Annotated in this window: 49 protein-coding genes (2 of these 49 running past the window's edge); 14 read left to right on the top strand and 35 right to left on the bottom strand. The window is 65.2% G+C overall.

The annotated features are described in order from the left end of the window. The 3 genes in view from ACZ5YA_RS21120 to ACZ5YA_RS21130 are tightly spaced (at most 24 nt apart) and all read left to right on the top strand, a layout consistent with a single transcriptional unit that may run on beyond the window. Positions 1–2,465 carry the 3' portion of a PAS domain-containing protein gene (locus ACZ5YA_RS21120; RefSeq protein WP_464091187.1) on the top strand. The gene continues 364 nt to the left of window position 1, outside the view, so only the last 2,465 of its 2,829 coding nucleotides appear in the window; its start codon lies beyond the left edge, outside the window; it ends in the stop codon at positions 2,463–2,465. Next, entirely contained in the window at positions 2,423–4,111 is a 1,689-nt protein-coding gene (locus ACZ5YA_RS21125) for a CHAT domain-containing protein (protein WP_124260359.1), read from the top strand. Before ACZ5YA_RS21120 ends, ACZ5YA_RS21125 begins: the two co-directional genes overlap by 43 nt. A 24-nt stretch (positions 4,112–4,135) precedes the next feature. Further along, entirely contained in the window at positions 4,136–5,473 is a 1,338-nt protein-coding gene (locus ACZ5YA_RS21130) for a hypothetical protein (RefSeq protein ID WP_464091188.1), read from the top strand. Between the two features lie 42 nt (positions 5,474–5,515). Here the strand turns inward: ACZ5YA_RS21130 and ACZ5YA_RS21135 are convergent, their stop codons facing one another. The 5 genes from ACZ5YA_RS21135 to ACZ5YA_RS21155 form a co-directional block, all read right to left on the bottom strand. Next, on the bottom strand, positions 5,516–6,256 hold the full coding sequence (locus tag ACZ5YA_RS21135) for an IclR family transcriptional regulator (RefSeq protein WP_118932298.1): 741 nt from the start codon (positions 6,254–6,256) through the stop codon (positions 5,516–5,518). A gap of 96 nt (positions 6,257–6,352) precedes the next feature. Beyond that, positions 6,353–7,129 (bottom strand): citryl-CoA lyase, encoded by a 777-nt coding sequence (locus ACZ5YA_RS21140; RefSeq protein WP_118932297.1) that lies wholly within the window; start codon positions 7,127–7,129, stop codon positions 6,353–6,355. Between the two features lies 1 nt (position 7,130). Further along, entirely contained in the window at positions 7,131–7,610 is a 480-nt protein-coding gene (locus ACZ5YA_RS21145) for a MaoC family dehydratase (protein WP_118932296.1), read from the bottom strand. A gap of 50 nt (positions 7,611–7,660) precedes the next feature. After that, positions 7,661–8,827, bottom strand: a complete 1,167-nt coding sequence (locus tag ACZ5YA_RS21150; RefSeq protein WP_464091189.1) for an acyl-CoA dehydrogenase family protein — start codon at positions 8,825–8,827, stop codon at positions 7,661–7,663. A gap of 42 nt (positions 8,828–8,869) precedes the next feature. Further along, positions 8,870–9,622, bottom strand: coding sequence for an SDR family NAD(P)-dependent oxidoreductase (locus tag ACZ5YA_RS21155; RefSeq protein ID WP_464091190.1), 753 nt, complete (start codon positions 9,620–9,622; stop codon positions 8,870–8,872). Positions 9,623–9,883: 261 nt separating this feature from the next. Between ACZ5YA_RS21155 and ACZ5YA_RS21160 the strand changes: the two genes are divergently transcribed. From ACZ5YA_RS21160 to ACZ5YA_RS21175, 4 genes are all read left to right on the top strand, one after another. Then, positions 9,884–11,986, top strand: a complete 2,103-nt coding sequence (locus tag ACZ5YA_RS21160; protein WP_464091191.1) for an acetate--CoA ligase family protein — start codon at positions 9,884–9,886, stop codon at positions 11,984–11,986. Positions 11,987–12,041: 55 nt separating this feature from the next. Beyond that, positions 12,042–13,022: a Bug family tripartite tricarboxylate transporter substrate binding protein gene (locus ACZ5YA_RS21165; protein ID WP_464091192.1), complete on the top strand. Its 981-nt coding sequence runs from the start codon at positions 12,042–12,044 to the stop codon at positions 13,020–13,022. Positions 13,023–13,089: 67 nt separating this feature from the next. Then, on the top strand, positions 13,090–14,151 hold the full coding sequence (locus ACZ5YA_RS21170; RefSeq protein ID WP_251878567.1) for a CaiB/BaiF CoA transferase family protein: 1,062 nt from the start codon (positions 13,090–13,092) through the stop codon (positions 14,149–14,151). 55 nt (positions 14,152–14,206) lie between these two features. Continuing rightward, on the top strand, positions 14,207–15,988 hold the full coding sequence (locus ACZ5YA_RS21175; RefSeq protein WP_464091193.1) for an acyl-CoA dehydrogenase: 1,782 nt from the start codon (positions 14,207–14,209) through the stop codon (positions 15,986–15,988). A gap of 4 nt (positions 15,989–15,992) precedes the next feature. On the opposite strand, the gene ACZ5YA_RS21180 is transcribed toward ACZ5YA_RS21175, so the two are convergent. After that, the gene (locus tag ACZ5YA_RS21180; RefSeq protein WP_419341639.1) at positions 15,993–16,772 is read right to left on the bottom strand and encodes a fused MFS/spermidine synthase; all 780 of its coding nucleotides are present in this window, start codon (positions 16,770–16,772) and stop codon (positions 15,993–15,995) included. A gap of 72 nt (positions 16,773–16,844) precedes the next feature. Here ACZ5YA_RS21180 and ACZ5YA_RS21185 point away from each other — a divergent pair, with 72 nt between their 5' ends. Next, complete coding sequence (locus ACZ5YA_RS21185) at positions 16,845–17,987, top strand: J domain-containing protein (RefSeq protein WP_464091194.1); 1,143 nt, start codon at positions 16,845–16,847, stop codon at positions 17,985–17,987. A gap of 18 nt (positions 17,988–18,005) precedes the next feature. Here ACZ5YA_RS21185 and ACZ5YA_RS21190 read toward each other — a convergent pair whose 3' ends face one another. The 5 genes from ACZ5YA_RS21190 to ACZ5YA_RS21210 form a co-directional block, all read right to left on the bottom strand. Beyond that, complete coding sequence (locus tag ACZ5YA_RS21190; protein WP_464091195.1) at positions 18,006–18,425, bottom strand: universal stress protein; 420 nt, start codon at positions 18,423–18,425, stop codon at positions 18,006–18,008. Positions 18,426–18,448: 23 nt separating this feature from the next. Further along, positions 18,449–19,432 carry a TerC family protein gene (locus ACZ5YA_RS21195; protein ID WP_118932287.1) on the bottom strand — a complete coding sequence of 328 codons (984 nt, stop codon included), beginning with the start codon at positions 19,430–19,432 and terminating at the stop codon, positions 18,449–18,451. Positions 19,433–19,601: 169 nt separating this feature from the next. Continuing rightward, entirely contained in the window at positions 19,602–20,378 is a 777-nt protein-coding gene (locus ACZ5YA_RS21200; protein WP_059376956.1) for an SDR family oxidoreductase, read from the bottom strand. Positions 20,379–20,390: 12 nt separating this feature from the next. Beyond that, positions 20,391–21,305 carry a beta-keto acid cleavage family enzyme gene (locus tag ACZ5YA_RS21205; protein ID WP_464091196.1) on the bottom strand — a complete coding sequence of 305 codons (915 nt, stop codon included), beginning with the start codon at positions 21,303–21,305 and terminating at the stop codon, positions 20,391–20,393. Positions 21,306–21,310: 5 nt separating this feature from the next. Further along, entirely contained in the window at positions 21,311–22,534 is a 1,224-nt protein-coding gene (locus ACZ5YA_RS21210; RefSeq protein ID WP_373429040.1) for an ABC transporter substrate-binding protein, read from the bottom strand. A gap of 140 nt (positions 22,535–22,674) precedes the next feature. Between ACZ5YA_RS21210 and ACZ5YA_RS21215 the strand changes: the two genes are divergently transcribed. Together ACZ5YA_RS21215 and ACZ5YA_RS21220 are read left to right on the top strand one after the other, a co-directional pair. Continuing rightward, positions 22,675–23,424 carry a Crp/Fnr family transcriptional regulator gene (locus ACZ5YA_RS21215; RefSeq protein WP_223283354.1) on the top strand — a complete coding sequence of 250 codons (750 nt, stop codon included), beginning with the start codon at positions 22,675–22,677 and terminating at the stop codon, positions 23,422–23,424. Between the two features lie 132 nt (positions 23,425–23,556). Further along, positions 23,557–24,051 (top strand): Ohr family peroxiredoxin, encoded by a 495-nt coding sequence (locus tag ACZ5YA_RS21220; protein WP_059376950.1) that lies wholly within the window; start codon positions 23,557–23,559, stop codon positions 24,049–24,051. A 58-nt stretch (positions 24,052–24,109) separates the two neighbouring features. Here the strand turns inward: ACZ5YA_RS21220 and ACZ5YA_RS21225 are convergent, their stop codons facing one another. From ACZ5YA_RS21225 to ACZ5YA_RS21245, 5 genes are read right to left on the bottom strand one after another with little or no spacing between them, the layout of a single operon-like run. Beyond that, complete coding sequence (locus ACZ5YA_RS21225) at positions 24,110–24,772, bottom strand: tetratricopeptide repeat protein (RefSeq protein ID WP_059376948.1); 663 nt, start codon at positions 24,770–24,772, stop codon at positions 24,110–24,112. Then, positions 24,769–25,584, bottom strand: coding sequence for an SDR family oxidoreductase (locus tag ACZ5YA_RS21230; RefSeq protein ID WP_464091197.1), 816 nt, complete (start codon positions 25,582–25,584; stop codon positions 24,769–24,771). The genes ACZ5YA_RS21225 and ACZ5YA_RS21230 overlap by 4 nt, the downstream gene beginning before the upstream one ends. Then, a complete protein-coding gene (locus ACZ5YA_RS21235; protein ID WP_251878555.1) occupies positions 25,581–26,252 on the bottom strand; it encodes a TenA family transcriptional regulator in 672 nt (223 codons plus the stop codon). The genes ACZ5YA_RS21230 and ACZ5YA_RS21235 overlap by 4 nt, the downstream gene beginning before the upstream one ends. A gap of 6 nt (positions 26,253–26,258) precedes the next feature. After that, a complete protein-coding gene (locus ACZ5YA_RS21240; protein ID WP_464091198.1) occupies positions 26,259–27,737 on the bottom strand; it encodes an AMP-binding protein in 1,479 nt (492 codons plus the stop codon). Continuing rightward, positions 27,734–28,381 (bottom strand): thermostable hemolysin, encoded by a 648-nt coding sequence (locus ACZ5YA_RS21245; protein WP_464091199.1) that lies wholly within the window; start codon positions 28,379–28,381, stop codon positions 27,734–27,736. The genes ACZ5YA_RS21240 and ACZ5YA_RS21245 overlap by 4 nt, the downstream gene beginning before the upstream one ends. A gap of 108 nt (positions 28,382–28,489) precedes the next feature. Here ACZ5YA_RS21245 and ACZ5YA_RS21250 point away from each other — a divergent pair, with 108 nt between their 5' ends. Then, positions 28,490–29,161 carry a response regulator gene (locus ACZ5YA_RS21250; RefSeq protein ID WP_464091200.1) on the top strand — a complete coding sequence of 224 codons (672 nt, stop codon included), beginning with the start codon at positions 28,490–28,492 and terminating at the stop codon, positions 29,159–29,161. After that, positions 29,158–30,528: an ATP-binding protein gene (locus ACZ5YA_RS21255; protein WP_464091201.1), complete on the top strand. Its 1,371-nt coding sequence runs from the start codon at positions 29,158–29,160 to the stop codon at positions 30,526–30,528. The genes ACZ5YA_RS21250 and ACZ5YA_RS21255 overlap by 4 nt, the downstream gene beginning before the upstream one ends. A 17-nt stretch (positions 30,529–30,545) precedes the next feature. Here the strand turns inward: ACZ5YA_RS21255 and ACZ5YA_RS21260 are convergent, their stop codons facing one another. Beyond that, complete coding sequence (locus ACZ5YA_RS21260; RefSeq protein ID WP_464091202.1) at positions 30,546–31,676, bottom strand: MFS transporter; 1,131 nt, start codon at positions 31,674–31,676, stop codon at positions 30,546–30,548. A 92-nt stretch (positions 31,677–31,768) separates the two neighbouring features. Here ACZ5YA_RS21260 and ACZ5YA_RS21265 point away from each other — a divergent pair, with 92 nt between their 5' ends. Then, the gene (locus tag ACZ5YA_RS21265; RefSeq protein WP_059376929.1) at positions 31,769–32,536 is read left to right on the top strand and encodes an AraC family transcriptional regulator; all 768 of its coding nucleotides are present in this window, start codon (positions 31,769–31,771) and stop codon (positions 32,534–32,536) included. A gap of 30 nt (positions 32,537–32,566) precedes the next feature. On the opposite strand, the gene ACZ5YA_RS21270 is transcribed toward ACZ5YA_RS21265, so the two are convergent. The 12 genes from ACZ5YA_RS21270 to glmS all read right to left on the bottom strand — a co-directional run bounded on the left by ACZ5YA_RS21270 (position 32,567) and on the right by glmS (position 50,171). Further along, positions 32,567–33,919, bottom strand: a complete 1,353-nt coding sequence (locus tag ACZ5YA_RS21270) for a type II toxin-antitoxin system HipA family toxin (RefSeq protein WP_464091203.1) — start codon at positions 33,917–33,919, stop codon at positions 32,567–32,569. A 4-nt stretch (positions 33,920–33,923) separates the two neighbouring features. Next, positions 33,924–34,184, bottom strand: coding sequence for a helix-turn-helix domain-containing protein (locus ACZ5YA_RS21275; RefSeq protein ID WP_054455917.1), 261 nt, complete (start codon positions 34,182–34,184; stop codon positions 33,924–33,926). 184 nt (positions 34,185–34,368) lie between these two features. Beyond that, a complete protein-coding gene (locus ACZ5YA_RS21280) occupies positions 34,369–35,589 on the bottom strand; it encodes a pectate lyase family protein (protein ID WP_464091204.1) in 1,221 nt (406 codons plus the stop codon). A gap of 12 nt (positions 35,590–35,601) precedes the next feature. Further along, positions 35,602–37,506 (bottom strand): Vi polysaccharide transport protein VexE, encoded by a 1,905-nt coding sequence (locus ACZ5YA_RS21285; RefSeq protein ID WP_059376922.1) that lies wholly within the window; start codon positions 37,504–37,506, stop codon positions 35,602–35,604. Further along, entirely contained in the window at positions 37,499–38,674 is a 1,176-nt protein-coding gene (locus ACZ5YA_RS21290) for a KpsE/RkpR family capsule polysaccharide export protein (protein ID WP_464091205.1), read from the bottom strand. Before ACZ5YA_RS21290 ends, ACZ5YA_RS21285 begins: the two co-directional genes overlap by 8 nt. Then, positions 38,652–39,368 carry a P-loop NTPase family protein gene (locus tag ACZ5YA_RS21295; protein WP_251878543.1) on the bottom strand — a complete coding sequence of 239 codons (717 nt, stop codon included), beginning with the start codon at positions 39,366–39,368 and terminating at the stop codon, positions 38,652–38,654. The genes ACZ5YA_RS21290 and ACZ5YA_RS21295 overlap by 23 nt, the downstream gene beginning before the upstream one ends. A 9-nt stretch (positions 39,369–39,377) precedes the next feature. After that, entirely contained in the window at positions 39,378–40,718 is a 1,341-nt protein-coding gene (locus tag ACZ5YA_RS21300; protein WP_059376917.1) for a sugar ABC transporter permease, read from the bottom strand. A 7-nt stretch (positions 40,719–40,725) separates the two neighbouring features. After that, the gene (locus tag ACZ5YA_RS21305; RefSeq protein WP_059376915.1) at positions 40,726–41,880 is read right to left on the bottom strand and encodes a polysaccharide biosynthesis/export family protein; all 1,155 of its coding nucleotides are present in this window, start codon (positions 41,878–41,880) and stop codon (positions 40,726–40,728) included. Between the two features lie 41 nt (positions 41,881–41,921). After that, positions 41,922–43,976, bottom strand: coding sequence for a glycosyltransferase (locus tag ACZ5YA_RS21310; protein WP_059376913.1), 2,055 nt, complete (start codon positions 43,974–43,976; stop codon positions 41,922–41,924). Beyond that, positions 43,973–46,453, bottom strand: a complete 2,481-nt coding sequence (locus tag ACZ5YA_RS21315; protein ID WP_059376911.1) for a hypothetical protein — start codon at positions 46,451–46,453, stop codon at positions 43,973–43,975. The genes ACZ5YA_RS21310 and ACZ5YA_RS21315 overlap by 4 nt, the downstream gene beginning before the upstream one ends. 39 nt (positions 46,454–46,492) lie before the next feature. Then, positions 46,493–47,752 (bottom strand): nucleotide sugar dehydrogenase, encoded by a 1,260-nt coding sequence (locus tag ACZ5YA_RS21320; protein WP_464091206.1) that lies wholly within the window; start codon positions 47,750–47,752, stop codon positions 46,493–46,495. A gap of 586 nt (positions 47,753–48,338) precedes the next feature. Further along, positions 48,339–50,171 carry a glutamine--fructose-6-phosphate transaminase (isomerizing) gene (glmS, locus tag ACZ5YA_RS21325; RefSeq protein WP_118932271.1) on the bottom strand — a complete coding sequence of 611 codons (1,833 nt, stop codon included), beginning with the start codon at positions 50,169–50,171 and terminating at the stop codon, positions 48,339–48,341. A 152-nt stretch (positions 50,172–50,323) separates the two neighbouring features. Here glmS and ACZ5YA_RS21330 point away from each other — a divergent pair, with 152 nt between their 5' ends. Further along, positions 50,324–50,812, top strand: a complete 489-nt coding sequence (locus ACZ5YA_RS21330) for an Lrp/AsnC family transcriptional regulator (protein ID WP_118932270.1) — start codon at positions 50,324–50,326, stop codon at positions 50,810–50,812. Positions 50,813–50,823: 11 nt separating this feature from the next. On the opposite strand, the gene ACZ5YA_RS21335 is transcribed toward ACZ5YA_RS21330, so the two are convergent. The 6 genes from ACZ5YA_RS21335 to ACZ5YA_RS21360 all read right to left on the bottom strand — a co-directional run. Next, the gene (locus ACZ5YA_RS21335) at positions 50,824–51,882 is read right to left on the bottom strand and encodes a glycosyltransferase family 4 protein (RefSeq protein WP_118932269.1); all 1,059 of its coding nucleotides are present in this window, start codon (positions 51,880–51,882) and stop codon (positions 50,824–50,826) included. Beyond that, positions 51,879–53,201 (bottom strand): UDP-glucose dehydrogenase family protein, encoded by a 1,323-nt coding sequence (locus ACZ5YA_RS21340; protein WP_054455429.1) that lies wholly within the window; start codon positions 53,199–53,201, stop codon positions 51,879–51,881. Before ACZ5YA_RS21340 ends, ACZ5YA_RS21335 begins: the two co-directional genes overlap by 4 nt. A gap of 125 nt (positions 53,202–53,326) precedes the next feature. After that, positions 53,327–54,739 carry an MFS transporter gene (locus ACZ5YA_RS21345; protein WP_059376892.1) on the bottom strand — a complete coding sequence of 471 codons (1,413 nt, stop codon included), beginning with the start codon at positions 54,737–54,739 and terminating at the stop codon, positions 53,327–53,329. Continuing rightward, complete coding sequence (gene glmU / locus ACZ5YA_RS21350) at positions 54,712–56,085, bottom strand: bifunctional UDP-N-acetylglucosamine diphosphorylase/glucosamine-1-phosphate N-acetyltransferase GlmU (protein WP_118932267.1); 1,374 nt, start codon at positions 56,083–56,085, stop codon at positions 54,712–54,714. The genes ACZ5YA_RS21345 and glmU overlap by 28 nt, the downstream gene beginning before the upstream one ends. 75 nt (positions 56,086–56,160) lie before the next feature. Continuing rightward, positions 56,161–56,937, bottom strand: a complete 777-nt coding sequence (locus tag ACZ5YA_RS21355; RefSeq protein ID WP_118932266.1) for a PhaM family polyhydroxyalkanoate granule multifunctional regulatory protein — start codon at positions 56,935–56,937, stop codon at positions 56,161–56,163. Between the two features lie 40 nt (positions 56,938–56,977). Further along, positions 56,978–57,083, bottom strand: the 3' portion of a protein-coding gene (locus ACZ5YA_RS21360) for a glycine zipper 2TM domain-containing protein (RefSeq protein ID WP_464091207.1). Its footprint extends 575 nt past the window's final position; the window shows 106 of its 681 coding nt (coding positions 576–681); its start codon lies off the right edge, out of view; its stop codon occupies positions 56,978–56,980.

The raw sequence follows: 57,083 nt of genomic DNA on the forward strand, positions 1-57,083 counted from the left end.
GCACGCCCTTCAGGAAAGCCGAGTCGCGCCGCTTCGAACGCACGCCCTATGCCGTGTTCCGCCTGGACCTGGAGGGCGTGGTGCGCTTTGCCAACCGCGAGGCGGCCCGCGCGCTGGGCCAGAAGCTCGACGAGGTCTGCGGCGAGCCTCTGGCCCGCCATTTCCGCAAGAGCGACGCGCCCCGCATCGCCGACGCCATCCGCTGCTGCGCCCGCAATCAGGAAGGCGATTCCATGGTGGCCGTGATCGTCGCCATGCCCGGACGCGACGGCGAAGAGCGGTTATTCCAACTGGTCATGACGCCCGACCCCGCGCCCAACGGCGAGCTGCTGGGCGTGATCGCCATCATCCAGTCGCGGGCGCTGGAGTCCGCCCGCGACGAGATTCGGCGCATCGCGCTGGACCCGGCCATCAGCGGTTGGCGCCTCAAGCTCGATGCCATCCTGGAACAGATCCGTCCACTGGTGCCATTCGAGCACGCCGTGTTCGGCATCTACGACGCGCAGGTGTCGCTGTTCCGCGCGATTGCGGTGCGGCCAGAAGGGGTGGGGCTTTGGCCGGCGCGCTGGATGGAGCTGCCGCCCGCGATCCGGCCCTTCCTGGATTCCGGCCAGACCTGGATCGAGGAGATGGAGCCCTTCGTCAGCGGCCACGACTTCGAGCCGGGCGACGAAATCGTGCGCCGCTATCGCGACATGGGCATGCAAGCCAGCGTCACGCTACCCGTCACGCGCCAGGGTGGCTATAGCTCAGCGCTGAGCCTGTGTTCACGCCAGCCGGCGCAGTATGGCCAACGCCACTTGGATATCCTGCGCGCCCTGGACCTGGAGCCGGTGCTGATGCGCTTCGAGAAAGAACGCGACGACGAACGCACCCTCTTCACCGAGTCCTTGCGCCAGACCATCATGACGGCAGATTCCTTGCGCACGGCGGCGCGGGACATCGTGCCCAGGCTGGCCCAGTTCTTCTCCTGGGACTACGTGGCGCTGTTCCGCGTGAACCGCAAGGAAAGCCGCTACGAGATCGTGACCCAGCACAGCCTGGCGCCCGAATACGCGCTGCCCGACGGCTACCTGCAGCCCATCGAGCGCGGCATGCTGGGCCAGACGCTGCGGCAGCGCCAACTGCTATCCCTGGATGACGTGGGCGACGCCGACGATCCCAGGAACGACTACACGGGTCCGCCGCGTCCCCTGCGCTCGGCCATGACGGTGCCGATCCGCCTGAACGGCCGCATCCGCTGGCTGCTGGACGTGGAGTCCTCGGTATCGCATGCGTTCAAGGGACCCGACGCCGACGACCTGCTGGAGATCATTGCGTCGCTGGAAGAGGGGCTGGACCAGCACCTGCTCAGACAGACCAAACAAAGCCTGATGGCCGAAACCGAACAGGCCGTCGTGTTCGTCGGCCGCGAAGGCTCCATCATCGAGATGAACCGGGTCGCGGCCGACATGCTGGGCGCCGAACCCGGCCGCTGCCTCGAAGGCGAGACGCCGGTGTCGATCACGGCCTTCGCGCTGCCGGACGACCCCGCGGCGCAAGGACTACTAAGTTCGGAGGCCGGCGTCAGGCGCGAACGCATCGAGCTGCGCGGCGCGGGCGGGCAGCCGCGCTCGGTGCTGGCGACCCGGACGGACCTGGATCCCAGCCTGGACATGTCGATCTGGTTCTTCACCGACATCGCCGACATGAAGTGGGCGCGCGACATGCGCTTTCTGCGCGAAACGGTGGCCGAAATCGCCGAACAGACCCGCAGCCCACTGGCGCTGGCCTGCAGCCTCGCCACGCAGACCGCCTTGCTGCACGAGGACGCGGCGCGCGGCGAGCAGTCCGAAGCCATCCTCGCCAAGGCTCAGAACCTCGGCCAACGCATCGTGGCGGAAATCGGCAAGGTGGACATCACCTTCGAACGGCTGGCCAGCGCCAACGAAGCGCGCCGGCAGGCTCCGCCCGAGCATGCCCGCGTGGCGCTGCACGAACTGCTGACGCGGGTCATCACCGCCTTTCCGCAGCGGGACCAAGGCCGCATCGCGCCTTTGGCCCAGGCGGGCGCGGCGGGCGGACCCATGGTGCATGCCGACGCCGAAGCGTTATCCGCAGCCTTCCGGTCCATTCTGGCCTATCTGCTGCGCTGCCGCTCCGACGACGCCCGCGTGGAAGTCGACATCAGCGACGACCCGGATGGATGCTCGGTACGCCTGGGACTTAGCGCGGAACAAGCCTGGGACACCGACCAGCGCACGCACGCCGTGCCCGACGATGCGCTCCTGAACGCGGAACGCGCGGCCCACGATGGCGCCGGCCTGGGCATCGCCCAGATCGTGCGTACCATGCAGGCCCACGGCGGCATGCTGACGACGGACCCGCCCATGGCCGAATCCGCGGCCCCGCCCTCGCAAGCGTATGAATCCGTTCTGCCGCCGTGGCGTTCGTTCACCCTGCGTTTCCCTTCCCGGTCGGGCTAAAGGAGACTGCGATGGAACAACCTGCACAGAACAGCAGCTGGATCCTGCTTGCCGGCGGCGACGATGGCGACGAGGAATGCTGGGCCGACCGCATCCAGCAACTGCCCAGGCACGAGCAAAAATACCCTCGAATCAAACCCTTCATCGGTGCGCCGTTCCAGCACGTCTTCGACCTGGGCAACACACGGCAGGAGATCGAGCGTCATGGGTCGCTGCCGGGCCTGCTGATCATTGACGCCAAGCCCGCGCCCCAAGGCGGAAAAAAGAAGAAGAGCGGCGCGACGGTGGTCGAGGTGCTGGAGTGGCTGGCCGAGCAGGCGCCCGTACCCGTGTTGATCGTAACGGAGGATCCGTCCGAGGCCCTGCAGCGCTGCGCGCTTGAACGACCCGAAAGGCTTATGTGGAGCAACGAGCCCGGCAAGACGCGCGACGGCAGCACAGCGCTCGCCAGGGCGCTGGACAGCCTGGCGGCCACCACTCAACCCCGCCGGCTGATCATAGAAGTCGCCGAAAAAGCGGTCCGATACCGGCTCCAGTCCGGCCCGCACGAATTCAGGTCGCCGGAACTTCCCTATAAGCGGCAATCCGATATCGATTCGCTGCTGATGCGCGTCGATCAGTTCTCGCCCTATCTTGGCAGCCAAAGAGTGGCCAATTGGCTGGAGTCGCTCAGCGACATGGGAAGGCAGGCGTTTGACGTGATGGTGGCCGACACGGTGGGTCCGCCGATCGCCACGCTGATCCAGCTCGCCCGCGACCAGGAAGGCGTCGTGCCCGCCGACAAACTGGCCTGGGCCGACCTGCGATTCGATTTCAACGTGTCGGACCGCCAGAGCGCGGCCTTCTTCAGCTTGCCCTTCGAACTGAGCTGCAACGCCAGTATCAAGGCCAGTGAGCGGCGCTACCTGTGCCAGCGCATACCCATGGCCCGACGCCTGCACATGGAAGGCATGGACTCCGCCAGCGATCAGGAGGAGACCGTATCCCGGCCGGCCGGCCCCCTGCGCCTGCTTTTCATCGGCGCGAACTTCAGCGGCGTCATCTCGTTCCAACCGGAAGACGGCAGCAACGATATCCCGAGCGTCACGCTGAAACCGCTGACGGCCGTCGCCGAGGAGCTCGCCAACCTGCAAGCCCTGGCCAAGCGTCTGGACGGCCGCCTCGTGGTCGAGGACGTGCCGCCGCTCACCGGCTATGAGCTGCAGGATTACCTGGAAGAAAAGGTGACCGGCGGCGGCTACGACATCCTGCACTACTCGGGCCATTCCCATTCCGTCGGCGACAGCACCATGCTGGTATTGCCGGGCAGCCAGGCCGGCAGGGGCCTGCAATTGTCCATACGCCTGGTCGGCAGCTGGATGAAGGCCGGCAATTGCAAACTGCTGGTGCTGTCTTCATGCAGCGGCGCGTCGGTGCGTACCGCGCTGGAGGTCATGCGGGCCGGCGCCATGGGTGTCCTGGCGTTCCGCTGGCAGGTGGAGGATCAAACCTGCGCCCGCTTCATCAGGCGCTTCTACCTCGCTTATTTCGACCTTGCCAATACCCAAGGATTCGCGGAAGCCTACCGGCGCGCCTGCGCAGGCTCGCACGACGAGGCCAGGGGCTCACCCACCTGGGCCTCCGCGCTGGCGATCGTGCGCGATTGAGACCAGCCACCAGGAGTACACGCCATGACTTCCCTATTCGGCATGCTGCGCAAGATCGGCGACCTGGGTTCGTCCACGGACGGCATGGGCGGCTTGGTGCCAACCGTGCCCGCGGGCCGCAATTACTATGCGGAGATCGATCCGCCGCCCGGCGCCGCGTCCTTGGGCGAGCGTGGATTGAATGGGGAAGCCTTCGTCCCCGGGCAATGCTATTTCAGCGTACGCATGGTCGAGATGCGCCTGACCGACGCCGGCAACTACATCGCCGCTTTCCTGCCTCTGTGCGCCTTCTTCCTGCGCTACACCGAAGCGGGCGCGCAGCGCGAGATTCCCTACGTCGTCGGCTATGAGGCGATCCAGCAGGCGATGGGTGAGACGGCGCCGAAATCGGGCGGGGGCAGGGTGGCTTTCCGAAACGTCTACATCGCACGCAACGTGCCGTACAACAGCGACGGCCTGGAGATGTTCGCCGCGCTGTGCCGCTTCAGCGACACCGGCCTCACCCGCGGCATACTCGACTTCGTCTCCACCACGGTCAGCATGTTCGGCGGCGTAGTGGGCGGCGCCGTCGTCAAGGCTGGAGAAGGCCTGCTCAAACCGCTGAGCAAGCTCTTCGGCACCGACGGCGCCAGCATCCGCTTCGGCATTTTCGACGGCATGGCGCTGCGCCGCAGCGGCTATCGCGTGTTGGCGGGCGCGGACTCGCAAGACAAGCTGCAGGACCTGCAACTGGTCGACGGCGTGCTGCACCGGCAAAATGGAAACGGCGGCCTGGAGCCCGTGAACGACGTGGACTACCTGGTGCTGACTTTCGAGCAACGCGCCACGCTGGGGGAGGACATGTTCAGCGCCGCCACGGCCTTGCCGTTCCATCGCAAATGGACCGAAATGACCACCGCGCTGGTGAACAAGAACGCTGCGGCCGCCCGCGCCGCATTTCAATCGCTGGCGGTCGACATCGCCGCCTCGCCGCTGCTGATCGAACGGGACCGCTTCGCGCTGCTGGCGGCCTACGCGAGCGAAAGAGAAAAATGGAAGTCCAGCAGTATCCTGAGATCCGCCAGTGACGACAGCAACATCGCTTCCGTCGTTGCGGACAAGCAAAAGGCCGCAGCCGACAGAAGCAGCGCCACCGCGCAACCGCTGGAGGCAGCCATGGTCCTGCTGGCGACCTCCGCGGTCCGCGACTCCGACTCGACGCAAGCCGCAGCCGAACAAGCCGATGCATCGCTGGCGCAGGCGCTCTCCACACTGCTCGCTACGCTGGAGCCCGACGTGGACGGAAAAGCCGGCACCGCACCCGACGCCCTGTCCGGCGCATCCCGGGAAATGTTGTCGGCGATCCTGGAAGAAAAGCCCTAGCGGCTGGATCTGGCAGCCCTGAGCGCGGCTGCGGAACAGACCCTACTGCTCGCGCGTAAAGACTTTCTCCGCGACCTCGCGCAGCACCTCGACGTACTCTTCGCGCTTGCTCTGGAAACGATCCGACGGCCCCGAAATGGCCATGGCCACGCATTCTTCGCCCAGCCAGCCCGACACAGCCAACGCGTCCGCGCCGTCTCCGCCTTCGCCGTGCGTGTGATACCAGCCGCGTTCGCGGCTTTTGTCGATTTCAGCCAGGAGCGCGTCGGGTTCGGTGACGGTGGCGGGCGTGAGTTTACGCAGCGGCTTGGCGGCCAGCAGCTTGCGCGCGGCCTCGGGTGGCAGGCCGCCCAGCAATGCCTTGCCCATGGCGGAAGCATGCAGCGCGATGCGCTCGCCCAGGCTCAGGATATAGCGCAGCGGATACTTGCCGTCGCGCACCGCCACCACCTTGACCGCGGCGCCATCGATACGCCCGATGTACGCGGTTTCCCCGGTGCGTTCGGACAACTGTTCAAGCGCTTCGCGCGTGGCATGGATGATGGGATCGACCGTGCTTATCTGCTGCACGGCAAGCAGCAGCTTGCCCGTCGGGTAGTAACGCCGCGATTGCGTGCGCAACAGGTACCCCAATTGATGCAAGGTATGCAGCAGGTCCAGGCAGCTGCTATCAGCCAGATCCAGCAAACGCGCCAGATCGGAGTTGGAGAGTTCTCGCTTCTCTCGCGCGAAGACTTCAAATACCGCCATGGCACGGGCGGCGGCGCTAACAAAGGTCGGCATATGACGCTCAATTACCTGGAGTTTGCCATCGGCCTGCGACACAAGCGCAGCAAGTTGAAAAGGCGTTGTTAAACGGCGTCGGAAGTGTAGTCCATGTCAACGAACAGGGGCAACATTGCGCTCGTCCTGAGCCAGCACCAGATCCCATATCTGCTGGCCTATCGGGTGCTCACGCTCTTCATACAAATGCGCCACCAGACCGCCCGCGCGTCCGACCAGCATCAGGCCGCGCGCGATCATTGGATCCAGGCCCATGTCGCAAATGATGGCGCCGATCGCACCGACCACGTTCATGGGCAGGTTCTTGTTCCGGTCCTGCAGCAGCACTCGATGAACCGCGTCCATCAGACGCCAGTGCTTGCCGTGAAAGCCCAGCTCCTGCGCCAACTGGCACAGCGTCGGTACGCGCGGATCGCCGTGCACGTGTATCGGATGGCCGATGCCGTAGACAGGCTGCTTCTTGGCCCGGCTTACGCTGAGCATCGCACGCGCAGCGGCATCGCACGCCGCCTGGTCCGGATCATCGGACAGGTCGGCGGCCCCGGCTGCCAACATCTCGGCGCAGTTCTGGGTGGTACCCAGAAAGACGCTGCCCGCGCCCAGCAGCCCCGCGGCCACCGCCGCCTGCATCGCTTCCGGCGCACCCAGGAAGGTCAGCCGGGCGCTCATGGCGCTGGGCGTCAGGCCGTGGTCGCATGCGGTGACCAGGATGTGGTTGATCATGGCCTTCTCGGCTGGGCTGGGCGTGCGGTTGAAGATCGTCAACAGCATCATGTCGACGAAGTCGACTTTCCCCAGCAATTCCGTGGCCAGGTTCTTGCCGCGCACCGTAATGGTTTCCGGGGTGGTGTACCCGATTTCGGTCTTGATCAATTCACGCCTCCGCGATGTGTTCATTGGATTGTTGGGCGCGGCACGCGACCAGCATCTTGACGCTGCAGACGCATACCGTTTCCCCGTTCTGATTGATGCCCTGCCGTTCGAACTCGACCACGCCGCGGCTTGCGTCGCTGGCCAGGCGCCGGCCAGTCACCAGGATCCTGACCTTGATCGTGTCGCCGACGAAGGTAGGTTTGGCAAAGCGATAGGACATTTCCAGCAGGCCCAGGATCGACGGTTCCAGACACTGGTTGAGCACGGTGCGCGTGTTCAGGCCGGACATGATGGAGCCGACCAGCATGCCGTGCGCGATGCGCTGGCCGAACTTGCTCTGCCCCGCATAGACCGCATCCGTATGCAGCCGGTTGTAGTCGCCACTCAGGCCGGCGAAGGCAACCACGTCAGCTTCGGTGATGGTGCGCGCGGCCGTTACGACTTCCAGGCCGAGCGGCAAGTCATCCCAGTAGTAGCGCATGTCTGCCAAGGCGCCGGGCGCCGGCGTATCGACTGCGACAGAAGCCGCCGTCACTTTGCCGTCTCCGCCGCGTTGATCGCGGACAAGCCCAGCACCTCGCGGCCCACGATCAGCGTCTGCACTTCCGCGGTGCCCTCGGGTATCGTGCCGCCGCTGGTATCGCGGAAGATGCGCTCCAGCGGATACTCGGTCGAATAGCCCAAGCCGCCATGGACGCTCAAGGCGATCTTGGCGACCTCATGCGCGGCTTCGGCGCCATAGAGTTTGGCGATGGAACATTCGACGCGCGCGGGCAGGCCTTTCTGCACGGCCACAGCGGCCTTGTAGCCCAGCGCACGCGCCGCTTCGGTGCGCACCATCATGTCGACGATGTGTTTTTGTACCAGCTGGAATTCACCGATGGGGCGGCCGAACTGGCGCCGGGTCTTTGCATACTCGATGGACAGGTCCAGCGCGGCCTGCGCCGCGCCCACCGCGCCCATCGCGATGTTCAGGCGGCCATAGTTCAGGCCCGTCAGCATGGTCTTGAGCGCGGTGCCCTCGACGCCCAGCAGGTTCTCCTTGGGTACGCGCACGCCGTCAAAACGCAATTCGGCGGTGCCGGAAGCCTTAAGAACCATCTTGTCGACCAGGCGCGCCTCGTAGGGCGACTGCTCGCGCTCCACCAGAAACAGCGATAGCTTGCCATCGCAGCTGGCGCTGAAGGTACGCGCCAGGACGATGGCATAGTCCGCGTTCTCGCCATTGGTGATCCATAGCTTGCTGCCGTTGAGCTCGTAGTGGTCGCCCTGGTCTTGCGCCCTGAGTTCGATGCCCGCCACGTTGGAACCGTGGTTGGGCTCGCTGATCGCCACACACACGTTCTTGGCGGACGACAGCACGGGCCGCAGGAATTTTTCCTTCTGAGCGGGCGTGCCATAGGCATTGACCAGGCGCAGGAAGATATTCGTGATGTTGAGTATGGTGCGCAGGGATCCCCAGCAGTAGCCGGCCTCTTCGACCATCATCGCCCACGTGACGAAGTCCAGTCCGAAGCCGCCATCGTCCTCGGGCAGCAGCCCGCCGATGTAGCCGAATTGCGCAAGTCCCTCCAGCACTTCCGCAGGGATGCGCCTGTCGGCTTCGCAGGCGGCGATGCGCGGGCCGATCTCGGCCTTCATATAGCGCCTGATGCTGTCGCGCAGGGCCAGTTGATCCGTATCGAAATCAAAATCCATGTTGTCCTCTAAGCGGCCATTGCAAGATTTGGGGTGTGCGTTTCAAGACGAAAAGCGTCCGCCCGTCACGTACAGCGTGACGCCAGTGATGTAGCGGGCGCGCTCCGAAGCAATGAAGGCGACGGACGATGCGATGTCGTCCGGCTGCCCCAGGAAGCCGACCGGGTTCTTGGCGAGCGCCGCGTCCCGCAGTACCGGATAGGAGGGCAGGGACTGTATGAGTTCGGTTTCGACAAAGCCGGGCGCGATGGCGTTGACGGTGATGCCAAACTTGGCCTGTTCCAGCGACAGGGCGCGGGTGAAGCCCACCAGGCCCAGCTTGGCGGTGGTGTAGTTGGTCTGGCCGGGATTGCCGAACACGGAACGCGAGGCGATGTTGATAACGCGCCCCCACTTGCGTTCCATCATGCCCGGCAGCACCGCGCGGGTGCAATGGAAGGCGCCCTTCAAGATGGTGTCGACCACCGAGTCCCAATCGGACTCGGCCATCTTGCCCAGATACTTGTCGCGCGTGAAGCCCGCGTTGTTGACCAGGATGTCGACGCCGCCGTAAGCGGCCGTTGCCGCGTCCACCATGGCGGCCACCGCGTCACGCTCACAGACGTCGCATTGCACGCCGATGGCCTCGTGGCCCTCATCGCGCAACCGCTGCGCCGTGGCCGAGGCAGTCTGGCCGTCGATGTCCGTGATGACGACGCGCGCGCCTTCTTCGGCCAGCACGCGCGCCGTCTGGGCGCCGATGCCGCGACCCGATCCGGTCACCAGCGCCACCTTTCCCGCAATTTCTAAATCCATGGAGATGTCTTTCCTGTATGGAACGGCCAGCGGCCGTGCATGCCATCACGCGATTCCCCCCGGCGCGCCACCCGCATTTGGGGCGGTGACCGCCCCCTTGAGGACGCCGCTTAAATTCATAATATCGTACCGAATAACGAAATGTCGAATTTATTTTCGATTGACCAATGCAATATGTCGAATTAGTATCCGGCATGTCGTATTAATTGCACCATTCACAACTGCCAGGCGAGCATGCGCGACATGCCCGGAGGACCTCGAATGTTTTCAGACCTTGCCCCCTTGTTCGACCCCAGTTCACTCGTCCTGATCGGCGCCTCGGACCGGCCCGCCAGCATCGGCCAGCGCGCCTTGACCAACATCGTCGAACACTCCAGCTATGGCGGCGAACTGTTCCTGGTCAACGCCACCAAGGACACGGTCATGGGCAGGCGCGCCTACCGCTCGGTGATGGATCTGCCCTATGCGCCGCAGACCGCGATCGTGGTCGTGCCGGCGCCCGCCGCGGTCAGCGTGCTGGCGGACTGCGGCCGCAAGGGCGTCAAGTTCGCCATCGTGCTGACCTCCGGCTTTGGCGAAACCGGCGAGGCAGGGCGCCAGCTCGAAGAACAGATGCGCGCCATCGTCCGCGAGACCGGCATCCGCATCTACGGGCCGAATTGCCCCGGCATGAACAACAACAACCGTGGACTGGGCTTCACGTTCTCGCCGGCCTTCCAGTACGACCGCATGCCCGGCCCGATCGGCCTCGTCACGCAGGGCGGCGGGCTGGGCCGCACCTTCCTGCAGGCCAGCGGCCGCGGCATCGGCATCGGCCTGTGGTGCTCCAGCGGCAACGAGGTCGACCTGACCGCCAGCGACTACATCAACCACATGGCCGCGATGCCCGAAATCAAGGTCATCGTCACGCTGCTGGAGGGCATCAACGACGCCCCCCGCTTCGCCGCCGCGGCCCTCAATGCCGCGCGCCAGGGCAAGCCCATCGTGGCCCTGAAGGTCGGCAAGTCCGCCTATGGGGTCCAGGCCACGCAATCCCATACCGCCGCGCTCTCGGGCAGCGCGGACATCAACAGCACGGCCTTCCGGCAGCTGGGTATCGTGGAAGTCGACGACATCGACGAACTGATCGATACCGCCGCGCTGCTGGCGCGCGGCGTACCCGCGCGCGCCATCCGCACCGCCGTGTATTCGTTCTCCGGCGGCACGGTCGCGCTGGCCGCCGACATGCTGGGCTGCGCGGACCTGACACTGGCGCAGTTCGCTCCCCGGACCCGCCAGGCCTTGGCCGATCTGCTTCCGGCCTTTGCCGCCATCGACAATCCCGTCGACACCACCGCCGAGATCCTGGTCCAAAGCGACATCAGCTACGGTTCGCTGCTATGCGTCGCCCAGGATCCGAACGTGGACGTGGTGCTCTATCCCATTCCCATGGAATACGGCGACACGACCCTGGCCGCCTGCCGCAACCTGGTCAAGGTGCAGGCCGAAGTCGATGTACCCATCGTGCCGGTCTGGATGAGTGACAAGCTGGGAAGTGGCTACCAATGCCTGGTCGATGCGGGCATCGCACCCATCCGGACGTTGGGCAAGGCCGTCAAGGCATTGTCGAAGTGGAATCGCTATGGCGTATCCGCCCGCGCCTTCGATCCGCGATGGGAACCGTCGATCATGCTGGCCGCGTCCCCGCGCGGCACGCCTGCGCCGCAAGCCTACGCCGAGCGCGCCGTCAAGCAGCTGCTGAGCGAAGCCGGCGTCGCCGTGCCCTTCGGCCGCGTATGCCAATCGGCCGATGAAGCCGTGGCCGCGGCCGCGCAATGTGGCGGCGCGATAGTGGCCAAGATCGTCAGCCCGCAGATTCTGCACAAGTCGGACATAGGCGGCGTCATCGTCGGCTTGCGTACGCCCGAGGAAGTCCGCAACGCCTGGGATCTGATCATGACGCGCTCGCGCGAGGCGTATCCGCAGGCGGACATCGAAGGCATCCTGATCGAACAAATGATGGCGCAACGCGGCGTGGAAACCCTGGTCGGCGTGCACCGCGACGACCTGTTCGGCCACGTCCTGACCTTCGGTCTGGGCGGCGTCTACGTCGAGGTCTTCAAGGACGTGAGCCGCCGTCTCTTGCCGCTGACGCCTGCGGATGCCCGCGCCATGATCGAGGAGACCCGCTGCCATCAATTGCTTGCCGGGTGCCGCGGCCAGGCGCCTGCCGACATCGGCGCGCTTGAGAAACTGCTGCTGGCCGTGTCCGACTTCGTGATGCACGGCCCATATGAGGTGAAGGAGCTGGACCTGAATCCCGTGCTCGTCAGCCCGGACGGCGCGGTCGCGCTGGACGCCGTGCTCATCGCATCCGCGCGATAGCGCGTTTCCCCATCCGCCGCTCCAGACGGCGGACCTACACAACAGGAGACTTCCCATGTTCAACAAGCTCTTCGGTACCGCGGCGGCCGCACTCGCCGTCGCGATGGCGCTCGCGCCGCTCAATGCCTCGGCGGACGCTGCCTTTCCGGATCGGCCGATACGCTTCATCGTGCCGTTCACGGCTGGCGGCATCACGGACAACGTGGCGCGCACGGTCGGCGCCCGCGCCGCCGAGCTGCTGGGACAACCCATCATCATCGAAAACCGCGCCGGCGCAGGCGGCAACATCGGCGCTGAGTACGCGGCCAATAGCAAACCGGACGGCTACACGATCTTTCTCGGCACCCAAGGCACCCAAGTCACCAATCCCCTGATCTACAAGACCGCCAGCAAACCTGAAAAGGCGCTGGTCGCCGTGCAGGGACTCACCGCCATCCCCAACATCCTCGTCGTCAACGAATCCCGGCCCTACAACACGCTGGACAAGCTGGTGGCCTACGCCCGGGCCAATCCCAGCAAGCTGAACACGTCCAGCGCGGGCGCCGGCACCGGCACCCACCTTGCGGCCGAGCTCTTCCAATCCGTCGCGGGCGTCAAGTTCAGCCACATTCCGTTCAAGGGCAGCGCGCCTTCGATCACCGCCCTGATCGGCGGCCAGGTCGACATTTCCTTTGACTATCCCGTGTCGACCGAACCCTTCATCAAGGACGGAAAAATCCGCGCGCTCGCCGTCACGGGCGAAGCCCGGCTGCCGTCCTTCCCAGACGTGCCGACGCTCGCCGAACTTGGCTATCCAGGCGCAAGCTCCGTTTCCTGGATGGGCGTCTTCGTGCCCGCCGACACGCCTGCTCCTGTGAATGCCAAGCTTGAAAAGGCATTCGCGCAGGCCATCGCAGACCCGCAGATCTCCTCGCGCCTGATCGCCTTCGGCGGCGTTCCATTGAAGAAATCCGGCGCCGATTTCGCTGCCTTCGTGAAGGAAGAGTCCGTCAAGTGGGGCAACGTGGTCAAGGAAGCCAACGTCCAGCTGGACTAGGCGACGTCATGTTCGAACGAGGCGCGCCGCCCTCGCGCCTTGCCCCTTCCCCGCACGGACCCTAGCCATGCCTCAGCCGCACTCCCTTCCCCTGTCCGGCATCGCCGTTGCCGATTTTTCCGAACTGCTGCCGGGCCCATTCCTGACCCAGAACCTCCTGGAACTCGGCGCGACCGTCACCAAGATCGAACGTCCTCCTCACGGCGACAATGCCCGGCTGCTCTATCCCGGCGTGTTCGATTCGGTCAACCGCGGCAAGCAATGCGTCATGCTGGATCTCAAGCAGCCTGCCGGCGCGCAGGCGGCGCGCGACATCATCGCCGCCTGTGACGTCCTGGTCGAAGGCTTCCGCCCCGGGGTCATGGCGCGGCTGGGGCTAGGCTATGACGCGGCGGCCGCCATCAACCCCAGGCTGGTCTACGTATCCCTGAGCGGCTATGGCCAGAACGGTCCCCATGCGCAGCGCCCGGGACATGACATCAACTATCTCGCCACGGCGGGCGCGCTAGCGCTGTCGGGCAGCGATCCCCGCATGCCCGCGCCGGGGGCAGGGCTGCCCGTCGCGGACCTCTGCGGCGCCATGTATGCCCTGTCCAGCACGCTGGCGGCGCTGATGCAGCGCCAGCATACGGGGCGCGGACAGCACCTGGACGTATCGCTGACGGATTGCGTCGCCCACTGGATGAATCCGCGCCTGGGACAGTTCTCCTCGGCCGGACTCGGCAGCCTGGCGGCGCAGCGCCTGGACGTTTTGAACAAGCCCGCCTATGGCGTGTTCCGCACGCGCGATGACGCCTGCGTCGCGATTGCCGCGCTCGAGGACCACTTCTGGCTGCGTTTGCTGCAGGTCTTGGCCTTGGACCTGGACCACGCGCAAACCGCTACCTACCATCAGCGGGTCATGCTGGCCGCCGCCATCAATCAGGCAATCGCCGGGCGCATGGCGGATCTGGACGCGCGAGATGCGATCGCCCGCCTGGAAGCGTCCGATGTGCCGGTCTCGCTGGTGGAAGAACCGCTGGCGCTGCGCGGCACGCCCCATGCGCAAGCCCGCTGGCTGTTCGAAAGCCATGCCGAGGCGCAGTATGTCCGCTATCCGGTACGGCTGACCCACATGAACGAGGCTTGAATCGCCCAGCGTACCGGCCCGGCGCAATCACTCTCATCTTCTGAATAGGCATCCCATGAGCCAGTATCACGCGCCCATGCATGACATCGACTTTCTCACGACAGCGGTGTTTCCCCTGGACCCGCATCTGCAAGGTTGCGGCTCCGCCCTGGACGCCGGACTCGCGCGCTCCGTCGTGCTCGAAGCCGAGAAGTTCGCGCAAGGCTTGCTGGATCCGCTCAATCGCATCGGCGACCAGCAAGGCTGCCGCCTGCATGACGGCACCGTTTCCACGCCCGCCGGCTGGCAGCAGGCCTACCTCGCCTTCTGCGAAGGCGGATGGAACGGCTTGCGCCAACCCGAGCAATACGGCGGCCAGGCGCTGTCCTGCGTGCTGGCCACCCTGACCGAGGAAATCTGGCACGCCAGCAACCCTAGCTTCGCGCTCTGCTCCATGCTGACCAGCGGCGCCATAGAAACCCTGCTGCACTCGGCGACTCCCGCATTGAAGGACCTGCTGCTGCCGCGGCTGATCAGCGGCGAATGGACCGGCACCATGAACCTGACCGAACCGGCGGCGGGCTCGGACCTGGCCGCCGTGCGCACCCGCGCGGTGCCGTCGGACGATGGTTCCTATGCAATATCCGGCCAGAAGATCTTCATCACCTACGGCGACCACGAACTCGCGTCCAACATCATCCATCTGGTGCTGGCCCGCACGCCCGATGCGCCCGCCGGCGCGAGAGGCCTGTCGTTGTTCGCCGTGCCCAAGTTTCTGATTCAGGACGACGGTTCTCCTGGCGAGCGCAACGACGTGCATTGCTCGGCCCTGGAACACAAACTGGGCATCCACGCCAGCCCCACCGCGGTGATGCAGTTCGGCGCCGGGCCGGGCGCAACCGGGTATCTGGTCGGCGAGCTGAACGAAGGGCTGAAGAACATGTTCGTCATGATGAACGAGGCCCGCCACGCCGTCGGCAACCAGGGCCTGGCCATTGCCGAACGCGCGTTCCAGCATGCGGTCTGGTACGCACGCGAACGCGTCCAGGGCAAGATCGTCGGCGAAGAAGGCGCGCAGCTTCCCATCCTGCGCCACCCCGACGTACGCCGCCTGCTGCTGGGTATGAAGAGCCGGATCGAATCGATGCGTGCGCTGGGCGTGTACCTATCGATGCAGAAAGACCTGGCCCGCGCGGCCGCCAGCCCCGAGGCCCGCGGCCGCGCCCAGGCCCGCGTCGACCTGCTGATACCCGTGATGAAAGGCTGGTTCACCGAGGCCGCCCAGCGCATCACATACGACGCGGTCCAGGTCTTCGGCGGCATGGGCTACATCGAGGAATCGGGCGCGGCCCAGTACTACCGGGACGCGCGCATCCTGACCATCTACGAAGGCACCACCGCGATACAGGCGAATGACCTGCTGGGCCGCAAAACGGTCCGCGACGGCGGCGCGCAAGCCCAACTGCTGCTGGACGAGATCTCTCAGCAGGCCGAGGCGATGCTGGCGGGTGCGGCCGGCGCCCGCGAGTTTGGACGCAGCCTGCAACAAGGCTGCGCGCATTTGCGCGCAACCATCGTCTGGCTGCTGGCATGCCATGAGGCCGATCCGCGCGCCACCCATGCGGGCGCCGTATCCTATCTTGAGCTCTGGGGGCTGGTGACGGGCGCCTGGATGCAGGGGCTGCGCCTGCGCGCCGCGCTGAACGGCGCGGCCGAGGGCGCAGCATTGCAAGCCATCCAGGCCAGCGCCCGATTCTATGCGGAGAATCTTCTGGTTCAGGCCAGCGCATTGCGGCAGTCCATTTGCGCGGGCGGCTGCGCCATCGACGCGTTTCCCGACGACTATTGGGCCCGCTAAGGCGCTATCTCAGCACCAGCGTCGCGCCGATCACCTTCATCGTCGGCATCAACTGGCGCCAGGCGTCCTTGGGCATGGACGCCGGCCGGCGCAGCTCGGCTGCGGCGGGATCGTCCAGCAGATCGCCCTTGCAGGCGAACACGATGCTGTTGGTCATGTCGTCATCCACCACCTCGAACATGGACGAACCGAACGAGGCGCGCACCCGGTCCATGTATTCGTGATGATCCGGGTGATTGACGTGGAAGTTGATCACCAGGATGCCGTTCTCGCGCAGGGCGCGGAAACAATCGGCGTAGAACTCCGCCGAGCACAGCGGACCCGGAATCCCGCCGATGCCGAACCCGTCCAGCAGGATCACGTCCGCATGGTCCGACAGGCCCCGCATATGGTCGGCCGCGTCGGCCTGAAGCACGCGGAAGCGGTCGTCGTCGCGCGGCACCATGAAGGCTTCGCGCAGGGCAATGACTGCCGGATCGATTTCCACCACGTCGATAGCGCTGTCCGCCAGATAGCGATGGCAGAACTTGGGCAGCGAGCCGCCGCCCAGACCCACCATCAGAATGCGGGCGGGTGCCGGATTGAAAAGCACGAAGCCCATCATCATCCGCGTGTACTCCAGCTCGAGCGCATCGGGGTTGAGGGTAGACATGCTGCTCTGGATTTCCTGCTGCGTGAAATGCAGGGTGCGACGGGTGCCCGAGTTCTGGACAAAGGGCCGCGGAAGTGCCGCTTGCGGCTCAGCGGGCGAGAAATCTGAGGAGGTTTGGGCGTCGTCGGGCATGAAACGGGGTGGCGTGCAGGAAAATGGGAAAGATACCATTGCGCCGTGTACCCACCCGGCGATGTAGTCTCTTTGGCTGATACCGACGCCCATGATTGCAGCGTAAGCTCGCCGTGCAGGAAGCTGAGCGCCCGGCTTTCGGAACGCGGACCCAAGGCAATGGCTGGCTTACATACCCATTACGACACGCTCCAAGTTTCGGAAAACGCCAGCGATGAAGTCATCCGCGGCGCATACCGTTATCTCTCGCAAAAGTGGCATCCGGACAAGAATCCTGACAAGCCCGAGGAAGCAAAGCGCGTCATGGCGCGCCTGAACGAGGCCTACGCAGTGCTTTCCGATCCGAAACGGCGTCAAGAGCATGACGCGTGGATCGCCGAGCAACGCGCCGCCGGCGCGTCCGGCGGCAACGGCAGCGGGACGAACGGGAAAGCCCCGCCGGATTCCGGATCCACCGATACGCTGCGCGACTATTACGCCACCGAAATCGCCAAGGGACGCAATTTCTGGATATGGCCGCTGGCCTTTATCGGCTGCGCCATGGCGTTGGGCTTGGCCGCCAACCTCGTTCCATCGCTGGACGGCCTGCTGATGAAATACCGCTACCTCACCCTGCTGCTGCTGCTGGCCGGCGCATCCGCGGTGACGACCTCGGCCAGGAAAAAACACCGCGATCAACTGCTGCAACAGCACGAGACCCGGATTCTGGAGCAGCGGTACACGGAGCACATGCGGCAGAAGACCGTGCGGCAGGTGGTCATCGGCGTCTCGGCCGTATTGGCAATCGGCGGCCTGCTAGCCTATTACGGCATGGGCTGGAATGAACGGCAAGACCAGCTCCAGGCCGCCAAGCCGGACAGCAAGAAGCCAGCGCCGGCCAAGCCCGCATCCCTCCAGATCGAGAACGCCTGCGGCCGCGACTTGAGGTTCGCGGTGCACTATCTGCCCGACGGAGGCGAATGGCGCACCGAAGGCTGGTGGAACGTGGAAGCCAACAGTTCCACCGGCCTGCGCGGCGACCTGGGATTGATCGAATCCACCAATACCATCTTCTACTACTACGCCGAATCGCTGGACCGGAAGATAGTCTGGCAGGGCCGCGACGACGACGAGACCGACGCGACCTATGCGTTCAAGGGACGCAACTATCGCTTCGACCGGGTTCGCCTGGCCCGCGGCGCCGATGGCAGCTATCAGCTCAAGCTCACCTGCTAGCGCATCGCCCGCCGATGCTCAGACCAGCAGCACCGGACAAGGCGCGTGGGCAATGACCCGCGAGCACACCGACCCCAGCAATGCGTCCAGGAACGGCGCCCGATGGTGCGACCCCATCACGATGGCCGTGGCGCCCACCTTGACCGCGTGCGCCACGATCTTGTCCGGCGTGTGGCCAGTAAGCTCGTGGCACTCGAAACCAACCTGGCCCGCGCGCAGGATTTCGACCACGGACTTCATTGCCTTGTCGCTCTCTTCGTGGTGCCAGGCGTCGATGTCGGCCTGGCCGATGAAGGCTTTGACATCGCCCGTCACGTCCGGCTCGCAATGCAATACGTGCACCGTGAAGTCCCGGTTCAGCAAAGGGCCCTCAACCAGGTAGCGCGCCGCGGCATCGCTATGGCTGGACCCATCGGTGGCAAGAATGATCGTGTTCATGACAGATCTCCGGTTCGTGGGCTTCATCCCTTATGGCGCGCGGCCCTGGCCGCGGCCCGTCTGGGCAGGATCAGGCTGGCGCCCACGGATGCCAGCAGGATAAGGCCTACCGCCCCTAGCGACCACTGCACCGGCACATGGAACCATGGCGCGGCCAGCATCTTGCCGCCGATGATGATGAGCACCGCGGCAAGTCCGTGCTTGAGGTAGCGGAAACGCTCGCGCATGTCGGCCAGCAGGAAGTACAGCGCCCGCAGGCCCATGATGGCGAAGATATTGGAGGTGAAGACCAGGAACGGGTCGGTGGTGACGGCGAAGATGGCGGGAATGCTGTCCACCGCGAACACCACGTCGCTCGCCTCTATCATCAACAGCACGACGAACATGGGCGTGGCATGCCGCAGGCCGCCGATGCGCACGAAGAACGACTCGCCGTGATAGTCCTTGGTGATGCGCATGGACGAGCGCAACAGGCGCACCAGCGGATTGCGGGCAATGTCCGGCTGATGGTCCGCCCGGGCCAGCATCCTGGCGCCAGTCGCCACCAGCAGCACGCCGAACACATAGAACAGCCAGTCGAACTTCGACAGCAGCCAGACGCCCGCCAGGATCATGCCGACTCGCATCACGATGGCGCCCAGCACGCCGTACAGCAGCACCCGGCGCTGCAATTCCAGCGGCACCGCAAAGTAGCCGAAGATGAGCGAGAACACGAACATGTTGTCCACGGACAGGGACAGTTCGATCAGGTAGCCGGTGTAGAACTCCAGTGTCTTGCGGTGCGCAATGTCGCGCCCCAGGGTGGCATCCAGATACCACCACATCAGAGCGCCGAACAACGCCGCCAGCGCCATCCAGACGCCCACCCAGAACAAGGCTTCACGGGGCCGCACGCGGTGCGCATGCCGGCCGCCCAGCACATACAGATCCAGCGCCAGCACGACCAGCACAAAGGCTACGAACCCCGCCCACATCGGCATGGTGGCAAAGGTCTCGACCTGATTCATCAGGACCTCCCGCCGTCGCTGCAAAGCCGCTATGCGACGGCCATCGGTACACAGTGCATGTACGAATCCAGTCTAGAACTTCCAGATGCGCCGAACAATTCGCCTGGGTCGAACTGATGCTCAGGTTTTTTGGAACCGTCGCGGCGCGTGGAGCACCGGCATCGGCAACTCAGCCCAGGTACTCCACGTTGCCGCAAACGGAAATGCTCTGGCCGCTGATGATGGCGCCTTCGTCCGAACACAGGTAGGCCACCTGATTGGCCACGTCCTGCGGGCTGGTCATGCGGCGCAACGACACCTTGTCCACAAGCTGCTCGCGCATCGCGTCGTTGCTCACGCCACCAGCCGCGGCGCGGGCGGCAATGACCCGTTCAACGCGGTCGCCCGACACCACGCCCGGCAGCACGGAATTGACGCGGATGTTCGAAGGCCCCAGCTCCATGGCCCAGGTCTGCGTCAGGCCGGCCAGGCCGAACTTGCTGGCGCTATAGGGCGTGCGCAGCGAAAAGCCCAGCCTGCCCGCGACGGACGAGATGTTGACGATGGACCCGCCGCCTGCCGCACGCAGCAACGGCACGGCGCTGCGTGCGCACAGGAAGGTTCCCGTCAGATTGACATCCAGCGTGCGCTGCCAGGCGTCCAGCGTGGTTTCCTCCAGCCGGTTGGTCGGGCCGGCCACGCCAGCATTGTTGACCAGCGCGTCGAGCTTGCCCCATTTCTTCGCCAGTTCGCCGAACATGGCCTGGACTTGCGCCTCGCTGGATACGTCCGTCACGCTGACGCCCAGGCGCGGATGCGCGGCGGCAGCGGCCTTGCACGCCGCTTCGTCCACGTCGCAGACGTGCACCTCGGCGCCCGCCTCCAGAAACCTGCGCGCGATCGCCAGGCCTATTCCTTGCGCGCCCGCGGTGACGAGGACGCGTTTTCCTTGCAGTGAATTGCTCATGGCGTTTCCTGTTCAGAGCGCAAACTCGGGCCGGACGCCGCTTTTGAGCGGCAGTCCCAGGATCTCGCGCGCCTCCGCGGGCGTGGCGGGCTCCATGTCCATTTCACGGATGATGCGCACGATGCGCTCGGTCAGCTGGACGTTGGTGGCCAGTTCGCCGTGGCGGTAGTACAGGTTGTCCTCAAGGCCGACCCGCGCATGGCCGCCCAGCAGCAGGGCGGCCATGTTGGCCTCCAGCTGCGCGGGGCCGATGCCGCTGACGCAGAAGATGCTGTTCCTGGGCAGCAGGTCCACCATCATCTGCAAATGCCGCACCGAGAATGGCATGGCGTTCTGGAAGTTGCGATGCACGTTCATGACCAGGTTGATGAAATGCGGCCCTTCGTCCAGTCCCTCTTCGATCAGCGTCGTGGCGTCCTGCAGGATGTGCGTGGGGCTGAAGACCTCCCATTCGGGCTTGATGCCGCGCGCCTGCATGCCGGCGGCCAGTTCGCGGGCCTTGGTGAGCGGCGTGTTCATCAGGTATTCGCGGTCGCCGAACGCCAGGTTCAAGGTCGTGGCGTCCAGCGTGCACATCTCGGCGCCGGCGTCCATGCCCTTGAGCCGTTCTTCCCACAGGATCTCCCACGTTCCCGGAGAGGTTTCCTTGACCATGTCGCCATGCACGCCGCCGCCGGTCGAATTGTTCAACACGATGTCGCAGCGGTCGCGGATGAGCCGGTTCATCTGCCGGTACACCGAAGCGTCGCAAGTCGCCTGGTCGTCGGGACGGCGCGCATGCAGCGCCACCACGCTGGCGCCCGCGTTATAGCAGCGGTACACGTCCTCCGCGATCTCCAGCGGCTGCGTGGGCAGGTGCGGATTCTGGCTCTTGAATGCCATACCCCCGGTCGGGGCGATGGTCACGATGACTTTGCGTTTGCTCATGAGGTTCACTTCCAGAGCGCGCAGCGGCTCTCTTCCTTGGTGGTGAAGGCCTGGTTGCCGTCGATGGTCTGCACGACGTTGAAGTAGTCCCAGGGTTCCTTGGACTGTTCCGGCGTCTTGACCTGCAGCAAGTACATGTCGTGCACGACGCGGCCGTCCGGCCGCACTACGCCGTTCTTGATGTAGACGTCGTTCAGCTTGTTCTCGCGCAGATAGGCCAGCACGCGGTCGGCGTCATCCGTACCCGTGGCCTTGACCGCGCGCAGGTATTGCAGCGCGGCGGAGTAATCGGCCGCCTGCAGCGAGGAGGGCATGGCCTTGCGCTTTTCAAAGAAGGCGCGGGCCCAGGCGCGGGTCTCGTCCGATGCGTTCCAGTACCAGCTGTCCGTCAAATACATGCCTTGCGAGGCGGGCAGCCCCATGGCGTGGATGTCGTTGATGAACATGATCAGGCCGGCCAGGCGCATGGTCTTGGTGATGCCGAACTCATTGGCGGCCTTGATCGAGTTGGTGGCGTCCGCGCCGGCGTTTGCCAGGGCCAGGATCTCCGCCTTGCTGCTTTGCGCCTGCAGCAGGAACGAAGAAAAGTCGCTGGCCGATAGCGGATGCTTGACCGATCCGACCACCGTGCCGCCGCCGGCCTGGACCACCTTGGTCGTGTCCGCCTGCAGCGCGTGGCCAAAGGCATAATCGGCCGTCAGGAAGTACCAGCTCTTGCCGCCCGCCTTGACCACGGCCGCGCCCGTTCCGCGCGCCTGCGCCACGGTATCGTAGGCGTAGTTCAGCGTGTAGGGCGTGCATTGTTCGTTGGTCAGCGCCGGGGCGCCCGCGCCCACCACGATGATGGGCCGCTTCTTGTCGGCCGCAACCTTGGACATGGCCAATGCCGTGCTGGAATTGGTGCCGCCGATCAGCATGTCCAGGCCCATCTGGTCGAACCATTCCCGTGCCTTGGCCGAGGCGATGTCCGCCTTGTTCTGATGGTCGGCCGTCAGCAGTTCGATCTTCTTGCCGTTGATCTCGCCGCCCATCTCCTGGATCGCCATCTTGATGGCCTCGGCGCCGCCCGGGCCGTCCGGCCCCGAGTACACGCCCGACATGTCGGTGATGAAGCCGATTCGAATAACATCGTCTGAAATCTGCGCCTGGGCCGCAGGGGCGTGCAGCAGCGTCACGGCCAGGCCGCAGGCCAGGGCGCTGCGGGACATCATGCCTTGCATGGGCAACATGCTTGTCTCCTCTTGTGGGTTTTGGCGTCTGGGACCTCGGCTATTCTGGTGCCGGCCCCAGACCGCGGACAGTCATCATGGTGACAAAGCACCCTAGGGTTTACCTGAGCGGCACCACAACGGCTACGAAGGAGGCACACATGGGCGAACGGCTTGCCGACGCCGGCGACGAACCCCTGAGCGCGCGGCGGCGGCGCACGCAAGGGGCGGTGGACAAGATGCTCGACGTCGTCCCTTGGTACAAGGGCTTGCCGGAACTCGAACGCGACCTGATCCGCGCGGAATTGCGCGTCGTGACGCTGGCCGCGGGCCAGTTCCTGTTCCGCGCGGGCAGCCGCTCGCCGGGATGGTACGGCGTGGTGCAGGGGCTGGTGAAATGGTCCTCGCCGGGCGCGGACGGCAAGTCCCTGTCTCTGGCCGGCTTCAGCACCGGCAGCTGGTTCGGCGAAGCCACCATGATCCGCCGCGAGCGGTTCGAGTACGAGGTGGTCGCGCTGCGGCCCAGCCAGATCGTGATTCTGCCGCGCGAGACCTGTGAACGTCTCTGGAACAACAACATCGAGTTCACCAAGGCGCTGATGATGCATCTCGCGCAACGCGTGGACTGGCTGATGAGCAGCTTCACGTCCAACGTGCTGCTCGACGTCGACACCACGGTGGCGCGCGCCGTCGCCGCGCAGTTCAATGCGGAGAGGCATTCCGGCACCAACGGACGCCTGAAGGTTTCCCAGGAAGAAATCGCCGGCCTGTGCGGCATTTCGCGGCAACGCTGCAATGCAGCGCTTGCGAGGCTAGCTCGCGCGGGCGTGCTGGAAACCTACTATGGCGGGCTGGCTATCCTTGACGTGGACGAGTTGCACCGGCTTGCCAATATCAAGAAGAGCGCCTAGGAAGCCGGCGCTGACGGTACAAGAAAAGATGCCGGTCAGAACAGAAATTCTGTCTTTTCGCCCATAGGGGACAACTTTATAGTTGCCGCGGAAAAAACAGCAAACCGCATATCCGCACTTGAGGAGTCCCCCATGAAAGCCCCGTCCGCGCCCTCTGTTTCACTCCTGGAACCCTATGTCGGCACAGAGGACCTGCCCCTGTACACGACCACCGTGTCCGTGACTGGCGGCGTTTCCGGACACGGCAGATCGTCGGGCCGCGCGATCTCCAACGACGGCGAACTGGAACTCGAACTCAGGTTGCCCAAGGAGCTTGGCGGCAACGGCGGCGGCACCAATCCCGAGCAATTATTCGCGGCCGGCTTTGCCGCTTGCTTTCATGGCGCCATGAAGCTGGTCGCCATGAAGAACGGTGTCCCGCTGCCGGCGGATTTCGCCATTCACTGCACCACCACTTTCGCGCGCGAAGCGTTTGACGGCCTGTTCTGCATCAAGGCCAGGCTGGAGATTTCCCTGCCCGGACTGCCGAAGGACCTCGCCTTGGCGCTGGTCCACGAGACGGAATCGATCTGCCCGTATTCGAAGATGGCGGACCAGGGGATCGCGTCGTCGGTGCATCTGACTTGATCATGGCCAGCGCCCGCCCCACGCACTGATTACCCGCCTCCGGAGCTGGAACCCCGCCTCAGCCACGAACTTTCTTGAGCAGGGCCTCAGCCTCTTGCCTGCGCCCCCGATCGGCGAGCTCGCGGCCAGGGCGCGCGGGCGCACGCAACGCCTTCTCCAGATATGGGGCCGCCTCCGCATTGCGGTTCCGGTAAACCAGATAATCCGCATAGAAATAGTTGGGATCTATGCCATCCGGATTGATCGCAAGCGCCTGCTGCAACAACGCCTCGGCCTTCTTGTTGTCCCCAAAGCCGACCGGCCAGCCAGGAACCTTGTAGTACAGCACACCGAGGCTGTTGAGCGCGGACCCGCTTAGCGCGTTGCTGTCGATCTGGATCGCGGTCTCGTATTCGGCCTTGGCCTGCTTCGCGATGCCAAGCGCGCCCAGCCCGCCCTTGGCCCCAGCCCAGGAACTCAGGATTATGCCTTCCCAGATGTGAGGCTCGGCGCGGTTGTTGTACTTCGCGGTCACGGCATGCGCCTTCTGCGCCAGGGCTTCGAAGCCGGTCTCCCGCTTCGCTTCCGGCATCTGATACTGAATCTCCGCCCACTCCTTCTGCAAGGCGCCGATGGCGTTGTCCATGTCGGCCGGCTCCGCTTGGGCTGCGGGAAGAAAGGAATATGCGCTCATGGCAAGCATGGCCGATGAAGCGTAACGCAGGAAAGCTCTGCGGATCATGATGAGACTCCTGATTGCGGCGGCGGCGGCCTCAAGGCGCGCCGATGCTTGGTGAATGCGCCATCGAGCAGGCGCGGAAAGAGTACGTTGAGCCGGACCGCCAGGGCTTCGAACAGGCCGGCGTAGCGCTGGGCCGTCTCCGCTTCCAGCATGCGCAGCACGGCACGGGCGACCGCCTCCGGGCTGTCCGTCGGCGATCCGGTCGCCTGGTTGAAGGCGATGACGTCAGCCGCATTGAAGGGTGTATCGATGGCGCGCGGGGCGTAATACTGGACGCGCACGGGAGAGTCCGCGAGTTCGCGTCTCAGGGATTCCGTATAGACACGCAGGGCTGCCTTGGACGCGCCGTACGCCGCAAAGCCGGGAACGCCCAGGCTGCCCAGCACGGAGCCTATGTTCAAGACCTGAGCGCGTGGCTGGCCAAGCAGCACGGGCAGCAGGCTGGCGGTCAACAGCATGGGCGCGATGGCGTTTGTATCGAAGATCTGCTGGGTCTGCTCAGGGTCCATCGCGCCCGCCGCGCCAAACCCCGCGACCGCCGCGTTGTTGATGAGCACGTTGGCGCGACGCGCCGCGGCGGCGTCCGCAATCGCCGCCCGTCCTTCCTGCGTGGTGATATCCACCACGAGGGCGTCTACCGCGCTGCGGTCATGCGCGTCCAGGCTCAATGACTTGGCCAGTTCCAGCGTGGGACCGGCGCGCCGTCCGACCAGCAACACGCGCGCTCCTTCGGCGCGCAACATGCGTGCGATGGCGCTGCCCAACCCGCCGGCAGCTCCCGTAAGCACGACCGAGGCCTGATTGATCTTCATGCCGGCACGCTCCCGGCCGCGGCTCGCGGCAATCCGCGGAAGATCGCACCGTACAGGCGGTAGAACATATGCGCCGCATGGATGACGGCCGCCTGATCGTCGGGATGCTCCAGCCGATTCATCAATTCGGCGAAATGTGCGGTGTGCTCCTGATCGAGCGTGCCATGCGAGCGCAGATAGCTGAAGGCCGTTCCGGGCAGGCCCAACGCCTGCTGGATCCGGTCCGCAGCGTTCAGAGCCAGCGCGACGCTCGTTCCCTCCAGTACGTGGACCATGCCGAAGAAGCCCACCGGGTTGTTCCGCATGATGGTGTCGTAGGCGTAGGCCACCATGATTTCCGTATCCGGGCCGGGGCCCGCGCACTTGATCGCCTCGGCGTCCGCACCCGCCGCGCGCAGGTCGTTCAGTATCCATTCGTCATGGCCGGTTTCCTCCTCGATGTATTCCTCCAGCGCCGCGTCCATCCATGCCAGGCGGCCCGGCATGCGGGTGCGGCACGCGTGCATCAAGGGCACCGTGTGCCGCACATGGTGATAGGCCTCGGCCAGGAAGCGGATGTATGAAGGCAGCGCGACCTCGCCGCGCAGACAGTCCTGGATGATGGGCGCCTGGACCAGCGCTTCCCGGCTGCCCCGCGTTGCGTCCACGAGAGAATCGAAAAATGGCATTTTGGTTTACACCGGAGAAAAGGGCCGGACGCTTTGGAACAGGTCCGGATGCTGTTGAAGAATCGCGCTTCGGCGGGGCCGTCCGTTGGCGGTAGCCATGCCCCCGTCCACCGAGAACTCGGCGCGCGCCTGAAGCCAGCGGCCAATGCGGGCGTAGTCGGGCAGCCGCTGGTTGGCCCGCGCTATGGCCGCGTCGATGGCCGGCGCCGAAGCCATGCCCTGGGGCCAGATCACGGCGCCCAGCTCGGCTTCGCCATCGCCGTACACGACTGCGTGGCGGATCTCGGGCTGATTGCCCAGTTCGATCTCGACCCACTCCGGCGAAACGTTGCGGCCGAAGCCCGTGATGAGAACGTTCTTTTTGCGGCCTTCTACATACAGGTACCCTGCGGGATCCAGGCGACCAAGATCGCCAGTCGGCCACCAATCGCCGGCCGTCGACGGAACGCCGAGATAGCCAAGAAACGGCGTCCCGGCGATCTCGATCTCGCCGTCTTCGGCGATGCGGACTCGCGCATGCGGCAATGGCCGGCCCGCCGAGCCCGGCAAATCCGCGCCCGGCAGGTTCAGCGTCTGCACGGAAGCGGCTTCAGACAGGCCATATCCTTCGTAGGCGGGAAGACCAAGCCTGCGCGCCTGCTCCAGCAATGGCGCACCCACCGCGGCGCCGCCCACAGCCATCAGGCGCAGCTGCGGTGGTGCAGGCGTCCGGGTTGCTGCCAGCCAGGCGGCGTAGGCGCGCAGCATCTGCGGCAGCACGATCACGCTATTGGCCTCGGACGCCGTCAGCGCCGCGTGAAATCGCCCGGGATCGAATTGGGAGGATCCCTGCAGCCCGACCTCCGCCAACGGCGATACGTGGATACACGCGCCTTCCAGCAGGGGCGCGTAGACGCCGCCGATGTTCTCCAGCAACACGGGCAAAGGCAAGGCAGTGAGATGGCTGCCGATGCCGATCCCGCGCGTGGCGTCGGCCAGGCCATGCGCGACATCCAGCATCTGGGCGCTGCCCAGACATACGCCCTTGGGCTGCCCGGTGGAGCCAGACGTGAACGTGATCTTGGATGTGCCTGCCGGCAAGGGAATCGCCGGAAAAGGCAGCAGCCTGACCGCCAGGCCGCCGAGCAGGGCGACTGCGGACACATCCATGCCGGAGCTTGCTTGCGCATGCCGGCTGGCCGGCGTCAGCAGCAGGCTGGCGCCGGCCGCGCTCATCGCGGCCTGCCGCTGCTCCGGCGTGAAGAACAACGGCAATGGCAAGTGCACGGCGCCCATCGCCAGGCACGCCAGATCGGCAACGATCCAATCCGCGCCGTTGTCCAACAGCGTCGCGACTACCCGCGGGCCATATGCAGAGAGCGCGTCCGCGCAAACCAGCACCCGCTCCGACAGTTCTGCATAGGTCAATGCCACCGATGAACGCAAGGCAGGTTGCAAGCGACGGTCGCCGCGCGTCAACGACGCAAGAAATTCCTGACCGGTCATGATTGAGACTCGCCGAATCGATTCAGAATAAGGCTCAGGCGCCCGGCAAATACCTGAGGATCATGTTCGTAGTAGTTGCCCCAGTCGCGCCGTTCGCCAGGATCCAGCCGCGCGGGCGTGGCGGCGGCCAGGGGCTGATGAGCCAGACCCATGCGCGAGAACAGGTGGTGCAGTTCGGAGGTCAGGGTGCTGACCGCCCATTCGAAGCCCTGCTGGTGCAGATGCAGTGCCAGATGGGGCACCAGCAGCCGTCCCGCGCCCGGCCGGACGGCGGCGAACTGGCCCGTCTCGACGATGTGGCGACGGGCCACGGACAAGTCGCGCTGACGCAGGTACTGCTCCACCGGCGCCGAAAGATAGCGCTCCAGATACAGGGTTTCAGCCGCGCCGCGAAATCCTGCCGCGGCGAGGATCTGGCCTTCGGCCTGCAGGCTGACCAAGGTCGGCATCCAGTGCTTCAGGCGAGCGCCAAAACGCTGCCGGTAGCGCAGGTAGATATAGGATTCGACACAGCCGCGCTGCGGGTCGTCGTAGGGATGCACGAACAATGCCGGGCGGGGCCGCGCGAGCGGAACCGTGTAAGGCCAATCGGTCGACTGTGGCGAGGCCTTGCGCTGCGGCGTCATGATTTCTGGTCGGTCCATTTGAAGCGCTTGCTTTAACGATGGCCGCAGCGTACGGGCCGAACCTTAACTCCAAATTAACCGCGCCTCGGTGGTAATCTCATCCAAGCCATTAGTAGGAGTTCTTGAATGCGAATTCTTATCGTCGAAGATGACCCGCTGATAGGCGATGGCCTCAAGAACGGCCTGCGGCTGCTGGGGTACGCGGTGGATTGGTTCTTCAACGGTCAAGAGGGCGACCATGCCCTGCGCGCCGTGCACTACGATGCGGTGGTGCTGGATCTTGGTCTGCCATCCGAAGACGGGGTGACGTTGCTGACACGTTGGCGCCAAGCCGGAATCGACGTCCCCGTGGTCATACTGACAGCGCGCGACGCCGTCGAAAGCCGGATAGGCGGACTCGACGCTGGCGCGGACGACTACCTGATCAAACCCATCACGCTGGATGAACTGGCCGCCCGTCTGCGCGCCGTCACGCGCCGGCTGGCGGGCAAGCCCGAACCCGTATGGCGCCATGGGGACCTGGAGTATCAGCCGGCCTCGCATGAAGCGCGGTGGAAGGGACTGGCGGTGGATCTGACCGTACGCGAAGCACAGCTACTGGAGCTATTCCTGACGCATCCCAGCCGGGTGCTGACGCGCGATTTCATCCGCGACAAGCTCTACGACTGGGACTCCGACCTGGAAAGCAATGCCCTCGAGGTTCATGTGCATCATCTGCGCAAGAAGATCCATCCCAAGCTGATCCGTACGCTGAGAGGCGCTGGCTACGCGCTGGGCCAGGTGGAGACCGAGGCATGACGCTGCAGCGCAGGCTGATCATTGCCGTGCTGCTGGCCGCTCCCCTGGCATGGCTGCTGACCATTGCAGGCACCTACTGGCGCGCCGCACACGAAATCAATGAGCTCTACGACACCGACATGCTGCGTCTGGCTGAGCAGACGCTTGCGGTCGCGGCCCTGCTTCCCCCCGGCGCCGGCATTCCCGGCCCGCTTCAAGCACCCCATCCGCCGAACTCTGGAGACGCCAGCGGCAAAGACCTGTCCGTGGCGATATGGCGCGACGCAGGCGCGCCGCTTGTACTGGATGCCGAAGCGCTCCAATTCCCGCGCGACCAGTCCCAGGAGGGCTTTGTCGACAGTACGGTCAACGGCGTGCCATGGCGGCTCTATTACCTCGCCAGCGACGACAAGACAACGCGCGTCGCGGTGGGCCAGCGCATCGGTGAGCGCGAAGATCTCATGGTCGCCTACATCGCAAGCCAGATCGCTCCCTGGCTGATCGGACTGCCTGTACTCATCGCCATGCTCATTCTTTCCGTGCGCCGCGCTCTGCGGCCCGTGCGCATGCTGTCCCGGGCCTTGGAGAATCGCCGTCCCGATGACGGCACGCCGCTGTCCGAGTCTGCCGCGCCGGCGGAACTCAAGATTCTCGTGCAAGCCATGAATGACTTGCTGGCACGAGTCGCCAGTCTTATCGAACAGGAGCGCCGCCTGACCGCGGACGCCGCCCATGAGTTGCGCACGCCGCTCGCCGCCTTGCGCGCGCAGTGGGAAGTGGCGCAGCGCGCGCAGGACGCAACGCTGCGAGCGGATGCCCAACGCAGCGTGGGTGCGGGGCTGGACCGCCTGGACCGGCTGGTAGCTCAGTTGTTGACGCTGGCGCGGCTCGACAGCAACGGCCCCTCGGGTTTTGACGACGCCGTCAACTGGAGCCTGGTGGCTGAGCAGGCGGTCGGTGACTGCCTCTGGATCGCAAACCGGCGCGACATCGAGATCGATATCGAATGGCCGGACGGAAAGGAAAACGCGCTTCCGACGGCCGGCAGCAACAATGCGCTGGCCATCATGCTGAAGAATCTGCTGGATAACGCCGTGCGCTATGGCCCGCGGCATACACGCGTGCGTCTGACGCTTGGCGCCCGCGCCATCCTCATCGATGATGCTGGCGCGGGCATCGCGCCCGAGGTCCTGCCACGGCTGGGCGACCGGTTCGTGCGCGCCGCCGGCAATGAAGAATCCGGCAGCGGCCTGGGCGTATCGATCGCGCGCCGCATCGCACACAATCACGGTCTGATGGTGCGCTATGACATGCGCGGCGCGGCTGCCGGCTTTCCCGCCGGCCTGCGTGTTTCGATCCTGCGCCGTGAGAGCACCCAATCGACATGAGGCGCAGGAGCCCCGCCTCAAGCGCCGGGGCGCCATTTCACGTGCACGGCGGCCGCCAACAGGGCACAGCAGCCCAACAATAGATCCAGCCTTTGCCCCAGCCCCGCAAGAACCAACGAGGCCCCCAGCAGGTTGTAGTAGATCAGGCTCAGGATCGCGCCAGCCGTCCCCGCGGCGCAGGCATAGGCGCGCAAGGCATGGGCCAGGATGTTGGGTATCGCGATCGCGTAGGCCGCTGCAATCACGGCCATGCCGATGAGAAACGCCGAACTCCCGACAAGCGCGGCAACCAGCGCCGCGCCTGGCGCCATCAGACCGATACCCAGCAGGACGAGGCGTTCGGACGCATACCCCCGCCGCAGCAGCGCCGTGTTCAGGAACGCGCCGCACAGCGACGCCGCGGCCAGCGCCAACCCGCTTTCTCCGAACCCCAACCACGCATCCTGCAAGCGGGCGAAAAGGAATGGACCCAGCTGGTAATAGCCGAAAATCGCCAGGTTGAAAATGGCGATCAGCGCCGCGCTGCGCCAGATCGCCCGGTCTTGCAGCATGGCGCGCAGCGTCGGCCAGAAGGGCGCCGCCGCATGGGACTGCGGCCGGGTTTCCGGCCACAGCAATGCGCTGGCCCCGAGCAGCGCGACGGCGAGCAGGACCAGCGCGAGAAAGACGCCCTGGAGCCCGCCGGCCGCCGCGATCTCCTGCCCGGCATACATGCCGACCGCAGGGCTCGCGGCCAACGCCATTCCCAGAATGGAGAAGACCCGGGCCAGCGTCGGACCCTGATAGCTATCCCGCAGCGCCGTCTGCGTTACGATTGAGCCCGCGGCCGCGCCGAAGGCGCAGATCAATCTGGCTGCGAGGAACTGCGTGAAATCGCCCGCCGCCATGGCCCAGCTCGCGCCCAGCGCATATAGCGCCAGCCCTGCCAGCAGCGCCGGCCGGCGGCCCCGGGAATCACATAGACGACCCCAGAACACCACGCCGAAGGCAAAGGCCACGAACCAGAGCGAGAGCGTCTGCGCAGCTTCCTCTGGCGTGGCCCGATAGGCTGTTGCGATCAACGGCAAGGCGGGGCTGTACATCGTCTCGACGATCTGCGGAAAACTCAGCAGCGGAATGACGAGCAGAAGAGGCGGACGGCGGGACATGGCGGTATCGGTAAACGGAGAGTCCGTTTTTTAGCCGGCCGTCGCCTTCGCCGTTGTAGCCAGGAAGACAAAAAGCATCGGAACTCGGACAAATGGCCAGGCTCGCACCCACCGACGCGTTCAACCCCGACACCATGGCCCAGCCGGTGACGGGCATCGCATCGCGCCTGATACGGCACGATTCCGGCCTGCATAGCCATGGCCGGGGCCAACTGCTCTTTGCTCACGCGGGCTCCATCCGCCTCGCAATGCCAGGGTTGATCGCGGTACTGCCTCCGATCCGCGCGGCATGGATACCGCCTGGAACCGAGCACCGCGTCATGATCCGCGGCGAAGTCGAGTACCGCTCGATCTATCTGGACACCGCGCGTATCGCGGCGCCCGCGGCCGCCGCGGCCATACTTTCGATGACTCCGCTATTGCGCGAGGTGTTCGAGCGCATCAGCCTGGAACCCTTTGACGCCGACTGGTCCCAGGGCGCGCCGTGCAACCTGCTGGCCGTGTGCATGGACGAATTGCGCGCGGCAAGACAGGAGCCCATGCTGCTGCCCGTGCCCACGGATCGCCGCCTGGCCGGCCTGAACCTGGAGGAACTGCCGCCCGAACTGGATGCGCTATCGCAACGCGTCGGCGCGAGCGCGCGCACCATCACCCGGATCTTCCAACGCGAAACCGGCATGAGCTATCAGGCCTGGCGACAGCTCTGGCGCCTGCTGCGCGCCGTGGATCTGCTGGCTGCGGGCCAGAGCGTGACCGCGGTGGCGTTCGATCTGGGCTTTGCCAGCGACAGCGCGTTTATCGCGTACTTCCGGCAGATGACGGGGGAGACGCCGGGGCGGTATGTACTCAACGAACGATGAATTGCAGTAGCTGCTACGCACGCGCCAAAGCTACGCGGCGAGCCTGTCGGCCGCCGCCTGCAAGCCGCCCAGTATGCCGTCCGCTACCGCCTGCGGAAATCCTGGCGGCAATCTGGCGCGGACCATGCGCACAGCCTCTGGCGTGCGCGCGATCAGATCGTCCACGACGAACTGGACTCCCTGGCCGTCCGGCGTCACGACGCCATGTCGCGCGCCCACCGTCAGCCAGTGGCGGCGCTGGATGTCGCGCATGCGCCAGTGTGGGTTCTTCGAGCGCACGGCCATCGCCATCTTCGCGCGGACAGGCGACAGTTTGCCTGGCCCTTCGCCCAGGATCGGATAAGCGGACAGCACGTCGTATAGCGGGGTAAGTTCATATGCCCCGCCAGGCCGCAAGAACAGGCTGAAGTTCTTCGCGTGGCCGTCCGTTGCGCATAGCATCCAGAACAGGACCTGAGCCTGGAAAAATGTCCGCCGGTCATGCTCTGCATGGCGCGAGGTTTCGAGCAGACTCATAATGCGCTCGATGCCGGGTCCGCCATCCGCCTCGTACTTCAGGTGCGGCGGGGTGCCGGTGGCCTGACACATGTCTTCCTGCGGCAGGCGGATGAGACCACGGGCTCCGTCTCCGCCGTCCTGCCAGCGGCGGTCGAAACGTTCAACGGCGAGCACCTTCATGTCTTCGAAGCTCAGTACTTCCGTGCGCGCCACGGGCATGCCGTAGGCAGCCAGGATCTCCGAGCACAGCCATTCGTTTTCCACCGATTCGCTCAGATCGAACTTCATATTGCCGACCAGCCCCAATGGCAACTTGAGGATGTGAGTCGTCGGCGTGGCGCCTTGGGGCAAACACCATTGTCCGTCCATCCGCAGCAAGGCGGTCTTCTCTTGCGCACCTGCGATGGAAATGCGGAAATCATCCTCGGCGATGGCCTGGCCGCCGAGAAGCGCCGGCGCCGGCACGCTGCGCAACAGCTGCGCCACCTGGGCATCGTTCAAGGGCGAGGCTTGCACCGACGTCACGTCTGCAGGCGCTGTTCCCGCAGGCAGGATCTGCAAGGCGCCGGCGCAATCACGGCCGATCTCGGCAAGCAGGGCGAACGCGTCGGTCGATCCTGCCCGGAACCGGCGCGCAACCCGTTCGCGGATTTCCTTGCTGTCGGGCAGCAGGTTTTCGAAGTATGCGCGGACCACGTCGCCACGATGCGGGCCATTGCCCGGCGTGAAGGGCAGGGACAGCGACAATGGCCTGCCCGGCGCGGAGGCGACCCAGTCCTTGTCGTACTGCAGGACCTCGCCGGCGTGGGGTCGATTGCTCCACTCTCCGACATAGGTGCCATTCATCCATAGGCCCAGGATCTGCGCATGTGAACGTCGCCCCATGGCTTTACCAGCTGGGTTCGGATGTTGTTTCGGGTCCCGGCTGCGCCCCTTGCTGGCGCAGGACCATTTCGACCCCCAGGATGCTCAACAGCTGCAGCAGCCGGTCTGCGCTGACCTTGTCGGCATTGCGTTCCAGGGCGGACAAAGTCTGTTGTGTGACCCCAAGGCGCAAGGCCGTGGCCGCCTGGGTCAAGCCGGCCTCTTTGCGAAACCCCTGGAGCAAGGCCGGTAATTGTGTCGCGGTGCGTACGGTGAAATCCATAATACAAACCTCAAGCTGTATTTCAGATATACAAAGTCTAGGCTGTTAATCTGAAATACACAATGTGGTTTGTGGCTTTTCACAGCCTACGATTTGTATTCTCTAAAAACAAATCATAGGCTGTATTTCGCGAACAGCACCTAGCTTCAATCCGCATGGTCCGGCTCCGCTTCTGCGAACCGCGAGACTACTGGCCTGGAGATCCCCCGCAATCCGACCCGATCCTGGACACCGGCAACGGCGTGTCCCCGCCCGTATTCCCCGCAAACCTGCGGATCTTCTCCGCCAGCTCCGCCGTGGGCTTCTCATAGCCATAGCAATACGGCGGCGTCGGCGCAGCCTCGGGCCGGTAGTCCTGCAACACCGGCTTCGCGTCGCCCAGATACAGATTGTCCTTCAGCCGCAGGAAGGCCTTGTAATCGCGCGTATAACCGTGTTCGTCCTTCCGCGTCTCATAGGCGCCGCGGTCGGATTCCCCATTCTCCAGCGCGCTGCGCTTGGCGGCGACCGGAATGTAGTGGCAATAGTTCACGTTGATGCCTTCCACTGTGGGGAAGAACTCCGGCTCCACGCATTTGCGCTGCGCGGAGTTCTTGAAGATATTGCCTTCGACCAGGGCCTTGGCCTCCAGGCTGAAACTCATGCCATAGAAATCCCAATCTTCCAGCAGATTGTTGAACAGGTGGAAGGTGCCGAACTGCCCGCGCGGATTGCGCTGCACGGTGTTGAGGAAGTAGTTGTGGTGCAGCGTCACGCGCGCAATCGAGTCGCGGTCGTAGTTGGCGTAAAGGTTCTTCGACGTAATGTTGTTGAGCAACATGACCTTGTTCGAATTGTGAAACTTGGTCCATGAGATCGTGACGTCGGTCGACCCGTTCTTCACGTTCAGCAGCCGGTCCGACATCCGCGACAGATCCATGTGATCGACCCACACGTCACGGCTGTTGTTGGCCACGTTCACGGCCTGCGTAAGCCGCGACAGGCGTCCGTCTATCGTCAGGTGCGTGAGGATGACGTTCTTGCTGCCATACACGCCCAAGCCATCGTCGATCAGGGTGACGCGCCTGCCGCGCCCGTCTATCGTCGTGTTGGACGGCACGCGCAGCTGCGTATCCAGGACGATGGTCATGTCGGAGGCGAAGCGTATCCAGGTAGGTCCTTTCTTTGCCTGCGCCAACGCGGCGCGCAGCGTTCCGGGACCCGAATCCTGATCGGACGTGACGTCGATGAACTTGCCGCCCAGGCCGCCCGTGGCCCGGGCGCCGTAGCCCTCGCGCTGCTGCAGCAGCGCCGCGACGGACGGACAATGCTCGTCCGGGCTTTTGCACGTTTCAGCGGCGGTGGCCGTCCCGCCGTACGACATGGCCAGGGCAAGCAGCCAGCCCGCGGTTTTGATTGCAGCCTTCATCGGCACTCGCTCCTATTGCTGCGCGGACTTGTCCGCGGCCGTGACGTGGCGCCAGATGCCGCCGCTCAGGCGCAGGTTTTCCGGAGGACCGGCCAGATGCTCCCTGAGCCGTTCGAAATAGGCCTGCTGCCAGCGCAGGGAATACGCCTCGGCGTCCTCGCCAGGCTTGGCCGCGGGCAGCATCTCCAGCGTGTAGGCGACGCGGCCGTTCTCCCAGCGCGGCGCGTAGAACACCGAGGGCACGCCCATGCGATGCGCCAGGTGGGACGCGAAGCCGGAGTAAGTCACGTCCTGCCCTTCGAAGGTGGTGCGAGGCGCCGCCGGATTGGCCGCGCCGTCTATCGCCAGGCAGAGCACGTAGCCCGACGTCAACGCGCGCATGCAGGCCTTGGCGACCTGCGCCTCGGTCTGGTCGGCGGTGGAGATCAGCGCCGCGGAGTAGCTGCTCTGCGCGATGCTGGGCGCGGTCGCCAGCCAGCGCGACGGGATGCCCACCAGTTCCAGCGCCATCAGCCCGGCATACATGGGGCCGACGTGCGCGGTGGCGACCACCACGCCCTTGCCGCCCGCCAGCAGCGGCGCGAAGAAGCGCTCGCCGGTATCCAGCTCTCCCAACACCTGCATGGCCTCTTCGACGCTTTCCTCGCGGCATTCGAGCCAGTCGAACAGCAGGTGGTCCACCAGATGGCCCCAGCGCGCGCGGCGCTCCCATTGCGCGCGATCGATACTGGTGTCGCCGCGCATCGACCAGGCCCAGTCCAGTCGCGCCTGCGGGATCGGTGCGGTGTGCAGCCGTTCCTCCAGCTGCGTCATGGCCTCCTGGAAGGTCGCCGGCAGCCGCTGGCCGCGTTGCGCCACGTACTGTCCGAAGAGCGTCTCGGCCTCCTGCTTGCGGCCCGCCTGCGACAGCGCGCTGATGGCCGCACGCTGCCAGAGCTGCTTTTCGGGCGACTTCTCCAGCAAATGCATCATCTGGTCGGCCGCCGCGTCGTACTGCAGCGTGTAGCGCAGCGCGCGCGCATAGAAGGCCCGCGTCTGCTCCAGATCCGGCGCCAGGTCGATGGCCTGCTTCAACGGCGTCAGGGCTTCCTTGTAGCGTCCGGCGCGCAGCAGGGTCTCGCCATGCAGCGTCAACAGCCTGACATCCGCAGGCGCCGCGCTCAGACCGGCCTCGAAGTGCGCCAGCGCATGTACCTTGCGGTCGTCTTCGGTGCCGCGCCGCAGATGCGCCAGACCCAGGGACGAACGCAGGACCGCGCAGTCGTGGCCCGCGCCCAGGGCCGCGTCGCCGAAGGCGATGGCGGCCGCCACCCTGCCGTCATCCAGCAGGGCACGCACGGCCATCGTCGCCACGCGCTCGTTGGGCAGCTCTCGCGGGTCCAAGGCGGCTGCCATGCCTGCCGCCTCGGCCGCATCGCCATTGCGCACGAAGGCCATCAGCCAGGGGTAGGCTTCGCCAGGCTCGTTTTCCGCCAGGTTCCTGGTCGCGCGCGCGACCTCGGCAGCCTCGGCCACGCGGCCGGCCTGCACGCGCAACTGGATGCGCGCCGCATGCAGCGCCGCCGCGCCGGGCTCGATGCCGGCGGCGGCGTCCGCCTCGGCGATGGCGCGGTCCCATTGCTCCGTGCGCCCGAACAGGCTGGCGAGCAGGCGGCGCTCGTCGGCGCGCGCAGGATAGACCGCCACCATGATCTCCAGCGCGGCGATCGCGGCAACCAGTTTGCCTTCCCGCACCAAGGGCGAAACCAGCAGGCGGCGGGCATCGCGCCAGCCCTCCGCAGCCTCGCGCAGCGCCGGTTCCAGCATGGACATGTCGTTCAGCGGCTCGGGCGAGGAGTGAATCTGCCTGATCACGTCACGCAAGCGTGCCGCAGCCTCAGTACCAGCGGGACGATCCGCAATTGCCGTATCAACCATGACGCAATCCTCTCAACAACGCCCACGCCACGCGAGCGATGAACATCAGCACAAAACCCAGCGCCAGCGCCTGCAGCAGCAGGATCCCCGTGCGCGGACTGCTCGGGCGGTCCGTGGGCACCGGCTGCGCAATGATGGACAGGTAACGCTGCAGCCGCAGCGTGTCCGTCATGGCCTGCTGGTAGGTCTGCTGCGCCAGGGTCAGGTTCGAATCCGCGAAGGCCTGGGCGTTGCGCAGCGCCTCGTAGGACTTGAGCTGTTTCGCTTCCGTGTTGCCCGCGCCGCTCAGGCGCTGACGAACGGCCGCGATCCGCTTCTTCAGGGAAGTCACCTGCATCTCGGCGGGCCGCAGCATGAAATGGTCCTTGTTGCCCAACGCGCGGATCTTGTCGAGATTGATCTGCGCAGTGTTGAGCTCGCCTTCGAGCTGGCTGGAGAGGTTCAGCAGCATCGTCACCGTGGCCGTGGGATCGATGTTGCCGTGCGTGGTTCGCCATGCGGTCAGCGTTTCCCGGGCGGCCAGGGCCTTCTGCTCCGCGAGCTTGACCGCTTCCTCGCTCACTTTCAGCTTGTCGGCGACGCCTTTCTCGTTCATCGAGCTGACGAAGCTCTCGGCCAGCTCGATCAGCGCCCTGGACAGCAGCGCGGCGTCCTCCGAGGAAAATGCGCTCACGCGCAGCACGTCGATCTGCTCCAGCGCATTGAACGAAACCTTGACGGAAGCCCGGTAGGCGCGGAAGAGATCGTCCTCGCTGGCGTCTTCGGCCAGGTGATTCACCGGATCCAGGCCCGCACGGATCAGGTACTGGCGCAGGCCGACCTTCTTGTCCAGCTGCTGCATGGCGTCGCGCGACTTGAGGAAGTCGGCGACCGCCCAACCATCCACGAAGCCGCCCAGCATGCCGCCCGCGTTGCCCGTGGTCAGCAGGCTGGCCGCGGCCCCTCCGCCGCCTTGCTGGCCCGAGGCCGACTGCACGAAGAAGCGCGACTCCGCCTCGTAGCGCGGCGTGGCGAAGAGCAGCAGGTAGACCAGGGCGCACGCGACCGGCGTCAGCACGATGAGCGTGTTGATCCAGCGGTGGCGGCGCCGCTCGCGCAGCGCCGATTGCCGCTCGCCGCGGCGGCGTTCGATTTCGGACCTGCCTTCAGAGGCCGATTCCGCCCTCATCGAAGCCGCCTCCGAGGACGTCGTCGCCTGTGCCGGATTCGCTCCTTGATCGTCGCGGGGGGAACCTGCGGATGCACTGGTCGAGGTCGTCTTCGATGCTGAGTGCGCTTCGTTCATAAATCAAACCCTTGAAGCAATAGTCCGCCAACTGATTCTGGCGGTAACTGGAAAGAATGAGTGTCCGGCCGACCAGGCGCTCTTCGAACAGAGCCAGCCACAGGCGGGTGAAACGGCAAGGCTCGAAAGGGATGGCCCCTTCGATCACGTAGACATCGAACGCCGGCGCCAGCGCCAGCGCGAAGGAAAACTCCTGCCGCGCGTAGAGCGGCCAATGCTCCATGGGCTTGGCCAGGGTTCTGGGATCGCTGACCAGGTCGGCGACCAGTTCGTGCGTGGCATCCGCGTCGATCTCGTACATCTCGCTGACGAAGTCGATCATGCTCAGGCCGTTGGCCTTGCCGCGGATGAAGCCCTGGCGGCCTATCGCCCAGGACACGTTGCCATCGTGCTTGACGAAACCCTGGCGCGGCGGCCGCAAGCCGCACAGCACATCGACGATCTGGCGATGCAGTTCCGGCGCGGGCGACAGCAGCGCATAGCGCCCGACCGGAATGTCGAGATCCACGTTGGAAAGCAGCGCCTGCCTGCTGCCGAATGCATAGGGCTCGTCAGTGACGCCATTGAGATGGATCATCTTCTTCCCTCACATCGGCTGGACATTGGGACGGGCCAGACGCTCCGCCGCCAACGCAAGCACCATCATGAAAACCAAAGAGGTCAGGAAGTACCCCAGACTCGCATCATGCGAGGTGTAGGCCTCGAAGTACGCGGAACGCAGCAGCTGCATGCCATGCGCCAATGGCAGCCACAGCATCCACGGCCGCAGGTTCTCCGGCAACTGCTCCGACACGAAGAACACCGCCGCGAAGATCTGCAGAAAGCGTTCAATGATCGGCGCGAGCCTGAGAAAGAAATGCCAGTAGGTCGCGATCGATCCGAACAGCACGCCCAGCGCGGCCCCGAAGCATCCCATCAGCACGACAAAAAGCAGGAAGCCGGACCAGCTTTTCGGCAAGGTCACGAGCTCCAGCGCATGACCGGCGCTGATCAGCACCAGGAACACCACCAGATACACCGACACATAGATGAACGCCTGCACCAGCGCGCACATCAAGGGCGTGACGCCCTGGAAGTTCAGCAGACCGCGGGCTGACACGTAGGCCGTGCTGCTCCTGAAAGCGATCTGCCGGAACATGATCCAGGTCGTCGCGCCCAGCAGCGAGAACGTCTGCACGTCCATGCCCATGATGTAGTGCGTGCCCATCAGGATGTACAGCGACGAAATCAGCGTCAGCAGCACGACCGGGCCCACCAGCGCCCATACCAGGGCGATCCGGCTCTCGCCATGCATCACGCGCAGCTGGTAGATGAACATCGCCAGCAGCGTGCGCCCGACCGGCCGGACCTTCACGGAATGGCTCGGATCGTGCCCCTCATGCAGGCCTTGCAAGCGGGCTCGCAATATCGCGAGATCGCCTGCCTCGTCCTGCGGCACTTCGACCTCCAGCGCAATGTCATTGCGCGAGGCGTGGCGGCGCGCTTCGCGCGCCTCGTCCTGTTTGCGGCGCTCCACGCGCCGCGCGTGCGCCGCGGCCAGGCGCTCGTCTTCGGCCACCAGTTTGGCTGGCATGTAGCCGGGCGCGAACACCTCGACGCCGTCGCGGATATCCATTTCCAGCAGGCGCACGATGACGCGCAGGCGCCGGCGCGAAAAATCCGCCAGCGTCTCGTCGACGTCGCTGCGCGCGATCTCCGCGTCCAGCTCCGCCTGCACCGCTTCGTACACCGCCCGCCGGGCAGCCACGGAATCGTGCGGCTCGCCCTGCAGGCGCGCGACCAGAGGCTTGAGCAGGACGGCCGGCGTGGCCTTTGCTTCAAACAATGCCGCCGGATCCAGGCGCCAGGCCGCGACGCCGGATCCTACTGCGTAGCTACTTTCCTTACGGCGCGAACGCCAGCCCTTGATCCTGTCCTCGTTACTCATCGACACGCTATTGGCTTATGCCGGACGAGCCGCCCGAATCGCTGTCAATGGCGCGCGTGGCGCTGAAGCCGGCGCTCATCGTGACGCGGAACGCGGACAACACCTTCTGCACCTGCGTGAACGGCGCATCCGAAATATAGATGGCCTGGCCTTCCTGCACGGTGAATTCGCGCGCCAGCGCCACTTGCTCCGGACGCGTCAGATCGAACTGGTAGACCACCGGCAACAGATCCGGCTTGCCCTCGGCGCCAGCCTTGGCGGGCGTGAACAGGAACACGGAACGCGGATCCGCCAGCTTGTCGTCCAGGCCGCGGGAATCCGCCAGCGCATCCAGCACGCTGTAGTTGCGCTTGCTGATGGCCACGCGCCCCTGGGTGCCGGCGGCGCCCAGCACGGTCAGGTACTCTTTCGAGTCATAGGCGGTGATGACATCGCCCGCGCGCAGCAGGATGTCGTTGTTCTGGTTGCGGTAGATATCCGACAGCCGCACCGACGCCACCTGGTTGTCGCGGCGCAGGCTGATGACGAGCTGCTCGGGGTTCGTCTGCACCGGCGCGGCCTGGGCCAACGCGCTGCTCAGGCGCTGCGAGGTCTGGGTGATGGGATACATGCCGGGCTTGGTCAGGTTGCCCTGCACCGTCACCATCTGGCCGCGCGCATCCGCGGCGCGCGTCACGCTGACGTCGGCGCCCACGACGAGCCTGGCCAGGCGCGCGACAACGGCGTCATGCAACTGCGCCAGGGTCATGTTGGCGGCATGGAACTTGCCCAGAATTGGGAAGCTCACATTCCCCGCCGGGTCTATCTCCTGGTTTCCCAGGTCGCTCACGCCGGACGGATCCGCCGCGAACACGCCCAGCCCGCCGCGCTCCCATACCTTCACGTTGATGCCGTCACCGGGAACCAGGCGGTCGAATCCGGCCTGCGTGAGATCGCGGTAGCGCACGGGAAAGTCGGCCACGTCGGGCACCCGGCTGGCCTGCACCAGTTCGCGCGACACGGGCATCACGATGACGTCCTTGTCATCGTGCGCGCCCGTCATTTCGCTCAGCATCGGGCCGGAACGGGGCAGCTGGCACCCCGCGAGAGTCAGCGTGGCAAGAACCACCATGGTCAGGGCTGCTTTGCGCCGCAGCCCTGAACCCGGGACGTACATATGCATAAGATCCTTTCGTTTGCGCAGCTTGATCGGTTGGACGCCAATCAGGCTTGCATCAGGCGCATGGGCTCGATATCCATGCGTTCGTCGTTCTCGGACACCACGGGCATGCACAGGCCCATGAACTTGGTCAGCATGGCATCGAGCGAGAACAGCTTCTGCGCCCGGTGACGGCTGTGGTCCCTCAACTGCTCGTTGCTGCGCACCTGGTCCACCATGGACGCGACTTTCTCGCATGCCTCGTGCAGGTCCGGGTGATCGACGCAGCTGAGCAGGTGGCCGGTCTCGTTCTCCACAAAGCACTCGCCGGCGCCGCCAGCGGGAGTCGAGATCACCGGCACACCCACCAACTGGGCTTCGATCAGCACGTTGGGCAAGCCTTCGTAGCGCGACAGCAGGACGCTGGCATCCATTTGCGAATACCAATAGCCCACGTGGTTGGATAGACCGACCAGCAACAATCTGTCCGTCACGCTCAGCTCTTCAGCCAAGGCCTCGATGTTCTCGCGCAGGCGTCCGTCGCCGACGATGACGAAGCGCGCCTGCGGCCTGTCCTTCAGGTACATCGCCGCCAGCTTGATCCATAGCTGTGGCCGCTTGTCCGGCTCCAGGCGGAACACGCCGCCTATCGTCTCGGTGGCATCGTTCGTGCTTTCCTGGAAGGCTTTCCACTTTTCCTCATCCACGGCCGAGGCGTCCGTCGACAGATCGGGCACGCCGTTGTACAGGATGTGAAAGCGCGTGATCGGGATGCCCAGCCATTCCGAATAGGCTTCCGCGGCCTTGCAGCTGTTGCTGACGAAAACCACCCCCGGCACCTGGGCCAGGGCCTGGTAGAGCTCGGGATATTCCTCGCGGAAGCGGTCCTTGCGGATGTTCGGCGGCAGTCCGCGGAAGACCAGATGTATGGTCGGAGCGCCGGCCAGCAGCGCGGCCAGCGCGCCGAACAGGCAGGTCCCGTCCTGCCACAGGCTCACCACGTCGAACGGGTTCTCCCGCAGCACAGGCGTAAGCCGGGTCACGCCGTAGTGCACCGGAGGCGGCAACTGCTCCAGCAGACGGCTCAGGCTGCCTTCGGGCACGGATTGATGAGACACCGAAACGGCTGGCAGCTTGTTGATTTCCGTGACCGGGATCTGTGCCTTCACCAGCACCGGCAGGAAGAAATCCAGCCCCTGCTTCTTGGTGGAGCCCGCTGGCTCGGTGTGCTGCTTGACCATGACTTCGACTTTCTTCGGCATCATGATCACGTCGGCCGGCCGGCGCTCGGGGCACTCGGCCAGGCGTGTCAGTTCGCCCGCAAGCCGCGTCAGCTGGCGCTCGGCGCCGCCGGGCCCGAGGCTGCCCGTCACCAGCGCGACCGACACCGGCTTCTCCGCCGACTGATCCACGATCTTGCGGTCGCGGAAGTGCAGGATCGCATGCTTCATCGACACGATCCTGACATCCTTGCCCACCAGCCCTTCTTCCGATTCGAAGCGTTGGTAGAAGGCGTAGTCGCTGGCCAGGTCGTTGGCCAGCTCCGCCGCCTTGCTGCCGGGCGTCAGGTGCTTCATGACGGGCGCGATCGCATCGAACGCGTCGGCCAGCAACCCGCGCTTGCGCAGGCGCTTGGCGAACTCGACGCGCATGTTGCGGTCGGTGTTCTCGGAAATCAGCCGGCGAAAGAGTTCGTCGGACTGCTCGTGCGCACGGATGTCGCTCAGCAGCTTGGCCCGCGCGAACAAGCGATTGGGATTCTGCGTCGAGGGCGGAAGATGATGATCGACCAAGGCCAAGGCCTCATCGATCTTGCGTTCCTTCACCAACCGAGTCGCGCAGTAGCGCACGATCAGGAAATCGTCCGGGCACTCCTGCAACAGCGTGGCCCACTGCTCGGCCATGCCTTCGTTCAGGCCCGCCGCCTCCTTCAGCCTGAGCAGCAGGAAGCGGACCTTGGAATCGGCCATGTGATCGCGCGCCAATTCCTGGGCGCGGGGCAGGTTTTCCTGGGCGACTTGAACCCGCACCGACGCCGTGACGATCTCTTCCAACCGGGCTTGCACCGCTTGCAGATCGGATGCAGCCTCCGCTCGCTCGGTAGTCAATGGGGGATTCATGCTGCCTTCCTCCGGTTGATCTTCTCGATCCACACAAGGCAGCGTTCGATGTAGTGATCGAACTGCGCCGGATTCTCGGAACGTTCCTGCAGCTTGCGCCAGTACGGCAGGGCCTGTTCGAAGCGATGCAGGCGCATGGCGCCCACGGCGGCCAGGCGCAAGCCGATGGGATCTTCCGGAACCAGCTTCAGGATGCGCTCGCCCAACGCCAGGCGTTCGGTCGTGCTGGCCGAATCCAGCGCACGCGCTTCGGCGTACAGCACGGCGATGATGCGCCGCTTTTCATGGTCGACTTCCGACATGCCGGGCCAGGACTGCGCGACGCGCTCCAGCAGATTCCAGGCCGCCTGGTGATCGCCGGAGGAAAGAATCTCCCGCGCGCCGCGGATGGCGCGGGGTCCAAGCCTGCCCAGCTGGCGCTGCGCTTCGTCCTTGGCGCCCTGGTCCGCGCCGGCATGGTCGAGCACGGTCTTGTAGGCGTCGATGGCCTCGCCATACCAGCCGCCGTGGAAGGCCACCCGCGCAAAATGCAGCTGGGTGCTGAACGAGGCGGACTCGCCGGCGGCAGCCTGCTCGAGGTGCCGCATGGCGGTCTTCTTGTCGCCCAGCGCATCGGCCGCGCGGCCGCGCATGGCATGCAGCTCCGGGAAATCGATCTGGCTGTCCAGCGCGATGTCGGTAAGGTCGATGACTTCCTTGTGATTGCCCGCCACCAGCGCGGCCCGCACGCCCAGGCGCATCGCCCGCTCGAAGGCGCGCTGGGCGCGCACGCCGGCCAGCGCATCGGGAGTCAGCAGGCGGTGCGCGCAGATGCGCTCCGCGGCATCGCGCAGGCGTCCTTCTTCCAGCGCGCGGTTGCCTTCCTCGGCCCAGGCTTGCGACTGCGAATTCAGCCAGGCGACGATATCTTCCTGCTCGCTGCTTGCCAGCTTGCACGAAACCGCCAGCGTGGCGGCGGCCATGATGCCGCCGCGCCACGAAGCTTCCTTGACCAGCTCCAGCGCGTCGACATCATTGAGCGCGGGCGATTCGGACGCCAGGTTGCGCAGTCCGGCGCGATCGCCGGCCAGCAGCCGGTCGCGCCACAGCATGGCGAAGCCGCGCCCGTACGCGGGCATGGCCGCGCGGACCTCGTGGATCCAGCGTATGGCGGATTCCATGTCGCCGCTGGCCTGCAGCAGCGCGAGCACGGTGTCGGCGGCTTCCACCGCGACCGCGTCTTCCGGGGAAGAGATGCGGAACAGCTGCTTCCAGTTGCCCAGGGTCTCGTCCACATAACCCAATTGGCCCGCGGAAATCGCCGCAATGCGCACGATTTCGGGGGTTTCGATCTCATCGCCCAGCAAACCGGCAGCCAGCGAGTACGCCACGTCATGGCGTCCCAGCTTGAACTGGTTGCGCATCAGGATCTGCTCTGCCTTGCTGCCGGACGCCACCGCGCCGTCGGCGCTGCCCAAGAGCGCCAACGATCCTTCGTAGTCGCCCAGTTCTTCCTGGATGCGCGCAAACAGCAGCGTGTGGTCGGGCAGGCCGGGATGGCGGCGCAGCACCTCGCGCACGCGGCGCGAGGCTTCGCGCAGTTCGCCCGAATCCCAGAGTTTCTCGATGCGATCGGCGCTTTCGTCGGCGGAAAGCTTGGGCGCGGAGGGCTGCGTCGTCGACGCATCCAGGCGCGGACGCATGTAGGTCTTGAACCACTCTGCGCACAGGCGCTCGGCGAAAGCCGGCGTGTAGTGGGTCAGGTCCAATCCGCCATTTTCCATGGCCTCGGACTGGCCGATCTTGTTCATCAGCGGCGTCGGGTCGTAGCAAGGCACGCCGATGCGCTGCGCGCTGGCGAGCACCGCGGCGATCAGTTGCTGGCGTTGCTCGATGGGCGCGTTGTCCGGCGTCATGGCATTGACGTGCGTGACAAACACCACTTTGTCGCGGCCCAGCAGATCGACCAGCTGGTTCATTTCCTGCTCGATCTCCTCATCCGTCTGGTCGCGCTTGACGATACGGGCGAGCAGATTGCGGTCGTCCGGCGTGAGCGCCTTGAAGACCGGCTCCTGGTCCAGCAGCGCACGGCGCTCGGCCAGACGGTCGGCGTGGGCCATGGACCAGAACATCCGGGTGCGCGTGCGGTCGGCGAAGAACTCGCTGAAGTAGCGCACCAGGTAGTTGGACTGTATCGGGTAGCCGTCTATGGTCAGCAGCTTGCGCGAAGACAGTTCGACCACGTAGAGGTCAGCCGGCTTGTGGGCGCCTTTGCGCGCCTGCTCGCCATTCGAAGGCCGGAAGATCACGCGCTGGACGTCGGCAGGAATGTCGCCCTGGCCAAACATGAATCGCGCCTGCTGCAGCGCCTCGGCGCTGGTGTGCACGAAACCGTAGTTGCGCCCGAGTTGCAGCTTGATCGGGTAGCGGCCCACGGCATCGCGCAGCGGCGTATGGATGCGGCAGGTTCCAATCGGAGCGGTGGTAAAAGCAGCCATTCGGAGGCTCTCCTCTAGTGATCGATAGTGAGCCTGAACTTAAAGAGTCCAGTACAGGAGGTCGGACTGAAGCCGTTTGCTGTCCAGCACGGACTTCAGGTCGCACACCATGCCGCCGCTCTTGACCAGCGTGGGCAGGTCGTCCCAGATGGAGTCCATGGTTTCGCGGTGCGGCACCGCCAGGATCAGCACGTCCATGTCGCGGAACTGGTCGCGTTCCACGAGCTTGATGCCGTACTCGTGCTCCATCTGTTCCGGGTCGACCATCGGGTCGCAGGCGACAGGAGTGATGCCGTATTCGCCCAGGGCGTTGTAGAGATCGACCACCTTGGAGTTGCGGATGTCGGGCACGTTTTCCTTGAACGTCATGCCCAGGATGCCGACGCGGGTCGTGGCATTGAGACGGCCGTTGCGGGCCAGGGTCTGGACCACGCGCGAGGCCACATGGCTGGCCATGCCGTCATTGATGCGGCGGCCCGACAGGATGACTTCGGGGTGATAGCCGAGCTCCTGCGCCTTGGACGTCAGGTAGTACGGATCGACGCCGATGCAGTGGCCGCCCACCAGGCCGGGCGAGAACTTGAGAAAGTTCCACTTGGTGCCGGCGGCTGCCAGCACTTCCGAGGTGCGGATGCCGACCAGATCGCAGATCTTCGACATTTCGTTCATCAGCGCGATGTTGATGTCGCGCTGGGTGTTCTCCAGCACCTTCGCCGCCTCGGCGACCTTGATGGAGGAGGCGCGGTGCACGCCGGCGTCGATGATCTTCTCGTATACGCCGGCAATGATCTCCAGCGATTCCTCGTCCTGGCCGGACACGATCTTGACGATCTTCTCCAGCGGATGCTCGCGGTCGCCCGGATTGATCCGCTCGGGGCTGTAGCCCAGCTTGAAATCGACGCCGCAGCGCAGGCCGGACACTTTCTCCAGCTCCGGTCCGCAGATTTCCTCGGTGGCGCCGGGATGGACGGTGGATTCAAAAACCACGATGCAGCCGGGGCGCAGCACGGGGCCGATCGAGCGGCAGGCGCGCACCAGCAGCGAAAAATCCGGGTTGTTCTTTTCGTCGACGGGGGTCGGAACGGCCACGACGAAGAAATCGCAGCCTTCCAGCTCCGAAATCTGGTCGGTGAACTGCATCGGGGAGGCCAGCAACACGTCGCGTTCGATCTCGCCGGTCCAGTCATCACCCTCTTTCAGCCGTGCGATTCTCCGCTTGTCCACATCAAAGCCGATGACATCAAAGCGCTTGGAAAATGCGACTGCTACGGGCAGGCCGACATATCCAAGGCCACACACTGCGATTCTCTTTACCACGGGGGACCTCACTGTTTTCGTCGTGTCGGAGACACTAGAAATTGACACCCGGGGGCACGAGATCGATGCAGAATCGAATATGTTTGCCCCGGTTCGGGCGGGCGTATTGCTTAAGAATATTTACAGCTCGATACTTGATCAGACGTGCCAAGCGGCGAGCCAACGAATCGTATAGGTAGCAAACAGCGAAATTCTTTCTAAATATTTTTATTGCTGTGCAAGTAAGTCGAATTCGTCGCAATAAACCCAGGGAAATCCCTCAAATAATTACATTCATTACATAAACCGCAACATGACCCGTCATTGAGGTTGTTAGCAAATATATAAAAGAGTTTTTCTTGGTCCGGTTTAACCAAAATGAAAAAACATAATGTCGGCGCGGGGTTATTTATTAATGGCCGGCGCAATGTCATATTCAAAAACAGCCTGGCTACAGTCATTATTCAGAAATAACAAAGACTGACGCCCGTCCGCAGCACAAGTAAGTATTCGCACACGAGCCGCCCAAAAAGCAAAAAGCCCACCGGGCGGGTGGGCTTTTGCTCGATACGGCTGCGATTGTCCGGCCTTACTCCACCGTCACGCTCTTGGCCAGGTTACGCGGCTTGTCCACGTCCGTGCCCCGCGCGCACGCCGTGTGGTACGACAGCAGCTGCAGCGGGATGGTGTGCAGGATGGGCGAGAGCTTGCCGTAGTGCTCCGGCATGCGGATCACGTGCATGCCTTCGGCGCTCTGGATCTTGCTGTCGGCGTCGGCGAAGACATACAGCTCGCCGCCGCGGGCGCGCACTTCCTGCATGTTGGACTTCAGCTTTTCCAGCAGCTCGTCCTTGGGCGCGATGGTAACCACGGGCATGTGCTCGGTCACCAGGGCCAGCGGGCCGTGCTTGAGTTCGCCGGCCGGGTAGGCCTCGGCGTGGATGTAGCTGATTTCCTTGAGCTTGAGCGCGCCTTCCAGGGCGATCGGGTAGTGCATGCCGCGGCCCAGGAACAGGGCATTTTCCTTGGACGCGAAACGGTCGGCCCAGGCCATGATCTGCGGCTCCAGGGCCAGCACCGAGCCGATGGCCACGGGCAGGTGGCGCAGCGCCTTCAGGTGTTCGGCTTCCTGCTCTTCGCTCAGATGGCCGCGCACCTGCGCCAGCGCCAGGGTCAGCAGGAACAGGGCGGTGAGCTGGGTGGTGAAGGCCTTGGTGGACGCCACGCCGATCTCGACGCCGGCGCGCGTGATATACGACAGCTTGCACTCGCGCACCATGGCGCTGGTGGACACGTTGCAGATGGTCAGCGTGTTTTCCATGCCCAGCGAGCGGGCGTGCTTGAGGGCGGCCAGGGTGTCGGCGGTTTCGCCGGACTGCGAGATGGTGACCACCAGCGAGCGCGGGTTGGGCACGCTGTCGCGGTAGCGGTACTCGCTGGCGATTTCCACGGCCACGGGGATCTTGGCGATGGACTCGATCCAGTACTTGGCGGTCAGGCCGGCGTAGTAGCTGGTGCCGCAGGCCAGGATCAGCAGGGAATCGACGTCCTTGAAGATCTTGTAGGCCTGGTCGCCGAACAGTTCGGGCGTGATGGCTTCGATGTCCTGCAGCGTGTCGCCGACGGCTCGCGGCTGTTCGAAGATTTCCTTCTGCATGTAGTGGCGGTAGGGGCCGAGTTCGGCCGCGCCGGTATGCACGTGCACGGTGTGGACTTCGCGGTCCACGTTCTTGCCGTTGGCGTCCACGATCCAGACGCGCGAGAGCTGCAGGTCGACGACGTCGCCGTCTTCCAGGTAGATGATCTGGTCGGTGGTGCCGGCCAGGGCCAGCGCGTCGGAAGCCAGGAAGTTCTCGTTCTGGCCCACGCCCACGACCAGCGGCGAGCCTTGGCGCGCGCCGACCACGCGGTGCGGCTCGTCGCGGCAGAACACGGCGATGGCGTAGGCGCCATGCAGGCGGCGCACGGCGTTCTGCACGGCTTCGAACAGGTCGCCGGCATACAGGTGGTTGACCAGGTGCGCGATCACTTCGGTGTCGGTCTGGCTTTCGAAGACGTAGCCCACGGCCTGCAGCTCGGCGCGCAGTTCGTCGTGGTTCTCGATGATGCCGTTGTGGACCAGCGCGATGCGCGGCTCGTCGTTGCCCAGGCGCGAGAAGTGCGGGTGGGCGTTGTGGGTGGCCGGCACGCCGTGCGTGGCCCAGCGGGTGTGGGCGATACCGGTAAAGCCGCTGACCTTGTCCTGTGCAACCTGTTCGGCCAGTTCGGCCACGCGTTGCGTGCTGCGCGTGCGGCGCAGATGGCCGTCGGCGTAGACGGCGACGCCGCAGGAGTCGTAGCCGCGGTATTCAAGGCGCTTGAGGCCTTCGACGAGGATCGGGGTGATGTCGCGCTGGGCGACGGCGCCAACAATGCCGCACATAGGAGAGTGCTCCGGTAAGTTCGTGTACCGACGCATTGTGCTCGTCCCTGCAAGAAATTTGATTTCTTTATACTGATAAAAATGGAAGTTAATTCCCTTACATGATTGTGATTAAATAATATTTCTTCAAGATCATTTTTTTGAAATTAATCATGCAAAACGCACAGATTTCCCTGCCAGAGCTGGATGATCTGGACCGGCGCATTCTTGAACAGTTACAAGAAGACAGTTCGCTGACCAACCAGGAGCTGGCGCAACGCGTGCATGCCTCGCCCCCGACCTGCCTGCGGCGGGTCCGCCGGTTGGTGGACGAAGGGGTGATAGACAGGCAGGTGGCGATCCTGTCGGCGGAAAAACTGGGCAGCACGCTGACGGCGATCGTGGAGATCACCCTGGACGTGCAGGCGGCTGAAAGCCTGGACGCGTTCGAGCAGAGCATGCTGACCGAACCCGCGGTGCTGCAGTGCTACCGGGTGTCGCCAGGGCCGGATTTCGTGGTCATCGCCCAGGTGAAGGACATGCCGGCTTATCACGCGCTGGTGCACCGGGCCTTTACCGCGCAGGCCAATGTGCGCAACGTGCGCACCTTCTTCTCGGTGCATCGCGCCAAGTTCGAGACCCGGATAGATCTGCGGACCTGACGCGCGGCGGATCAGCGGCGGGCGATCAGGCGCTCGAACTGCGCCAGGTAGCGGTTGCCCATTTTCTGCACGTCGTGCTCGTCGCGCACGTAGGCGTAGGCGCGTTCGGTGACTTCCTGGCGGAAGGCCGCGTCGTCCAGGCAACGCGCCATGCCCTGCGCCATGGCCTGGAAATCGCCCACGGCGCACAGCACGCCGCGGCCGTCGGCCAGGCTTTCCTTCAGGCCGCCGGCATCGGTGGACACCACTGGCACGCGTTGCAGGAAGGCGTCCAGCACGCTGCTGCCCAGGGCCTCTTCCTCGGAGCTCATGACGAACACGTCGAGGATGCTGTAGAAATCTTCCACGCCCTTGCGAAAGCCTGCAAAGCGATAGACGTCCTCGATGCCGAGCTTGCGCGCCTCGTCCTTGGCCTGCTGCTCGCGGTCGCCGCCGGCGCCGAAGTGCAGGAACACGAAGTCGCGGCGCGTCTTGGCCAATTCGGCCACGGCGCGCACCAGCGTGACCGGATCCTTGTCGCGGATCAGCGCGGCCGACGTGGCCATGACCTTCTTGCCGGTCAGGTCGAATTCGCGCACCAGCCGGGCGACATTCTCGGCGTCGATCTGGTGCGGCTCGACGGCGCTGCGGATGATGACGGGCTCGATCCCCAGGCGGCGCGGTTCGCCCGCGGCCATCTCGCTGATCGCCACAAACAGGTCGGCGTGGCGCCATTTGAAGCCGGTCTTCCATTCATCGCCGGGCTTGACCACGAAGGACGTGCGGCGGGAAAAAGCCACCGGCCGGCGGTGCAGCCATTTGGTCAGGACCGCCCAGGTGATGGTGTTGGCGGTCTGCGCGTGGACGATGTCGTAGCGGCCTGCGCCAGCCAGGAAGGCCAGCTGTCCGGGCACGTTGCGGCAGGTATGGGCCACGAAACCCTCCTGGCGCGCGCGCTCGGCCAGCGGCGCGCCTTCGCGGCACATCACTTCGACGTCGTGGCCGGCCTTGCGGAATGCGCGCATGCAGTACAGCGTCTGCCGTTCGCCGCCGCGCCAGCCCTTCTCGAAGTTCAGCTGCAGGATCCTCATGCGCGGCCGATGCCCGAGTACTCGAAGCCCAGGCCGCGTACGTCCGCGGGCGTGTAGAGGTTACGTCCGTCGATGATGAGCGGGGTCTTGAGCAGGGCTTTGACGCGGTCGAAATCGGGCGCGCGGAAGACCTTCCATTCGGTCGCGATCAGGAGCGCGTCAGCGCCGTCCAGCGCGTCGTACATGTCGGTGGCGAAGCTGATGCCGGGCTTGCCGGCCAGCGCGCGCGCGGCCTCGTGCATGGCGACGGGATCATAGGCGCGCACCTCGGCGCCGCGGCGCGTCAGTTCGGCGATGACGGTCAGGCTGGGCGCTTCGCGCATGTCATCGGTATTGGGTTTGAAGGACAGGCCCCATAGCGCGATCTTGCGGCCCTTGAGGTCTTCGCCGAAACGCGCCACCAGTTTTTCGGACAGGCGGAATTTCTGCGCGTGGTTGGCAGCCTCGGCGGCCTCGATGACGCGCATGGGCAAGGCGTTCTCGGCAGCGGTGTTGACCAGCGCCTGCACGTCCTTGGGGAAGCAGGAGCCGCCGTAGCCCGCGCCGGGGTACAGGAAGTGATAGCCGATGCGCGGATCGGCGCCGATGCCGCGGCGTACTTGCTCGATATCCGCGCCCAGGGCTTCAGCCAGGTTCGCCATTTCGTTCATGAAGGAAATGCGCGTGGCCAGCATGGCGTTGGCGGCGTACTTGGTCAGCTCGGCCGAGCGCACGTCCATGACCATCAGGCGGTCGTGGGTGCGCTGGAAGGGCTCGTAGATGCGGCGCATGACGCCGATGGTGTAGTCGTCGTCCGCGCCGACCACGACCCGGTCCGGGCTCATGAAGTCGTTGATGGCCGCGCCTTCCTTCAGGAATTCGGGGTTGGACGCCACGCTGAACGGAATGTCCACGCCACGCGCGGCCAGTTCACGCGCCACCACGTCACGCACCTTGTCGGCGGTACCCACCGGCACGGTGGACTTGTCCACGATCAGCTTGCGCGACGTCATGTGGCGCGCGATGTTCTGGGCGGCGGCCAGCACGTACTTCAGGTCGGCCGAACCGTCCTCGCCGGGCGGGGTGCCGACGGCGATGAACTGCACGTCGCCAAAGGCCACGCTCTGCGCGACGTCGTCGGTGAAATGCAGGCGGCCCGCCTGCACGTTGCGGCGCACCAGGTCTTCGAGGCCCGGCTCGTAGATGGGAATGCCGCCCTGGCGCAGGAGGGCGATCTTCGCCGCGTCCACGTCCAGACACATGACGTCGTTGCCCATGTCGGCCAGGCACGCCCCCGACACCAACCCCACGTAACCGGTACCCACGACCGTGATCTTCATGCCTGAACGCCTTCAAAATAGGTAATCGTTGCGCCGGGTGACTGAAACCCGGCGCCGGCCGTCATTATAGAAGCGGCCGAGGCCCGGGCCCGCCGGCGCCGTAAAGACGGTCCCTCGGGACCGCCCTAGGTCCGCAGCTTGCTGAAGCGGACCGTATTGACCACCACCGCCAGCCCGGCGCAAATGGTGCCCAGCACCAGCGCCAGGCCCGGGCCATGGGCCAGGCTGATGCTGAACGCGATCGCGACCAGCGCCGTGCCGAAGCTCTGGCCGAAGACCCGGGTGGTGGCCTGCAGGCCGCCCGCCGCGCCGCTGCGCGAACGGGGCGCCGCCGACAGCATGGCGCGGTTGTTGGGCGTCTGGAAAAAGCCGAAACCCATCCCCGCCACGAACATGCCCGCGACGATGGGCCAGTTCGACACCGTGGCCGGCAGCGCCGCCAGCCACAGCATGCCGACCACCATCGCGGCCGCGCCTATGCCGCTGAGCGTGGCGGCCGAGTAACGGTCGGACAGCCGGCCCGCCAGCGGAGCGATGAGGGCGGTACCCACGGGCCAGGCGCCCATCAGCATGCCCACTTCCAGATAGGGCCGGCCCAGCACCTGCTGGAAATAGAACGGCAGCGACACATAGGACGCCATCTGCGCGGCGAAGGTGCAGGCCGAGGCGCCCACCGCAAAGGCCAGCGGACGGATGCGCAGTAGGTCCACCGGCACCAGCGGCGCCGGCTGCTTGCCGACGCGGCGCACCAGCACGAAGCCGATAACCGTGGCGATCGCCACCAGACCGATGCCGCGCAGCAGGTCCATGCCCATCATGTCCACGCCCGAAATGAAGACGCCCAGGGTCAGCATGCACAGCAGGGCGCTGATCCAGTCCAGCTTCACGTCGTTGCGCGGCACTTCCGGCAGATGGCGCAGGCCCAGCATCGTCAGCGCGCAGATTGGCAGGTTAACGGCAAAGATCCAGGGCCAGGGCGCCACCGACAGGATGGCCGAGCCGATGGTCGGCCCCAGCACCGACATGATGGCCACGGTGGTGGCGTTGATGCTGATCCCGCGTCCCAGCAGCTTCAGCGGATAGATGTTGCGCACCAGCCCGCCGAACATGCACATGAGCGACGCCGCGCCTATGCCCTGGAACACGCGCGCCGCCGTCAGCTGCCACAGCGTGCCGGCCAGGGCGCAGCCCAGCGAGGCCAGGGTGAACAGCATCAGGCCGAAGGTGAACATGCGGCGAAAGCCGATGCGCTCGGCCAGCGCCGACAAGGGCAGCAGCATCATCACCACCGCCAGGTTGTAGGCGTTCACGATCCAGACCGCCTGGGCCGGCGACGCATTGAGGTCGACGGCGATCGTGGGCAGGGCCACGTTGGCGATGGTGGTGTCCAGAACCGACAGGCTGATGCCTGTCATCACGGTGGCCGCCGCCCAGTACCGGCGCGGCGTCGGCAGGCCGTCGGGCGGCGCGGGCTTGGCGCCGTTGGCCGGCGCCTCTCCGCTCTGCCCCGTCACGATTTCTTGACCGGGCGCTGCCATCCGTCGACGGTGACCTGCTTGGCGCGCGACACCGTCAGTTTCTCGGCCGGCGCGTCGCGGGTCAGGGTGGTGCCAGCGCCCAGCGTGGCGCCGCGGCCGACACGCACCGGGGCCACCAGCTGCGTGTCCGAACCGATGAAGGCGTCATCCTCGATGACGGTGCGGTGCTTGTTCACGCCGTCATAGTTGCAGGTGATGGTGCCCGCCCCCACGTTCACGCGCGCGCCGATGTCGGCGTCACCGATGTAGGCCAGGTGGTTGGCCTTGCTGTCCTCGCCCAGCACGCTCTTCTTGATCTCGACGAAGTTGCCGACATGGCTGCGATCGCCAAGTTCGGCGCCGGGACGCAGACGGGCGTACGGGCCGACGCGCGCATCGCGGCCGACCTGGGCCTGCTGCAGATGGCTGTAGGCTTCGATGTGCGTGCCCGGGCCGACGCTGACGTCGCGCAGCACGCAATGCGGGCCCACGCGCACGCCGTCGGCCAGCGACACCTGGCCTTCGAACACGCAGCCCACGTCGATGAACACGTCGCGTCCGCAGGTGAGCGAGCCGCGCACATCGAAGCGCGCCGGGTCAGCCAGGGTGACGCCCGCTTCCAGCTGGCGGCGGGCCTGTTCGGCCTGCCAGCGGCGTTCCAGTTCGGCCTGCTGCACGCGGCTGTTCACGCCCAGCGTTTCCCAGGACGCACCCGGTTGGGCCGCGCCCACCGGCACGCTGTCGACCACCGCCAGGCCGACCACGTCGGTCAGGTAGTACTCGCCCTGGGCGTTGTTGTTGTCGATGCGGGACAACCAGTCCTTCAGCTTCGCGGTCGGCGCGGTGAGGATGCCGGTATTCACTTCCTTGATCTCGCGCTCGGCGTCCGAGGCGTCCTTGTGCTCGACAATGCGGCACACGTTGCCGCTGGCGTCGCGCACGATGCGGCCATAGCCGGTGGAATCATCCAACACTTCGGTCAGCACAGCGGCGCCGGCGCCGCGCGCTGCCAGCAGGCGCTGCAGGGTTTCGGGCTGTACCAACGGCACGTCGCCGTAGAGCACCAGGGTCACGTCGTCCTTGCCATCGCCCTCAAGCAGCAGCGGCACGGCCTGCTGTACGGCGTGGCCGGTGCCTTGCTGCGGCTGCTGCAACACGAAGTGCAGGTCCGCCTGGCCTTCGTAGGCCTGCTTGACACGGTCCGCGCCGTGGCCGACCACGACGATGATGCGCGCCGGCTTCAGTTGGCGCGCGCTGTCCAGCACGTGGCCCAGCATCGGTTTGCCAGCCAGCGTGTGCAGCACTTTGGGGAGATCGGACTGCATGCGTTTACCCAGTCCGGCGGCAAGAATTACTACGTTAAGCATAGGTTCCAGTATGTTGAATGGCGGCCGAGAGGCCTTGCGGCCATCTCGCCCGACGATTGAAAGAGAGGACCGACGCTAGTTGGCGTCCGGTCCGGTTTTCTTGGCGGCCTTGCGGGGCGCGGCGGACTTGCGGGCCGCCGGCTTGGACGCCTTGGCGGCGGGCGCGGCCGCGGCCTTGGAATCGCCCGGTTTGGGATTGGATTTGGCCGCCGCATCCGCGCCGGGAGCGGCAGGCGCCGCCGGCATGGAAGCCGCGGTAGCGGCGGCGATCTGGTTGAACTGCTGCTGCAGCAGATCCCACCAGGCCTTGGAAGCCGATTGCGCCGCGGCGCCCATCTGCTCGCTCATGCCTGGCGCGGCGGATTGCTGCTGCCCCGCAGCGCCGGTGGCTTCCTCGTCCTTGTTCTTGCCGCCCTCGGCGGCAGAACCAGAGGCCGCCGCCTTGGTTGCGGACTTGGGCGCAGGTTTCAGACCCAGCACCACTTCCAGCGGCGAGGCCGCGCCGCTGTCCTGGAAGGCGCTCATGTCCATGCTGGCCGCGCTGTCCACGAAGGCTCGCAAGGTGCTGATGGTGGAGCGTTGGACTTCCATGCCCTGGATCGTCCCGGACAGCATGGACAGGTTCATGCGCAGCCAGTTTTCCACCGAACGTAATTCGGCGATACGGCGGTCCAGGTCTTCCAGGTTCATCGGGGGAGCCATGGGCAGGCTGCTGGCCAGACCGCCAGGTCCGGTCAGGCCCGCCCAGGCCTGGCGCATCATTTCCATGCTGGCCAGGAGCGGGTTGCCCGACAGGTCGGAATGCTGGCCCATGCCGGGCAGAACGAACGGGTTCGTGTGTTGGTCGCTCATTCCTGGTCTCCCCTAAGACAGATATCGCCGGCAGGCGGGATCATCCGCGCAGCAGCTGATTGTTCTCCACGCGCACATGATCGCCGGACGCAAAAGCGAACGGCTGCGCGCTGCGGAACTGCCGCGTGCTGCCGTCATTCATGCGC

Source organism: Achromobacter sp. JCM 18799 (assembly GCF_055395645.1).

Excerpts from the sequence above, each read along its gene's own strand:
- ACZ5YA_RS21130 (WP_464091188.1), top strand. The coding sequence starts at position 4,136 with ATGACTTCCCTATTCGGCATGCTGCGCAAGATCGGCGACCTGGGTTCG.
- ACZ5YA_RS21135 (WP_118932298.1), bottom strand. The coding sequence starts at position 6,256 with ATGCCGACCTTTGTTAGCGCCGCCGCCCGTGCCATGGCGGTATTTGAA.
- ACZ5YA_RS21145 (WP_118932296.1), bottom strand. The coding sequence starts at position 7,610 with ATGCGCTACTACTGGGATGACTTGCCGCTCGGCCTGGAAGTCGTAACG.
- ACZ5YA_RS21150 (WP_464091189.1), bottom strand. The coding sequence starts at position 8,827 with ATGGATTTTGATTTCGATACGGATCAACTGGCCCTGCGCGACAGCATC.
- ACZ5YA_RS21155 (WP_464091190.1), bottom strand. The coding sequence starts at position 9,622 with ATGGATTTAGAAATTGCGGGAAAGGTGGCGCTGGTGACCGGATCGGGT.
- ACZ5YA_RS21160 (WP_464091191.1), top strand. The coding sequence starts at position 9,884 with ATGTTTTCAGACCTTGCCCCCTTGTTCGACCCCAGTTCACTCGTCCTG.
- ACZ5YA_RS21165 (WP_464091192.1), top strand. The coding sequence starts at position 12,042 with ATGTTCAACAAGCTCTTCGGTACCGCGGCGGCCGCACTCGCCGTCGCG.
- ACZ5YA_RS21170 (WP_251878567.1), top strand. The coding sequence starts at position 13,090 with ATGCCTCAGCCGCACTCCCTTCCCCTGTCCGGCATCGCCGTTGCCGAT.
- ACZ5YA_RS21175 (WP_464091193.1), top strand. The coding sequence starts at position 14,207 with ATGAGCCAGTATCACGCGCCCATGCATGACATCGACTTTCTCACGACA.
- ACZ5YA_RS21180 (WP_419341639.1), bottom strand. The coding sequence starts at position 16,772 with ATGCCCGACGACGCCCAAACCTCCTCAGATTTCTCGCCCGCTGAGCCG.
- ACZ5YA_RS21190 (WP_464091195.1), bottom strand. The coding sequence starts at position 18,425 with ATGAACACGATCATTCTTGCCACCGATGGGTCCAGCCATAGCGATGCC.
- ACZ5YA_RS21195 (WP_118932287.1), bottom strand. The coding sequence starts at position 19,432 with ATGAATCAGGTCGAGACCTTTGCCACCATGCCGATGTGGGCGGGGTTC.
- ACZ5YA_RS21200 (WP_059376956.1), bottom strand. The coding sequence starts at position 20,378 with ATGAGCAATTCACTGCAAGGAAAACGCGTCCTCGTCACCGCGGGCGCG.
- ACZ5YA_RS21205 (WP_464091196.1), bottom strand. The coding sequence starts at position 21,305 with ATGAGCAAACGCAAAGTCATCGTGACCATCGCCCCGACCGGGGGTATG.
- ACZ5YA_RS21210 (WP_373429040.1), bottom strand. The coding sequence starts at position 22,534 with ATGTTGCCCATGCAAGGCATGATGTCCCGCAGCGCCCTGGCCTGCGGC.
- ACZ5YA_RS21215 (WP_223283354.1), top strand. The coding sequence starts at position 22,675 with ATGGGCGAACGGCTTGCCGACGCCGGCGACGAACCCCTGAGCGCGCGG.
- ACZ5YA_RS21220 (WP_059376950.1), top strand. The coding sequence starts at position 23,557 with ATGAAAGCCCCGTCCGCGCCCTCTGTTTCACTCCTGGAACCCTATGTC.
- ACZ5YA_RS21225 (WP_059376948.1), bottom strand. The coding sequence starts at position 24,772 with ATGATCCGCAGAGCTTTCCTGCGTTACGCTTCATCGGCCATGCTTGCC.
- ACZ5YA_RS21230 (WP_464091197.1), bottom strand. The coding sequence starts at position 25,584 with ATGAAGATCAATCAGGCCTCGGTCGTGCTTACGGGAGCTGCCGGCGGG.
- ACZ5YA_RS21235 (WP_251878555.1), bottom strand. The coding sequence starts at position 26,252 with ATGCCATTTTTCGATTCTCTCGTGGACGCAACGCGGGGCAGCCGGGAA.
- ACZ5YA_RS21240 (WP_464091198.1), bottom strand. The coding sequence starts at position 27,737 with ATGACCGGTCAGGAATTTCTTGCGTCGTTGACGCGCGGCGACCGTCGC.
- ACZ5YA_RS21245 (WP_464091199.1), bottom strand. The coding sequence starts at position 28,381 with ATGGACCGACCAGAAATCATGACGCCGCAGCGCAAGGCCTCGCCACAG.
- ACZ5YA_RS21250 (WP_464091200.1), top strand. The coding sequence starts at position 28,490 with ATGCGAATTCTTATCGTCGAAGATGACCCGCTGATAGGCGATGGCCTC.
- ACZ5YA_RS21255 (WP_464091201.1), top strand. The coding sequence starts at position 29,158 with ATGACGCTGCAGCGCAGGCTGATCATTGCCGTGCTGCTGGCCGCTCCC.
- ACZ5YA_RS21260 (WP_464091202.1), bottom strand. The coding sequence starts at position 31,676 with ATGTCCCGCCGTCCGCCTCTTCTGCTCGTCATTCCGCTGCTGAGTTTT.
- ACZ5YA_RS21265 (WP_059376929.1), top strand. The coding sequence starts at position 31,769 with ATGGCCAGGCTCGCACCCACCGACGCGTTCAACCCCGACACCATGGCC.
- ACZ5YA_RS21270 (WP_464091203.1), bottom strand. The coding sequence starts at position 33,919 with ATGGGGCGACGTTCACATGCGCAGATCCTGGGCCTATGGATGAATGGC.
- ACZ5YA_RS21280 (WP_464091204.1), bottom strand. The coding sequence starts at position 35,589 with ATGAAGGCTGCAATCAAAACCGCGGGCTGGCTGCTTGCCCTGGCCATG.
- ACZ5YA_RS21285 (WP_059376922.1), bottom strand. The coding sequence starts at position 37,506 with ATGGTTGATACGGCAATTGCGGATCGTCCCGCTGGTACTGAGGCTGCG.
- ACZ5YA_RS21290 (WP_464091205.1), bottom strand. The coding sequence starts at position 38,674 with ATGAGGGCGGAATCGGCCTCTGAAGGCAGGTCCGAAATCGAACGCCGC.
- ACZ5YA_RS21295 (WP_251878543.1), bottom strand. The coding sequence starts at position 39,368 with ATGATCCATCTCAATGGCGTCACTGACGAGCCCTATGCATTCGGCAGC.
- ACZ5YA_RS21300 (WP_059376917.1), bottom strand. The coding sequence starts at position 40,718 with ATGAGTAACGAGGACAGGATCAAGGGCTGGCGTTCGCGCCGTAAGGAA.
- ACZ5YA_RS21305 (WP_059376915.1), bottom strand. The coding sequence starts at position 41,880 with ATGCATATGTACGTCCCGGGTTCAGGGCTGCGGCGCAAAGCAGCCCTG.
- ACZ5YA_RS21310 (WP_059376913.1), bottom strand. The coding sequence starts at position 43,976 with ATGAATCCCCCATTGACTACCGAGCGAGCGGAGGCTGCATCCGATCTG.
- ACZ5YA_RS21315 (WP_059376911.1), bottom strand. The coding sequence starts at position 46,453 with ATGGCTGCTTTTACCACCGCTCCGATTGGAACCTGCCGCATCCATACG.
- glmS (WP_118932271.1), bottom strand. The coding sequence starts at position 50,171 with ATGTGCGGCATTGTTGGCGCCGTCGCCCAGCGCGACATCACCCCGATC.
- ACZ5YA_RS21330 (WP_118932270.1), top strand. The coding sequence starts at position 50,324 with ATGCAAAACGCACAGATTTCCCTGCCAGAGCTGGATGATCTGGACCGG.
- ACZ5YA_RS21335 (WP_118932269.1), bottom strand. The coding sequence starts at position 51,882 with ATGAGGATCCTGCAGCTGAACTTCGAGAAGGGCTGGCGCGGCGGCGAA.
- ACZ5YA_RS21340 (WP_054455429.1), bottom strand. The coding sequence starts at position 53,201 with ATGAAGATCACGGTCGTGGGTACCGGTTACGTGGGGTTGGTGTCGGGG.
- ACZ5YA_RS21345 (WP_059376892.1), bottom strand. The coding sequence starts at position 54,739 with ATGGCAGCGCCCGGTCAAGAAATCGTGACGGGGCAGAGCGGAGAGGCG.
- glmU (WP_118932267.1), bottom strand. The coding sequence starts at position 56,085 with ATGCTTAACGTAGTAATTCTTGCCGCCGGACTGGGTAAACGCATGCAG.
- ACZ5YA_RS21355 (WP_118932266.1), bottom strand. The coding sequence starts at position 56,937 with ATGAGCGACCAACACACGAACCCGTTCGTTCTGCCCGGCATGGGCCAG.